Source organism: Lujinxingia sediminis (assembly GCF_004005565.1).
Classification (GTDB): domain Bacteria; phylum Myxococcota_A; class Bradymonadia; order Bradymonadales; family Bradymonadaceae; genus Lujinxingia; species Lujinxingia sediminis.
On the sequence record NZ_SADD01000002.1, the window covers coordinates 519043 to 576713 of the forward strand.

Here is a 57671-nt window from a genome sequence, read left to right on the forward strand (position 1 = left end):
CGCCTGGCACCCGCTCGGCCACACACGCTGGTACGAACGCCTGGCACCCGCTCGGCCACACACGCTCATCCGAACGCCTGGCACCCGCTCGGCCACACACGCTGGTACGAACGCCTGGCACCCGCTCGGCCACACACGCTCATCCGAACGCCTGGCACCCGCTCGGCCACACACGCTCGTACGAACGCCTGGCACCCGCTCGGCCACACACGCTCGTACGAACGCCTGGCACCCGCTCGGCCACACACGCTGGTACGAACGCCTGGCACCCGCTCGGCCATACACGCTCGTACGAACGCCTGGCACCCGATCGGCCACACACGCTCATCCGAACGCCTGGCACGAACGCCTGGCACCCACACTGTCCTCACGCCGGCAACACCCTCTTCACAACGTCCCAGATCGCCTCGGCCAACGCCTCGCGCTCCAACGAAGCATCAAGACGCACGATCGGCTGTCCCTCTCCGGCCAGCATCGTCATCACCTCATCATAGCGGCGCTCCAACCGCCCCAGCTTCTCATACGTCTCATAGAGTTCGCGCTGCCCACCGCGTCCCGACAGGCGCGCCATGCACACCTCGACGGATGCCTCCAAAAAGATCGTCACGTCCGGCACCCGCGCCCGCGCGTTCAGCTCACGCACCCACCCGTAATCCACCCGCTCCTCCCCATCGATATCCCCCTGATACACCAGACTTGAGTGGTAATAGCGATCCGAGATCGCCACACACCCCGCGGCCAGCGCAGGCTCCACCTGGGCCTCAATATGATCGAGCCTGTCCGCCGCAAAAAGCAGCGCCAGCGTCTCGCGCCCCACCGGCCGCCCGCCGCCCTCATCGGGCACCACAACTCTCCCGGTGAGCATCTGCCGAATCAGAGTCCCGATCGGCCCCTCCGAAGGCTCACAACTCGTCGACACCCCCCACCCCTCGCGCCGAAGACGCTCAGCCAGCGCCTCGCTCTGGGTCGTCGTCCCCGCCCCATCCAACCCCTCAATCACCACAAACGGTACGGCCTTCGTCACCATCGTCACTCGCCTCGCAACCTGCCTATAGCTCTCAACATCGTCGTTCAGACATCCTGCTCACGCCCACCCCAACATCCCCTCGCTACCTCAATCCCACGATCGCCGCTCCGAGACCAGCCTCGTCACATCGCCTGGCACCCACTTCGTCTCTGCAAGACGCACGTGCTCGAACGCCTGGCACCCGAGCTGCTTCATGTACGAACGCCTGGCACCCGAGCTGCTTCATGTACGAACGCCTGGCACCCGAGCTGCTTCATGTACGAACGCCTGGCACCCGATCGAACGCCTGGCACCCGATCGCGATCCCGGCTCCTCAGCCTCTACGATTCAGAAAGCGCTCCACCCGCTCCCAATGCGCCGCCCCCACCCACAGATCGCAAAACGCCTCCAGCTCCCCCTCCATCGCCACATCGCGATGATCTTCTACCGCCCGACGAACCCCCGACTTCAGCGCATCGGCCACCCCCGGCTCACACCCGGCCAGACGCCCTGCCAGCGTCATCACCCGCGCATCCAGATCTTCCGGTTCCATCACCTCTTCGACAAGTCCTGCGGCCAACGCCTCCTCCGCCTCCAGCACCTCCGCGCACCCCAGCCACTTCAACGCCTTCGAGCGCCCTACCTTCTCCACCAATCGCGTCAGGCCTCCCCACCCCGGGGTCAACCCGAACTTCCCCTGCGTCAGCCCCAGCCTTGCCCCCTCTGCCACCACACACATATCAAAGGCCAGCATCAACTCCACCCCGCCCCCGTACGCGTCGCCGTTGACCCGGGCCACCGTCCAGCACCGCAGCGCCTCAATACGACTTAAAATTCGCCGCATCCGCCGCGACATCGCCTCAGCCTCCTCGCGCGTTCGAAGCCCGGCAAACTCCCGAAGATCCCCACCCGAGACAAACGCACGCCCCGCCCCACCTACCACCAACACCCGCAACTCCGGCGTACGCTCAGCCCGGGTCAACACCTCCTCCAGCCCGACCATCACCTCCTCATTTACCGCATTGAGCCGCGCCTCGCGCGCAACCTCCACCCACCACACTGCCCCCGCCAAACGCTCTTCACACCGAACCGCCATCACCTCTCCCTGCGCCACAAAACCATCCCGGGCTCACCCTCACCGCTGCGCCTCAACCTGAACCTGCCCGGCCTTCATCTCCAGAGCACGCCGCGCCTGCTCGCGCACCCGACTCACGTGATGCGCCTCAGCCAACGTCTCCAGATACACCGCCACCCACGGCGTCGACAACGATCCCAACTTCGGCAACAACCCGATCAAATCATCGTAGCGCTGCTCGCGACTCATCCGCTCCGCGAGTTCCGTCAACGCCCTGGCCGCCCCAGAAGACTCCAACTCCCAGAGGGCCTGCGCCGCAGCAAATGCCACCTCCTCATCGCCACCGCCAGCAGCCGCGATCAACGCCTCCTCCGCCTCCTCAACCGCCCCCTCCACCACCCGCTGCACCGCCAGCAACCTCGCGCTGGCCTCCGCATCCTCATCAGCACACCACCGGCCCAACTCCCCACCCCGGGCCTGATACACCATCGCCTGCGATCGCAATCCTTCCATCACCTCTTCGACCCCCTGACGTAGCAACGTGCGTCCCAGCGCCCCCAGCAACGCTTCCGGCGGTCGATCGCTGACCAGCGGATGACGCACCACATGCTGCGCCCGCATCGACACCCCTTCCCCCTCTCCCCCAACCACATCCGACCCCAGCTGCCCCTCCACGCGCACCACCATCACCGAGCCTTCCAACGCCTGATTCAACGTCACTCGATACACCAACCTCCCCTTCACCCCCTCCCTTCCAACGCCCCGACTCAACCCCTCATCACTGGTTACCAACGCCCGCTCCCACCACTCCTGCACCCTCCCTGGTTTGGGCGCCCACCCCTGACTCCCCACGCGTTCAACCTCCTCCCCCTCCTCCATCACCTGCATCGACACCACTCGGTAGGGCCCCCCCTGCGCCTCCTCCGCCTGCGCACCTCGACTACACCCCGCCCCCAGGGCACACCCCCATACAAGCCCCACCCAGACGATCAGCAGCCGTCCCCCCAGACGCTCCATCGCTCCCCCTCTTCCCCTGGTTTGCACAAAAACCTTCCCTTCAAACGTGCACACCAGCCCCGACAACGTCGAACAAATCCACCCTACTTATCAAACACTTAGACCACGCACAGGCGCAGCCATGTCCGATCCCATGGCCGCGCTTGTTCGCCTGGCACCCGATCGCCTCACCGCTCGAGCGCCTGGCACCCGATCGCCTCACTGCTCGAGCGCCTGGCACCCGATCGCCTCACTGCTCGAGCGCCTGGCACCCGATCGCCTCACCGCTCGAGCGCCTGGCACCCGATCGCCTCACCGCTCGAGCGCCTGGCACCCGATCGCCTCACTGCTCGAGCGCCTGGCACCCGGACGCCTGGCACCTCAATACACCGCCTCAAACACCCACATCGCCCGCCACTCCTGCAGCGTACTCACCACATCGTCGATCGCCCCTTCTCTGCCCCGACGCTCCAGCAACGCCCCCAAACGCACCGTCTCCACAGGCCAGGACGTGAGCACTTCCACGCGCCCCACATTCACACGGTCTTCAAGCATCCAGTCCTCATCGATCGACTCCTGCAATCGATCCGCCCCCTGAGTCGACCAGACCCGATGCGAACGCCAGCCCGCCCCCAGATGCACCCGGGCCACGTCCACCTCCAGCGCCAACTCCTGGCTCAATCCCCACCCGAAATAATACCCCTCAACCAACACCCCGCGCTGACCCGAAACATCCCCATCGGGAGCCACGACCGGGAGCGCCCGCGAATCGATCGCAGCAAAATCCGGCGTCACCCCGTAACTCATGCGCCAGCGCAATCGCCCCAACTCCCCCCAGTGCTCCGCCCGAACACCGGGAAGATGCATGATCCCAAAGCGATCCAACCCCTCGTCATAGCGATGCTGCTCATGACGGTACGCAAGCCCTGTGCCCACAAAGCCTCCCACTCCCCGCCCCCCTGAAGCGCCGCGCGATAACGACTGCCCGTACCATCCCGCCAGATCCACCCGCCCCAGAAAGCCCCACCGATGCAACCCGGCTGCCCCTGCGGCGAAATCGGCGCGCAACTCCGAGGCCAGCACCCCCGCCTCCCAGCCGCTCGATACCCCGGCGCTGCGATAGCCCTCCAACTCCACAAGCTCCGACCCCACCTCCAGGTGCACATCCTGGCGTGCACCCTCCGGCGCTCCCCCCTCCCAACGCGCCCGCGGCGTCGACGCCGCCGCCCCCAGCCTCAGCTCCAGACGATGCCACTGCTCGCTCGGCCACCCCCATCGATCCACATCTGCCGCCCGCACGGGCTCCCGACCATCGGCCCAGTCATGAAACTGCGACGGTGCCCCAAAAACCCACGCCAACGCCTGATTGAGCCTCGTCGGAGAGCTCCGTCGGAAAAACTCTCCTAGCTGGTAATACGCCTCGCCAAGTGGCACCCCCGCCACACCGGTCAACACCAGATCATTGAGGCTGACGATCTCCTTATACTCGATGGCGGCCTCCCAGATCAGGGTCGCCAGCATCGCCGCCGCAAAGGACTGCCACAACGAGAGCTCATTGGCCCGAGCCAGCGTATAATACGCCGCCCCGGCAAGCGGATGCAGAGGCGTATTGAGGTACATCGCGTTGGAATCCCACCGCCACCCCTCAAACCCCCAATGACGCTCCCCCTGCGTGGCCAGCGTATAGTCCCAGTCAGCCGAATTGATGTCTGTATTCAACCAGTACCACGCGGTGCCCACCCCCAGCGTCACCCCAATCTCCAGCGCCGCTCGACCGTAGCGCCGCGGCCCGCGACCCGCATCCACCGGCTCGGCCAGACTCCGCACCAGCCCCTCTTCAAAGCTGCGTGCCACCCACCCCAGATCCCCCCCCTGGCCCGGCTCGCGATACACCGAATAAAGCACGTTCTCATCACGACGGGTCGGATCCCAGTCGACCACCTCCACGCGCAATGCCCCATCAATATCGCGCTCCAGCCGAAGATGATAACGATACCTCCCCGAACGCCGCGCCAGCACCACCCCCTGGTCGCGCTTGCTCACGGTACGCCCCGGCAGGGCCACGCAACCATCCGCCACCGTCGAGCGAAGCTCCCAGCAGGTGCGCACACTCCACCCCGGCTCCCGACTCCGATCACGCACCGAGACGAAAAGACGCTCCCGATCCTCCTCGCCAACCTGAGCCGCTACCTCTGCACCGACCTCCTCGCCAACCAGCAACGTGGCCGCTTCGTCCCCCGCCACCTCATCGGGCTCCTGAGCAACAGCCTCCCCCGCTCCCAGCACCAGCCCCCCGACCAGCGCAGCCCATACCACCGGCCAGCGCTTTAACCTTCGTTCCGACCCACTCTTACTGCACGCGAACATCACCACTCCCGACATCCTCCAGCGGCGCTCGCGCGCTCACATCACACCCATCGCATCACGACTTACGCGCCCACATGCACCACAAGCTCACGCTGCATCGGACCGTCGCGATGCTCCCACAAAAAGATCCCCTGCCAGCGCCCCAGCGCCAGCACCCCGTCCATAATCGGAATCCCCAGACTCGTCGACGTCAGCGCCGCCTTTATATGCGAAGGCATATCATCCGGCCCCTCGTCCGTATGCGTGTAAAGCGCATCATGCTCCGGCACCAGACGCTTCAACCACGCCTCCAGATCGCGACGGGCCGAAGGGTCCGCGTTCTCCTGAATCGTCAGGCTCGCCGAGGTATGCCGAATAAACACCGTGCATAGCCCCTCTTCAACCTGCGCACTGGCCACCGCCCGCCTCACCTCGGCGCTCACCTCATAGAGCCCCTGGCCCCGCGTCTCATGTACCCATCTCGCGATCATATTCGCTCCTCTTGCCCATAGTCATCGTCACCACACCAGCGCGCACGCCCCCCTGCAAACGCCCGACCTCCCTTTATCTTCCCGAGGCCGATCGAACGCCTGGCACCCGAGCGCTACACACGTCCGAACGCCTGGCACCCGAGCGCTACACACGCCCGAACGCCTGACACCCGAGCGCTACACACGCCCGAACGCCTGGCACCCGATCTTAAAACCCTCCCTCTACCGACCACTCTCCCGCGTCAACGCCCCCAGACGCACGTACACCGTCTCGTCCTCCAACATCGCCTCGCTCATCCGCCAGTTCCAGTTATCCTCCGCCCTCCCCGGCACGTTCATCCGAGCCTCACTGCCCAGCTCGAAAAGGTCCTGCACCGGCACCACCACAAGATTGGCCTTTGAGGCCCATAACCGCTCGATCATCGCCCACACAATCCCCTCATCACCGTGGGAGACGTAGGTGCGCACGCCGTGCTTGCCCAACTCATCAAGCCCCTCATACCACCCCTGCGTCGTATCGTTATCGTGGGTGCCTGTATACGCGGCGCAATGCCGCGGGTAGGTATGCGGCAAAAAAGGATGATCCTCAGTCCCATCAAACCCGAACTGCATCACTCGCATCCCCATCAAACCCAGCTCGTCGCGCAGCTCGCGTACCTTGTCGGTGATGATCCCCAGATCTTCGGCCACCATCGGCACCTCCCCCAGCTCGGCCTCGATCGCCTCAAACACGGCCCGGCCCGGCCCCTTCTCCCAGCGACCATCCACCGCCGTGGGCGCCTCGGCGTCAATCCGCCAGTACGACTCAAAGCCCCGAAAGTGATCGACGCGCACCGCATCCACCATCGTCATCACCTGACGCACACGCCACACCCACCAGTCGTAGTCGCGATCGGCCAGCCTATCCCACGCGTAGAGTGGATTGCCCCAACGCTGCCCCGTCTTCGAAAAATAGTCCGGCGGCACCCCCGCGACAGCATCTGGCTCCCCGTCGGCGCCCAGCTCAAAGAGATCGCGCTCCGCCCAGACCTCTGCGCTATCCATGGCCACAAAAATCGGAACATCCCCCAGCACCCGCACGCCCCGATCGGCCGCATAACGCTTTAACTTCGCCCACTGCTCCGCAAACACCCACTGCTCAAAGCGCACCTGCTCCAGCGCCTTGCCCAACCCCCGCTGCGCCTCGGCAATCGCCTCCGGATCTCGCCTCACCAGCGGCGCCGGCCACTGCTGCCACCCCCGGCCCTCATGGCGATGCTTCAACGCCGTATAAAGTGCAAAGTCCTCCAGCCACCCCGCGCTCGCCATCGAAAACTCCTGAAACGACGCCTCCGAGCCCCCCCCCGCCTCCTTCCACCCCTCATAGGCCTGGACCAGCAACTCGCGCTTCGCCTCGCGAATCACCTCCACATCGAAGCGCTCCGTCGAGCCCGCCGCACATACGCGCCGGTACACGTTAAGATCCGCCCCTGAAAGCCACCCCGCCTCCACCAACTGCTCCCCGTCGATCACCATCGGATTGCCCGCAAACGCCGAGCTCGCCGAATAGGGCGATCCCCCGTGACCCGGCGGATTCAGCGGCAACACCTGCCACCAGCGCTGGCCACCCTCGGCCAGCCGCTCAATCCAACGACGCGCATACCTCCCCAGACACCCCACCCCGTCGGGTCCCGGCAAACTCGTCGGATGCAGCAACACTCCCGAAGATCGCTCCCACGCTCCCATCATCTCGCTCCCAGTCTCAAAGTCATCCCGGCCCCGCACCGCAGGCCCCACCTCAACCTCCCACACTGCACACATGGAGCGCGAAAACTAGTTCCCGGCGGCCAATGGCAAACATCTCCCCTCTTTTCTTCCATCCCTCTCCCCCCTGCCTTACCCTTCCCTCTCATCCCCCTGACCACCCCGGCACGGCGTTCAGGCGGAATGAAATCCACACCCTCCGGGGGTTTTGACCTCGACCCTGCCGGCCGCCTCCCCCGATGAAGTGCACCGCTTTTCATCGTCGCCCTCGTCTCTGAGCTCCCATGATCCGCAATCTCCCCGCCCTCCCCCTCGCGCTCGCCACGCTCCTGACACTGGCGCTCCCGCTCCCCGCCCAGGCACAGTCGCGCGGCGACGCCCCCCCCACCGAGCTTGCGCAAACCAACCCGCGCGAGGCCGGCTCCAGCGCTCACTTCCGCGTCATCGAGCGCTTCCCCGGGAGCGATTCCCTCCCTCCTCAGATCCCCTCCATCGCTCCCACAAGCCCTTTTGCGCCCATCATCGAAGACGTCGAGCGCAACAACTGGGCCTCCGCCCACCGCGACCTTCAGAACCCCGAGCTGCGCCCCCTTCTCAACGATGACGCCTCCCTGCGCTTTCTCGCTGCAACCGTCGCCATGGAGGCCGGCCACCCCGATCAAACACGGGCCATCCTCAACGAGCTCGACCCCGCGCGCGATCTTCCGGTCCTGGCCGACTACGCCTCCCTGCTCAAAGCCCGCGCAGCCCTGGCCACAGAAGACGCCCACACCGCCACACTCGCTGCAGCGGCCATCGCCCCCGAAAGCCTGCTCTACCCCGACGCCCTCATTCTCCTGGCCGAAGCCCTCCAGAAAGCCGGCCAGCCCGAAGATCGCCAGCGTGCCATCGAGGTCCTCGATCTCTTCCTCAACGCCTACCCCCGCCACGCTCAGGCTGCTGCAGCCCGCGAGCAGCTCGCCACGCTCCTCGAAGCGACTCATCCCGGGCGCGCCGCCGAGCTCTACCTCAACATCCGCCAGCAACGCCCCTTAAGCCAGGCTGCAACCCGCGCCACCCGACAACTTCGCACCCTCGACGCCCACCTCACCGACGCCCAACGACGCCTCCTCGACGACACCACCCCCGAACGCGCGCTGACCCTGGCCCGTGCTCGCTTCGACCTTCACCAGAGCGAGCACGTCATCAGCCAGTTGAACACCGCCCTTGAGCGCTGGCCCGAAGACGCCCCCCAGCGCTGCGAAGCGCTCTACCTTATCGGGCGCTCTCACACCAAACTTCGCCAGCACTCCGCCGGCACCCCCGTCTACAACCGCATCCTGGAGCATTGCGCCGACACCGAGTGGGAACTTCGCGCCCTCTACCTGGGCGGACGCGGCCGCTGGAACGCAGGCGATCGCCGGGGCGCCCTCACCCTCTTTGAGCGCATCTGGCAAACATACGCCGACCACTCCTACGCCGACGACGCCATGTACTTCGCAGCCCGCATCCTGCGCTCCGAAGACCGCCCCGATGAGGCCCGCGACCGCCTCACTGCCCAGCTTCAACGCTACCCCGAGGGCGACATGGCCAAAGACGCCCACTGGCTTCTGCTGCGCGAATACTTCGACCGCGACGACTTCCAGGCCGTCATCGACCACGTCGACAACCTCGATAAAACCGGCGAAGACGACCTCTACACAAAAGGCCGCCTTCACTACTTCCGCGCCCGCGCCCTGCTGCAAGCCGGCCGCAACGACGAGGCCGCACAGGCTTTTATCAAAGTCACCCGCGACCACCCCATGAGCTACTACGCCCTGCTCAGCTTCAACCAGCTCGCCAGACTCCAGGGCAGCACCGAGGGACTGGACATCTGCGCCACCGTCGGCCCGGCCTGCGAAGAGCTCCTCCCGGCAAACCTTCAGGCCGCCCCCGTCGAACTTCCCGATGAGCTTGAGCGCGACGCCGGCTTTCAAAAAGCCTCCCGGCTCCTCACCCTCGGGCTGACCTCGCTTGCCCGGCGCGAGCTCACCGCGCTTCGCACCCGCCACGCCAACACCCCCTCCACCCTCTGGGCCCTGGCCTCCCTGCTCGACGCCGCCCACGCCTACCCCATCTCCCACGACCTGGCTCGCCGCCACATCCACGGCTGGATGGACGCCTACCCCACACAAACCACTCGCCGACACTGGTCCATCGCCTACCCCACCCCCTTCAAAGACACCCTGACCCGCTACGCCGAGCAGCGCGGGCTGAGCCCGGCCATCATCTACGCCATCATGCGCGAAGAGAGCGGTTTTAACCCCCGCATCGAGAGCTGGGCCAACGCCCGCGGCCTCCTCCAACTTATCGAACCCACCGCCCGCCGCATCGCCCAGAGAGACGGTCTTGAAGACTTCTCCTTCGATCTTCTCTTCGACCCCACCCTCAACATCCGTCTGGGATCGGCCTATATGCGCGAGCTCGCCAGCCAGACCAGCGCCCACCCCGCCCTCATCATCGCCGGCTACAACGGCGGCTTTGGCAACGTCTCCACCTGGCTCAAAGACTTCGGCAACGAAGACCTCGATCTCTTTGTCGAAAACATCCCCTACGGCCAGACGCGCGACTACACCAAGCGCGTCCTGATGAGTTTTTGGATCTACAGCTACCTCTACGGCGACGCCCGCGTCCCCACGCTTTCATTCACACTCCCCCCCCCTTAATCGACTTCATCGACCTCTCACGACGCACGGGTGCCAGGCGTTCGATCATCACATCGAACCGATCGGGTGCCAGGCGTTCGATCATCACATCGAACCGATCGGGTGCCAGGCGTTCGATCATCACATCGAACCGATCGGGTGCCAGGCGTTCGATCATCACATCGAACCGATCGGGTGCCAGCCCTCCGCACATACCCTTCCGCAACCGAGCGCATCCAGGGCGACGCCTGACAAGGAGTGAGGCATAAAGCTGTAGCAGCTGCTACCGCGAATCCCTCACGACGCAGCCAGCGTCGTCCTGGATGCGCTCGGCAACCGTTGATTCGCCCTCGTCACGATGCTAACACTTATCGGCCGTCCTTTGCCCCAGAGGCCCGTAATGATGTTGCACTACACCCTCCCTCCCCTCCTGACGTTTCTGGTCCTCTTCGTTGCCTGCGTACAACCCGAAGCCGGCACGCTCCCCCCGGATACTCCCGACGTCGATCTCAGCGATACCGCCGAAGACGCATCCGAGCCCAAAGATACCTCCGCGCCCGAAGATGTCAGCGACGACGACGCCGAAGCGATCCCCGACGTCCAGGACACACCCCCGCCCGAGCCCTGGCCCTGCGACCCCGAGCTTGATCTCAACGATCGCCGCTACCGCCACCTCCATGGCTTGAGCGACGCGCAGATCCAGCGCGGTCTTCTCAACATGGTCTCCGGCCACCGCGCCCTCTACTACTCGACGGCGCGCCAGCACCTGATGAACGACATCGAGCCCCACGACGACGGCTCCATCGAATGCGCCTACACCGGCCGCATCACCGAGCCCGACGGCTCCACCACCCCCGATGGTTTCAACACCGAGCACGTCTGGCCCCAGAGCCGCGGCGCCGATCAGGAGCCCCCCCGCAGCGACATCCACCACCTCTTCGCCGTCGACGGCGGCGTCAACTCCGCGCGCAGCAACCACCCCTACGGCACCACCTCCTGCTCCGGCAACAGCTGCCCCTGGCACGAAAACGGCTCCGAGCGCGGCCCCTCCACCGACGGCCGCGACCCGGTCTTTGAGGTCCGCCCGGAGTTTCGCGGCAATGTCGCCCGCGCCATGTTCTACTTCGCGCTCCGCTACCAGATGCCCATCGAAGACCGCGAGGAAGCTGTCCTGCGCCAGTGGCACTGCGAAGATCCCCCTGACGACTACGAGCGCAACCGCAACGACCTCATCCAGATGCTCCAGTCCAACCGCAACCCCTTTATCGACCGCCCCGACTTTGTCGATAACTTCGATTCTTTCGATTAATCCCCCCCCTCCCCAGCCTTCCCGCAAGTCAGGTGCCGCCCCCCCTCGCCGCACCTGACTTGCGAGCTCTGTCCTTTCTGCATCATTTCAGGATCCGCCATGCGTCATCTCTCCCCTCTTAGTACGCTCACGCTCCTCTTCGCCCTGCTCATCGCCTGCTCCGATGCTCCCGACTCCGCTCACGACGCGGGCCTCGTCGACATCGGTGACACCACCGACCTCGACGCGGACGATCCCGACGCCGACGCCGACGTGCCCGACGCCGACGTTGACGACCTCGACGCCGACGCCGACGACCTCGACGCCGACGCCGACGACCTCGACGCCGACACCGAAGAACCCGACGCCGACGTTGACGACCTCGACGCCGACACCGAAGAACCCGACGCCGATGTCGAAGAGCCCGACGCCGACGTCGAAGAGCCCGACGCCGACGTCGAAGAACCCGACGGCTGGAGCTGCCATCCCGATGCTCCCCTGGACCTCGTCCGGTACACCCACCTGGAAGGCGCCAGCGATCAGGCCTTGAAAGACGGTCTCTTCCAACTCGTCGACGGCCACACCTCCTACAGCTACTCCGATGCCCGCGACTACATGTACGCCGTCGTCGATGGCATCGACACCCAGGCCGACGGGTTTATCCACTGCCCCTACACAGGCCGACTGGCCACCCCCGACGGCTCTCGCACCCCCGACAACTTCAACACCGAGCACTCCTGGCCCCGCTCCAATGGCGCTCAAAGCCCGCCCCCGGAGAGCGACATCCACCATCTCTTTCCCACCTGGATGCCTTCCAACTCCGCACGCGCAAGCCACGAGTTCGGTAACACCAACTGCACCTCCGACTGCTCCTGGCAGGACGGCGGCTCCAAGCTCGGCACGGGCACCGATGGTCGCTCCCCGGTCTTTGAGGTCCGCCTGGAAAACCGCGGCGACATCGCCCGCGCTCACTTCTACTTCTCGGTTCGCTACGGCCTCTCCATCCCCGCCCAGGAAGAAGTCGTCCTGCGCCAGTGGCACTGCGAAGATCCCCCCGATGACTGGGAGCGCCTGCGTAACGACCGCGTCGAAGTCGTCCAGGACAACCGCAACCCCTTCATCGATCGCCCCGACTTCGTCGACCACATCACCGACTTCTGATCGTTCCGGCTCCCGCAACCAGCGAAGGCCAGGCCCCCACCTCGGTGCCTGGCCTTCGCTCTTCTTGAACACCTGGATCGAACGCCTGGCACCCGTACAACTGCAACGTATTTGGATCGAACGCCTGGCACCCGTGCAACATCAACCCACCTGGATCGAACCCCTGGCACCCGTGCAACATCAACCCACCTGGAGGGTCGAACGCCTGGCACCCGTGCAACTGCCCCCCCCCTGGATCGAACCCCTGGCACCCGTGCAACTGCAACCCACCTGGATCGAACCCCTGGCACCCGTGCAACTGCAACCCACCTGGATCGAACCCCTGGCAACAGCCTCGACCGCCATCGCACGTCCAACCCCCCATCCATCAACGCACCATGGCGAAGTCCCGCAAGGCGCAAAAGCTACGCTGTCGCAGCGCTACCGCCAGCCGACTGTGACGCCCCGGGTTTCATCCGGGAGAGTTGATGCAACGGTGGACATGCATTCTTACGATGACTATCGTTCCTCCCCATAATGCCATGTTCGACGCCTTGTCGATCCCCTGACTAAACATACTGATCACCACACCAGTACGAGACTGCTCATGCGCTCTTTGCTCGCCACACCACTTCGCCGCGCCCTGGCCATCCTCCTGGTCGCCGCGCTTCTCCTTCCCACCGGCTGCCAACGCACCCCCGAAGACCTCGAAGTCTGGCGCACCGCCAAAGGTGGCACCGAGCAGCTGGCCACCTGGGCCGAGAGCGAGGAGGAGCCCCTGGAGGTGCGCGTGCGCGCCGTGCAAATCCTGATCGAAGAGGGCGAGCACGCCCGCATCCCCCGCACCCTCGACCGCGTGGAAGATGAAGCCGCCCGGCAGGCCATGGCCGACGGCGCCATCCCCACCATCGAGACGATGTGGGCCGCCAACGACATCCCCGAGCTCACCGACGAGATGAAAGAGCAGGGGGCCGAACTCGTCATCGGCGACTCCAAAGCCACCCGCGCCAAAGACGCCGCCTACATGCTCTACCCCTACTTAAGCGAAGGGGCGCAGCAGAAAGCTCAGGCCATCCTCAAAAGCTGGCTTGAAAAAGACCTCGAGCTTCGCGACCAGCTCGGCGACGCCACCGTCGCCCAGATCGTCCCCCTGGCCGGCGAAGGTGCTGTGGAACTCGTGGCCCCCTGGCTCAAAGAAACCTTCCAACCCGGCCGCATCGCCGCCTCCATGCGCGAATTCATCCCCGAAGAGAAACAGGGCCCCATTGACGCTGCCCTGGCCGAGCGCGCCCGCGAGGAACATCCCGATCTCAAGCGCGATCTTCCCCAGGCCATCTTCAACGCGAACACCGCCGAGGCCGCGCCCTACTTCGAATTCGCCATCTTCGACGAAAACACCTCCACCGAACATATCCAGGCCGCCATGGAAGCCCTGGCCCGCGTCAAAGGCAAAGACGCCACCAACACCTTCCAGAAGATCATCACCGAGCGCCCCGGCCTGATGCGCTGGGTTGCCGCCAACTACATCATCGACACTCAAAAGCGCGACAGCCTCCCGCTCATTGCCTCCGCTCTCCCCACCACCACCGAGGGCTGGGACATCCCCCGCGAAGACAGCTTTGAGGCGGCCACCTCCCAGGTTTGCAACCTCTACAAAGGCACCATGGAACGCGAAAAAGTCACCGACTTCCAGCCCGTCATCCAAGAACTTCTCGCCATGGAGAGCTGGCCGGCCCGGACCCTGGGCGTCGTCTGCGCCGGGGTTACCAACGCCACCTCCCTCCAGGCCGATGTCGACGCTTTGAGCCGCGATCGCCAGCGCCTCCCCGGCTGGAGCAGCCGCACAACCCTCGGCCAACTCGCCGGCCAGACCTCCTCCGCGCTCCAGGGAAGCTGAGCCACGGCCCATTCTTGTTTAGTTCTGATGATCACGAAGGCCTGGCACCCACCTCGGTGCCAGGCCTTCGATCTTCTTGAACATCATGCTCAGGTGCCTGGCCTTCGATCTTCTTGAACATCATGCTCAGGTGCCTGGCCTTCGATCTTCTTGAACATCATGCTCAGGTGCCTGGCACCCGATCGCCAACCCTGTACGAGTGCCTGGCACCCGATCGCCACCCCTGTACGAGTGCCTGGCACCCGATCGCCAGCCCCCCTCCATCCCGTTGCCCCACCACCCCCTCCTCCGATAAACTCCTCTCGTACCACCCCGATCCCCCCTGTCCCCTGCGAGCATCATGCTCTTCGCCGTCATCAAATCCCTGCTCGGCCGCCGCGCTTCCGGAGCCGCTACCGAACCCCGGCTCGACGAACTGAGCGACGAAGCGCTGATGACCCGCTACGCCGGCGGCGACCAGAAGGCATTTACCCTTCTTGTCACTCGCCACCAGGGGCCCCTCTACAACTTCATTTTGCGCAGCTGCCGCCAGCCCTCGCTAGCCGATGAGCTCCTTCAGGAGACTTTTCTGCGCATCGTAAAGAGCGCCGCCTCCTACTCACCTGACGCAAAATTCACCACCTGGGCCTACACCATTGCCCGAAACCTCTGCATCGATCTCGCCAGAAAGCACAGCCGCGCCCACACCCTCTCTTTGCAAAAACCGCTGGGCGACGACGAGGGGGCAACCCGCCAGGACATCCTCCCGGATGAGCAAGCCCGCTCGGCCTCCGTCGACCACGACCGCATGGTCTTCCGCGACCGCCTCGACCGGGCCCTGGCCAACCTCCCCGAAGATCAACGCGAGGTCTTTATCCTGCGCGAGATCTCCGGACTGAAATTTCGCGAGATCGCCACGATGCTCGACTGCCCCGTTCCCACCATCAAAAGCCGCATGCGCTACGCCCTTCAAACCCTACGCGGCGAACTCGCCGACTTCGCCTCCCAGAGCTTTGACGCTGACGAAGCCTCCGAAATGCTCCCCTGACCTCCCCTGTCTGCCCCGGCAACCAGGGAATTAGATCTATTCCGCACCCTTTGCGTTTATAGAACCGGACACAGCCCAGGCCTCGGGCTTAAAAATGATCTCCTCCTCACGGACCATGTTGCCATGAGCGCGCACGCCCCCGACGACAAACTCCTCGACCTCCTCTACGGCGAACTTCCGTCCGAAGAGGCCCGAGCGCTGCGCGCCGAGCTCGACGCTGACCCCGAGCGGCGAGCGGCCTATGAGGAGCTGCGCGCATCGCGCGATATTATCGCCCGACACACCTCCCAGCCTGCCCGTGTCCCCTCCACGCTGACCGAACGCATCCTGGAAGACGCCCGCACCCACACGCCCTCCCACACTCGGTCCGCTTCCGACCCTCGTCAGTCTATCTGGCGACGCGCCTGGCATAGCCCCGGTTTCCGTCAGAGCCTTGTCGCTGCCGCCCTGCTCCTCGGCGTCGCCGGAATCCTACGCGCCTTACAACTCGACACCACCACGCGCCCCCACGATCCTCTGGCCGAACACGGTATGGCCGCCCCCGTCTCCTTCGAGACATCAGCCCTCGCCGAAAACGCCAAACATGAAGCCATGCCCGACGAAGAGAGCTCCGCGGCCGCCGAGAAAGCTCCCACCGAAGGCGCGATCTCCGAGATAACCAACGCGCGCGGAGCCGGCGCGGCTGCCTCCGCGCGCCCCCAGGCCGAAGATCATCACCAACCTCTCAAACGCACCGCTCCTGCAATCACCGCCGAAGCGTCGCCAGCGCGCGAAGCCGAACCGCGTCCCCGGACGGCCCCCTCCCCGAAACCCCGGGCCAGCCGCCGCGCCGAAGCTCCGGGTGCCGCTCTTGCCGATTCCCCCACGGACAGCACCGCCCGTGCGCCTCAACGCGCTGCATCTCCCCGCCGAGCAGACAGCTACGGCGTCGGAAGGAGCGACTTCGGTGCCACCGCACCGGCCGCCCCTCAGGCACAAAGCGACACCTTCGCCCCCGTTGAAGATCGCCTCGACACCGCCCCCACGCGTGAGCGCGCTTCCGCCCCTTCAGCCGAACCCTCCTCCCTCGCAGCATCTGGAGGCGCCTCTCTCAAACAGCGCTCTGCCACGCCCTCCACAACCAACGAACACGCGGACATCGAAGCCGACACCCCCGCCGCCGACGAGGACGAGCTCGTCGCATCGCCCCCTCCCTCCCTCCTGCAACGCGCCCGACAGGCCCGCAGCACCAACGACGCCGAAGCCACCCTCTCGTTTGCCACCCGGGCCCTCTCATCCGAGCGCAGCCCTCGCGCACGCGCCGAAGCCTACTCCCTCATCGCCTGGGCCCAGGAGCAGCTCGGCGACAACGAGGCAGCTCAACACGCCCGCGATCAGGCAGCCACACTCCAGCGCGAAATCGACGCTGCCGCCCCCTGATCGAACGCCTGGCACCCGATCATTTTTCAAATGATCGAACCCCTGGCACCCGATCGTTTTCCAAATGATCGAACCCCTGGCACCCGATCATTTTCAAATGATCGAACCCCTGGCACCCGATCGCTTTCGCACCCGATCGTCTTTCCAAATGATCGAACGCCTGGCACCCCACCTTTGTACCGCCTTCAGATCAAAAAACCCCGACGCCGCAAAAGGCATCGGGGTTTCTTTAACTTCAAGAATCACGCTCCCTCACAGGAGCATTCGATTACTTGAGTTCGACGGTCGCGCCGACTTCTTCAAGGGCAGCCTTGAACTTCTCGCCCTCTTCCTTATCAACGCCTTCCTTAACGGTCGAGGGAGCGCCTTCGACCAGATCCTTGGCGTCCTTAAGACCCAGACCGGTGAGCTCGCGGACGGCCTTGATGACCTTGATCTTCTGGTCGCCGAAGCTGGCAAGAACAACGTCGAATTCGGTCTGCTCAGCGGCAGCTTCCGCACCGCCCGGGCCGGCAGCCATCATCACCGGAGCGGCAGCGGCGGCGCTCACGCCCCACTTCTCTTCCAGCTCTTCGACGAGACCGGCAAGGTCCATCACGCTCATGTTGCTAAGAAACTCAACGACTTGTTCTTTGGTGACATCAGCCATGGTGTTCTCTCCTTAAGTGCTCGCCAGCACGCGAGCTTTTCTGGTGTGTTTTGTAATGGGTGAAGAGGTCGTCCCTCTCCGATCAGGCGCTCTGCTCGATATCCTGCTTGCGGGCCGTAAGAACCTGCAAGAAGGAGGTCGGCGCGGCGTTGAGCGTGCGAACAAACTTGGTGGGCACCGCCGTGAACAGGCTGAGCACTTTCGCGCGCAACTCGTCTTTGGTCGGCATATCCGCCAGACGCTTCACGCCAGCTACATCCAGCGCTGTCCCGTCCAGGAAGCCACCACGCACCTCATAGGCGTCGTGATCCTTGGCAAAGTCTTTGATCACTCGGGCCGGGCTGACTGCATCCTCCGCGCTGAACGCGATGGCCACAGGACCCACAAACAAGTCCGAGATCACTTCCATGTCGGTGCCCGAGATCGCCAGCTTCGCCAGCGTATTCTTGACCACCCGGTACTGAACGCCCTCGGCGCGGAACTTCGAGCGAAGTTCGTTCACCGTGTTCACGTCCATACCCACATGACTCGCCAGGATGACGGATTTCGCCTGCTCGAGATCGGAGCGGATCGACGCGACTTCTTGTTCTTTTTCCGCGCGATTCATCGCATCTCCTTAAAGTCTCGCTTCGAGTCGTGCATCGCTTCTGCGATCCTCGACTCGACGCCATCCAACAACAAAACCCTCGGCACCGAAGGTGCGGAGGGTCTCAGTCAACGTCATCCAGATTGCCGGCATACACACCGGCACTGCAATCGGTCGCATCTGACCATCTCCGCGGGACATTAAGAACACTTGACGTGCTCACCTGCTTCTTCGATGTCGAAAGCAACTCTATGTCTTCGCTCCGCGTACACTCCTGCGCGGGGCGTTATCGCCGGGGTAACCCGACCGACGGCGCTCTTCGTAGTCGAGCCCGGAGGCTCCGTCAAGCGCCGTATCCTGCTTTTTTGTCAGAAAGACGCCGGCCCCGCCGGGACCGGCGTCTTTCTCACACGATCTTAGAGCAAGTCACGCGCAAACGCGGTGTCCAGCTTGACCGACGGGCTCATCGTCGAGCTCAGCGCGATGCTCTTGAAGTACGGGGACTTCGAGCTGGCCGGCTTCAGACGCGCGAGCGTCTCAAGCAACGCCACGACGTTCTCCTGCAGCTTGACCGCATCGAAGCTGGTACGACCCACGCCGATGTGGATGATGCCGCCCTTGTCCACGCGGAACTCCACGCGACCGGCTTTGAGCTCTTTGACGATCTTGGCCACGTCGAAGGTCACCGTACCGGCCTTCGGGTTGGGCATAAGACCACGCGGACCGAGCACACGACCGATACGACCGACCTGGCCCATCATGTCCGGCGTCGCCACGGTGACGTCCCAGTCGGTCCAGCCGCCGTTGATCTTCTCGATCAACTCGTCGCTTCCCACAAAGTCCGCACCGGCTTCTTCGGCTTCTTTGGCTTTCTCGCCCTTGGCGAAAACCAGCACGCGGGTGTCTTTACCGATACCGTGCGGCAGCGAAACCGCGCCGCGAACCATCTGGTCGGCGTGACGGGGGTTGACGTTGAGGTTGATCGCCGCGTCGACCGACTCGTCGAACTTCGCGAACGAAATTTCTTTAACCAGCGAGATGGCCTCTTCAAGCTCGTAACGCTTCAGGTTATCGACCTTCGCCGACGCCGCAGCGTACTTCTTTCCGCGCTTAGCCATTGTCCACCTCCATACCGATCACATCCACACCCATCGAACGACACGTCCCGGCCACCGTACGCGCGGCCGCATCAATGTCATCGGTCGTGAGGTCGGGGAGCTTGATCTCCGCGATCTTCTTGACCTGCTCATAGGTGAGCTGACCCACCTTATCGCGGTTCGGCACACCGGAGCCCGAGGGAATCCCCAGCTCCTTGAGCACCAGCACCGCCGCCGGCGGGGTCTTGGTGATGAAGTCGAACGAGCGGTCGCCGTACACCGTGATCACGACCGGAATGATCATTCCGGGCTGATCCTGAGTCCGCGCGTTAAACGCCTTGCAGAACTCCATGATGTTGACGCCGTGCTGGCCCAACGCCGGACCGACGGGCGGCGAGGGGTTCGCCTTGCCCGCAGGTACCTGCAGCTTGATCTGTCCTACGACTTTCTTAGCCATGATTCTCCTCTTCTCCGTCCGTCATCTACGGACGTGCAGTCAGCGTCTGCCCTTGTGCCCGGTGACCTCACCTGACTGGCAGACTCCTGCCATAAAAAATCCCCGGCCCTTCTGCCTGGCCACAATGGCCACAGCCGGTGCGGGGAGCGCTCAACTACAATAAAAAAAGCGCCGGATCAAGGACCCGGCGCTCTTTTCTTTCATCTGATCGTGACTTATTCGTCGGCGACCGATTCGACCTGGTTGAAGTCGAACTCCACCGCAGTCGGACGACCGAAGATCTCGACGAAAACGCGCAACTTCTCCTTCTCCTCCATCACCTCTTCGATGTTGCCGGTGAAGTCCTTGAAGTTGCCCTCGATCACGCGGATCTTATCGCCCTTCTGGAAGTTGTAGCTCGGGCCGGCCGACATCTTACCTTCTTCGATCCGCTCGGTGATCTTACGGAACTCCGCTTCCGGCACCGGCGTGGGCTTGCGCTGATTGCCGCCCACAAAGCCCACGATTTTCGGCGTGTTCTTGACCACGTGCCAGGCCCGATCGCTGAGCACCATCTTCACAAAGATGTAGCCCGCGTAAAACTTACGGGTGCGCTCACGGCGCTTGCCGTTTTTGACCTCCACGACCGTCTCGGTCGGAATGAAGATCTCACCGATATCGTCCTCGACTCCTTCCGAGCGAATACGCTCTTCGAGGGCGAGTTTCGCCTTATTCTCGTATCCGGAGTAGGTCTGGACGATGTACCACTCTTTGGTGTCCGAAGATGCCATGCGTGTTCGTCCTTAAATGCCAATCGTGAGGATGTAGTCGGTAACGCGCTTCCAGATCTGGTCCGATCCCCAGAGGAAGAAGCTCAGAATGATGCTGAAGATAATCACCACCACCGTCGAACGCTGGGTGTCTTTCCAGCTCGGCCAGGTGACTTTCTTGAGCTCAATGATCACTTCGGTGAGGAAGGGATCGACCTTCGGGTGACGCTTCATCCACATGATCAGACCGACGACCGACGCGATTGCCAGCGTTGTGGTCAGCGTCAGAATCGGCGGGATCACCGTAAACTCGGACAGTGCGTCAAATGACGCCCAGATCCATTTGAAGGTCTTGTCGAAAATGACGAACGCCACCACCGCAGTGGAGATATACGTCAGCGTGACCAGGCGCGAAACGTCCATAATTGCTCTCGTTTGGCGCGCTCTCTTAGCCAGCTCATCATGACATGAGCTGCCGGCGCCGGGAACAAAGACGGGGCTCTCGTAATGAGGCCCCGCGCGTAACATCCCGATTCTTTCGGGAAGCAGGCCAGGAGGGACTCGAACCCCCGACCGTCGGATTTGGAATCCGATGCTCTACCAACTGAGCTACTGGCCTAAACCGAGCGACAGGATAGAACAGGGCGCTTAAGGCGCCCTGTTCCCACACCGTTTAACAGGCAACGACAGCCCGTCGCGGGTTTATTTCGCGCCTCCCGCATGGATTGCGAGAGGCGCTTTCTCATCTTATTCGATGATTTTGGTGACGACGCCGGCGCCGACGGTACGGCTACCTTCGCGAACCGCGAAGCGAAGGCCTTCTTCCATGGCGATCGGGGTGATCAGGTTGGCGGTAACCGTGATGCGGTCGCCAGGCATGACCATCTCAACGCCTTCTTCCAGAATGATCTCACCGGTAACGTCGGTGGTGCGGAAGTAGAACTGCGGGCGGTAACCGGCGAAGAAGGGAGTGTGACGTCCGCCTTCTTCCTTGGTCAGCACGTAGATCTCGGCGGCGAACTTGGTGTGCGGGGTCACGCTGCCCGGCTTGGCCAGAACCTGGCCGCGCTTGACATCTTCCTTCTTGATACCGCGAAGGAGGCAACCGACGTTGTCGCCAGCCTGACCGGCATCGAGGAACTTGCGGAACATTTCAACGGCGGTAACAACCGTCTTCTCCGCTTTTTCCTGAAGGCCGACGATTTCGGCTTCGTCGCCAGGCTTAATCACACCACGCTCGATGCGACCGGTAACGACCGTACCGCGACCCGAGATCGAGAACACGTCTTCGATCGGCATCAGGAAGGTCTTGTCGGTGGCGCGCTCAGGCAGCGGGATGTAGCGGTCAACTTCGGCCATCAGCTTGAGGATGGCGTCGGCACCGTAGGGGCCAGCTTCGCCTTCCAGCGCCTGAAGCGCCGAACCGATCACGATGGGAATGTCGTCGCCGGGGAAGTCGTACTTGCTCAGAAGCTCGCGAACTTCCATTTCGACCAGCTCAAGCAGGTCCTCATCGTCGACCATGTCGGCCTTGTTGAGGAAAACCACCATCGCGGGGACACCGACCTGACCGGCCAGAAGGATGTGCTCACGGGTCTGCGGCATCGGGCCGTCAGCGGCCGAAACCACCAGAATGGCGCCGTCCATCTGCGCCGCACCGGTGATCATGTTCTTGACGTAGTCAGCGTGACCCGGGCAGTCCACGTGAGCGTAGTGACGGTTTTCCGTCTCGTACTCAACGTGAGAGGTCGAGATCGTGATGCCGCGCTCGCGCTCTTCCGGAGCTTTGTCGATTTCGTCGAACGCTTTCACATCGCCGCCAGACGCTTCAGCGAGCACTCGAGTGATCGCCGCGGTCAAGGTGGTTTTCCCGTGATCGACGTGACCAATGGTCCCGACGTTCACGTGGGGTTTCGTGCGCTCGAATTTCTCCTTGGCCATGATTCTCAACTCCTCTGGCGGTGTGTCGCCAAATGTACGTTTGGACAAATGCTTGGGTTGGACGGGCAGCGCCTGGTCACTGTTGGACCGCACGACGTTGCCACCTGACAACATCGCTGAGCCCCTGTCTCCAGGGGCTCTTGCGTCCAGTGGCTTTGCCGCAAGCCCTCGATCGGATTCGAACCGATGACCCCTTCCTTACCATGGAAGTGCTCTACCTGCTGAGCTACGAGGGCGTGAACGCTCGTCAACGGCGCTGCATCGTTGACTCGCTATGTGTTGAGAGCGGGAGACGGGACTCGAACCCGCAACCCTCAGCTTGGAAGGCTGATGCTCTACCAATTGAGCTACTCCCGCGCTGACTGACCCGGTTTATCGCTTCGGTCAGAACGTCTCTCATGGTGGGGGCAGGATTCGAACCTGCGAAGGCTGAGCCGCCAGATTTACAGTCTGGTCCCTTTGACCGCTCGGGAACCCCACCGGGCGCGATACCTACTATGTGACTTCGAGGATTGAGTCAACCTCATTTCTCGAAAAAAGCTGGCGACGGGACTCGAACCTGCAACCTACTGCTTACAAGGCAGTTGCTCTACCAATTGAGCTACGCCAGCAAACGCTGTCGGTTACGTCTTACATCGATGACCGCGTCGTGCTTTGTGCGGCCCCGTCAGCAGGGGCAGATAGATATAGCCCCTTCGAAAGGGTGTCAAGCGAAAAGCGACCGCTTTTTTCGATCGGCGTAAATTCTTTCATTTTGACGCTATTCCTAGCGATCTCGCGCGATCGTAGAGCCCAATCGCCGCCGCTACCGACACATTTAAACTCTCCACACCCTCGCGAAGCGGGATCGTCACTCGAAAATCGCACTCTTTCGCCACGTTCGGGCGAATGCCTCGATGCTCCCCCCCCATGACCAGAGCCGCGCGCATGGACCAATCCTGCTCCCAAAGCGCAGAGCCCCCCTCAGCCAGGGTACCAACCACCCAGAATTGGGCCTCCTTAAGCTCCCGCAGCGCGCGCGCGATGTTGGTGACCTGAACCACCGGCACATGAAAGGCCATCCCGGCCGACGCACGCACCACCGCCGCGCTCACCCCCGCAGCGCGATCTTTGGCCACGATCACTGCATCGACGTCGAAGGCCGCCGCACTACGCAGGATTGCTCCCAGGTTGCCCGCGTCCTGGACCTGCTCCAGCACAAGCACACACGCCGGGCTGCGATCGCCGATGCGCTCGATCACCTCCCCGAGGCTCGCGTAGGGGAAGGAGCCCACGCGCGCGGCGATCCGTTGATGGTTCCCCTCGCAGAGGGCGTCCATCTCCTCAGCGCTCACAGTGCGCACGCTCAGGCGACGATCCTCGGCCATCTGTGCGATCTTCTCAAACTTCGGATCGCCGAGTTGACCGACGACATAGAGTTCCTCCACCGAGCGTGGGGCCCGTGCCAGGACCTCTTCGACCGGATGCACACCAAAGACAATCATCGGATCTCCTCCAACCAACTCATGACAGACTCGCAGACCGCATCGACCGCCGCGCCCGGATCTGGAGCCTGGTAAATGGGGCGACCGATCACGAGATATGTGCTCCCGGAAGCCATCGCACGCCCGGGCGTCATGGTGCGCGCCTGATCGTCACCGGCGATGTGCACATCTTCCAGACGAATGCCCGGGGTAACCAGCACCGGCCTGGTACCGACTCGCGCGCGCAAGCCTTCCGCCTCGTGCGCCGAGCAGACTACCCCGTTGACACCGGACTTTAACGCCAACGCTCCTAATTTTTCAGCCCAGTCCGTCACCCCCATGCCCACGCCCACCGAGGGAAGCTCCCGGGACTTGAGGCTGGTCAGCGCGCTGACCGCAACGACCAGCGGAGGATCTTCAGGGCGCCCGCGCTCCGCACCACGTACCGCCTGGCGCAACATCGCCTCGCCACCGCTCGCATGCACCGTCAGCATAAAGACCCCGGGATGCTCCGCAGCCGCCGCACACGCATCGCTGACCACGCTGGGGATGTCGTGAAACTTCAGATCGAGAAAGACCTTTGCTCCCCGGGCATCCAGCGCGTTGAGGATCTCCGGCCCATATCGCGTAAAGAGGCGCATCCCCACCTTGTAGCGCGCCACACGCTCGCCAAGCGTCTCCACAAGCTCCAGCGCTTCATCCAGTGTGTCGAAGTCCAGCGCTACCACGACGCGTTCGCGGACAAGCCCGGCGGCGCGAGCTCCCAGATCAGTCATCGTTCCCCTCGCGCGTCCCTGGTCAACGCTTTGATCCGATCCACCACCTCACTCAAGGGGATCATCTCGTTTTCGGATTGATGGCGCACCTTCACCTCCGCCTCGCCATTTTCCACACCGCGTCCCCCCAGCGTCAGGCGCACGGGAATCCCGATCAGATCGGCATCTTTGAACTTGTTACCCGCTCGGAGATCGCGATCGTCGAGAATCACCTCCACACCGGCAGCCTGAAGCTCGCTGTAGATACGCTCAGCCTCCGAGACCACAAGCTCGTTCTTAAGGTGCAGCGGGCAGATCACCACCTGATAGGGGGCCACCGCCATCGGGAAGATGATGCCGTCATCGTCGTGATTCTGCTCGATTACTGCTGCCAGAATCCGCGTCACCCCGATCCCGTAGCAGCCCATCTGCATCGGGCGATGATCGCCATTCTCGTCGAGCACGTTGGCGTTCATCGCTTTGGAGTACTTATCTCCCAGAAAGAAGACATGCCCCACTTCGATGCCGCGGTGCGCCTCCAGCGTCCCTCCACAGCGGCCGCAGATATCGCCTGCACCGGCCTGGCGAAGATCCGCAAACGCACCCACCTCAAAGTCTCGCCCGTGGTTGACGTTGACGTGGTGCTTGTCCTTGAGGTTCGCGCCGACGATGAAGTCGACCATCGGCTCCACAGCCAGATCCGCAATGATTTCGACGCCTTCCACACCCACCGGTCCGGCAAAGCCCACCGGTGCTTTGGTCAACGCCTCCACCTCCGCATCACCCGCCATGCGCAGTTCCTGAACATCGCGACCGAGTTCGCCATTGAGGTAGGCCTTGAGCTTGAGCTCATTGACCTGATGATCGCCCCGCGTCAGCACGATCAGCGGCGTCTCGTCGGCCATGTACACAAGGGTCTTGACGATGAGCTCGGCCGGCCGCTTCAGATAGGCCGATACCTCCTCAATCGTTCGCGCCTTCGGGGTTCGCAAGGTCGCAAGCTCCGAGCCACCGGGCTTGCCGGCTTCAGCGACGTCCAGGCGAATCTCGGCCTTCTCCACGTTGGCCGCATACCCGCACTCGGTGCAGCTGACGATCTCATCTTCGCCCGTCTCCGCCAGCACCTGGAACTCGTGAGAGCGGCTCCCGCCAATGTTGCCGGTGTCGGCCTCCACCGCGCGATACTCCAGCCCCAGCCGCTTAAAGATGCGGTGGTAAGCCTCAAACATCACGTCGTAGCTCTTCAGCGCGCCCTCTTCATCCACATCAAAGGAGTAGGCGTCCTTCATGATGAACTCGCGTCCCCGCATCAACCCGAAGCGCGGGCGAGTCTCATCGCGAAACTTGGTCTGAATTTGATAGACGTTGAGCGGGAGCTGCTTGTAGCTCTTCACATCGCCGCGGATCATGTCGGTGACGACCTCTTCATGGGTCGGCCCGAAGCAGAATTCTGCACCTTTGCGATCGCGAAAACGCAAGAGCTCCGCGCCGTATTGCGTCCAGCGCCCCGACTCCTGCCACAACTCTGCGGGCTGCACCGCCGGAAGATGAACCTCCTGAGCGCCGGCGCGATCCATCTCCTCGCGCACGATCTGCTCGATCTTGCGCACGCTACGCCAGCCCAGAGGCAGAAAGTCATAGATTCCTCGCGCCAGCATGCGGATAAACCCGCCGCGGACCAGGAGCTGATGGCTGACGACCTCGGCATCTGCCGGATCTTCTTTTCGAGTAGGGACAAACATCGTGGAGAGTCGCATAAGCTCCGTTCCGTCTTCTGCAGTTATGTTGGGCCAGTTCGGGCGCACCGGTGGCGCGAGCAGGCGCATATAAACGCCTGCCGCCGCGTCGTGTCAATCACGCCCGCCCTGCTTCACTGCTCTACCACGCGCCCACATCAGGCGCGCCCACCTAGAGGATTGCGATCCCCAGCGCCATCAACCCGAAGAAGGCGATCAGCGCGAATATCCCCAGCGCGACGAGCCCCAGCTGGATGTACCCCAGAATCATCCCTACCGTGGCCACCGTCAGCCCCGCCGACGGGGCCTCTCCCTGGAGGATTTTTTTCCGCTCGATATGACCGCAGATCACCGCCGCGATCGCGGCCAGAGCCGGCAGAAGTGTCCACGCTCCCACCCCGCAGAAAAGCGCCGCCCAGGCCATCTGCGAGGGCTTATTCTCCGGCATCCCGTGCGATGGGTGGGACGGGTCGTAGGGGGGCGGCGAGTGGTGGGGTATGTGTGTCATAAGCTCGTATCTCGTAGGTTGCGAGGCGATCACGTACGTCGGGCGGCAACGATGGTCCCCGGGGTCTTCGCGTCAACTCCAGACACCACCATAACGAATCGTGCCCTGACTTGCATTCGCCCAAATCCGTGACATCGCTCAGAAAGTTTGGGCACCCCTGCTCAAACGTCTAGTCGAATTCGTATCGGTGCTAAATATTTAACGCTCCGAAGACGTTAAACCGGTCCGATCACTTCGCCGAACTCCTCTCCTCTCGGTGCCTATGCCCTCCTCTGAGACCAGCCCCATACAGGATGTGCCAGCAGCTGAGAGTTCTGAGCAGATGCTGCCAACCGAGCGTAACGTCGGCGTGACGTTAAAGCGCGCACTTATGCTCAGCCTTCTTCTGCACGCTCTGGCTGCGCTGCCGGTGCTCTTTGCCGACTCCGCTCCCGAGGTGGGCCTGGATAGCGAGTGGATCGGGCGTTTTGCCGAACTCGAGGGCATTGGTCACGGCAGCGCAGACTTCGAGCCGCAGCGCGAGACGGACTGGGAGGAGCCGCAGATGCACAGCGCGCTGCTCGCTGAGGAGGAGCCATCCGAACCCAAGCCCCCCGTCGAGGATCCCGAGCCCGAACTTGATGAGGAAGAGCCCCCGGTTGAGGAAGCTCCCGAGCCTCACGTTCCAGAAGACGTGGCGGTCGGAGCGCCGGAGCCCCAACCTGCTGAAGAACAGCCAAACGCGGCATCCGTCGCCCCCGAAAAGAGGGTCCGGGCCGAGGAAGATCGCAGCGCAGCGAGCGAAGAATCGCCTCCTCCTGTGGAGCCAACCCCAACAGCAAACGCGGCTTCGTCAGCGGTTCCCGCCATCGATCGCTCCAGCCCGAGCAACCTCCCCGATATGCGCCACTACGGCCCGGGCAACGCCCGCATGACCGCGCTGGTGCGCCTCGATCGGCTGCGCGGCGCGCCCTATCAGGAGCAAGCCTCCCGGCTGATTCAGGCCGTCCCCGACTACCGCATCCTGCTCGAGACCACCGGTCTCGATCCGATTACCGAACTCGACGCCATTTTTATGGCGTCGGCGAACCCCAACCATCTCCATGAGACCTTTCTGGCGGTGCGCCACCGCTACGAAGATGGCCAGCTGCGCGATCTTCTCGATGGTCGCTTTGCCGAACCGCCCCCGTGGAGCGAGGGCCGACGCCCCTCCCGAGCGCTCGTCCCCGACACCGGCCGCTACCGCGACCCCCGTCAGGTCGTGCTCGCCGCCCGGGGCCTGGCGCTGGTAGGAAAGCCCGGCTGGTTCGGCCATTTCGATCGGCGCATCGACGCCAACTCCGAGATCGTCGGCGACACTCAGGTCCCCGAGAACTTCCGCCTCCTCGACGGCCTGCGCCGCATCGAAGAGGTCGCCGAAGATCAAAACACCATCGCACTGATCAGCGCCTCCGGCCTCGTCTACTACGCCCCGGGCATCGGTACACTCCCACGCTTTGAGGCAGTGCGCCTGAGCCTGTCTCACCCGGCCAACCCGCGCCTGACCATCGATCTTCGCTTCCGCTCCGAGTCCCAGGCCGCCTCATTCGCGGAGAGTTGCCCCTCTCTCCAGCGTCGCATCATCGGAGGCATCCCCGCCGCGCGCATGCTCGGCATCGCCGCGCTGATCGAACGCCTGGAATGCGCCCAATCCGAAGATTACGTCACCGTCACCGGCCAGTACTCGGCCCGTGAACTCACCACGATCTTGCAATTCGCCACCCCCTTCGTTCCTCGCCCCCCCTCTCTCACCGGGCTCCCTCAGGCTCCACCGCCTCCCGCTCCCCCCGAACTCCCCACCGAAGCTGCCGCCGAATCCTTCCCCGAAGATCCGAGCGATGCGAGCGACGCGGAACCGTCGACAACCTCGGTATTAGAAGACGCCGGAGAGCTCGACGACCACTGAGCGATCGAACGCCTGGCACCCGATCTTTTTAAATATGTACGAGTGCCTGGCACCCGATCTTCTCGAACATGTACAGGCGCCTGGCACCCGATCTTTTTAAATATGTACGAGCGCCTGGCATCCGATCTTCTCGAACATGTACAGGCGCCTGGCACCCGATCTTCTCGAACATGTACGGGCGCCTGGCACCCGATCTTTTGCCCCAAATCGCACCTTTGCCCCCCCATCCCCGACGCGGTATATCCGGAGACACGAACCCATCATCCCTCAGTCCCCCGATCTTCCGGAGTGACCATGTCCATGCCAGGCCTTACTGACCACGATCGCGCCGACGCGCGCCGCGTCGCCGATCTCCTTAGAGAGCGCTGGCGATTGGATGCCGAGCTACAGCCCTTTCGGGCATTCTCCTACGACTTCCACGCCGCAGACTGGCCGCACCTGCACCTCGAAGACGTCACCGGAATCCCCTTCTTAGACGGGGTGGTGGGCATTGAGCAGTACCAGCACCGCGCCCGGGTACGTGCGCAACACGGCGATCTCTTCGCCGCCGGCACCGCTCCGGCTCCCGGCTACGAAGACTACTGCCAGCACCACCTCGCGCTGGGCGCCCCTGAGCTCATTCTGGCCACCGACGAAGATCCCCGCGCTATCGCGCAGGCCTGCAACGCCCCTGACATCCTCGATCAGCTCGCAAGCCATGCACGCCCGGCCGGCGGGCTGGTCATTCACCCCTACATGGCCATCGCCTCAGTCTGGGAGCTGGCCGAGGCGCTGCGCGCTCGCACCGATCTCCCCTGCGCGGTGGTCGGCCCGCCTCCCCCCACGCTATGGATCGCCAACGACAAAAGTCACCTCTCCACCCTGGTCGAAGAACTCCTGGGCCCGGAGTGGATCGTCGAAACCGCGCGCGCTAAAGACGCCCGCACCATCGCGCAGGCGCTCTCCGAGCTGGCCTCGCGCTGCGACTGGGTAGGCTTAAAACGCACCCGCTGCGCCTCAGCCATGGGCAACCTCGTGCTCGACGGCCGCGAGCTGCGCGCCGCTTCGCCAGATGAGCTGCTCACAGTGGTCAAGACCTTCCTCACCCGCACCCAATGGTGCGAGGGCGAAGACGTTCTCATCGTCGATTGGCTTCAAACCGACCTCTCCCCCTCCACCCAGCTCTGGATTCCGCCGGCCTCCCAGGGGCCTCCTCGCCTCGACGGCGTCTACGAACAACTTCTCGAAGGCCCCGAGAAGATGTTTTTAGGAAGTCGCCCCTCCACACTGCCCGAAGCACTCAACGCCGCCATGGGGCAGGCCTCTCTCAAGGTCTGCGATGCGCTCCAACAGCTGGGCTACGTCGGCCGCTGCTCCTTTGACTTCATCGTCTCCGGTGATCCTCTTAGCCCCGAAGCCCACCCGCGCATCACCGAGTGCAACGGACGCTGGGGCGGCACCTCCACCCCGATGCACCTGGTCGACAGGCTCTTCCCGGCGCGCCGCCCTCACTACGTCGCCACCGATTTCTACCTGCCTCCCTCCTATCAGGGCATCACCTTCACCGAGCTCTGCGATCACCTCGGCGACGACCTCTACAACGCATCCACCGGCACCGGCCGCTACATCCTCTACAACGTGGGGCCCCTGGCCGAGCGTGGAAAATTCGACATCATCGCCCTGGGCGACACCCCGGCCACTGCCCGCCAGAATCTCGAAGATCACCTTCCCTACCGCCTCGGGCTCTGACGATCGGAGGCCTGGCACCCGTACTTTCGCTCCGAGGCGCTGACGATCGGGGGCCTGGCGCCCGTACTTTCGCTCCGAGGCGCTGACGATCGGGGGCCTGGCACCCGTACTTTCGCTCCGAGGCACCGACGATCGAGTGCCTGGCACCCGTACTTTCGGCACCCGTACTTTCGCTCCGGGGCGCTGACGATCGAGTGCCTGGCACCCGCGCGGCTCTACAACACCCAGGTCACCTCACGCGGGCTCCCAACGTTCCCGACGGTCGGCTGTGTGCCCAGCCTTCCGTGCTCGGCGCTCCCCCAGCAGAACAAGTACCGGGTTCCATCTTCGATCGCGCAGCTGTGGGCAGCTCCCGCCGAGACCGTCTCCCACTCCCATCCGGCGGCGATGCGTGTTACCGGCGCGATATTTTCGTCGATGTGCCCGCTGACCTGCTGACGGTCGTTGCTCCCCCAGCAGCGCAGAACCTTCTGCATGTCGATCGCACACACATGCCCGTATCCACCGCTGAGCATGGTGACCTGCGAGATCCCCGTCAAAGTCCGGGCTTCGAGCGAGGGGACCTGCTCCTCACCGGGCACCGCTCCCCAGCAGCGAACATCGCCCGCTGCGCTCACCCCACAGCTGTAATGCTCCCCGGCCACAAGCCGGGTTACGCTCTTTGCCCCGCCCACCTTTCGGACCTCTCCCGGCTCCCCCTCACCCTCCCCGTAGCCGACTGCGCCGAAGCGCCGATCTCCGAAACACCAGACATCCCCGGCGGCCACCGCACAGCTATGATGCGAACCCACCGCGCCATCCGCAACCCAGCTGCCTTCTACGGTTTCGATCTCCACAACCACCCCGCCGGCAATGGCGCTGGCCGGCCCGATCTGTCCGAACTCTCCCGACCCCCAGCAGTAGAGCTTTCCAGCGCGCCACCCACAGCTATGCTGCGCGCCGGCGGCCACCTCCTCCCAGTCCGAGCGCTGCCCCACCCGCGTCACTCCCAGCTCCCCGGCCATTTGCGGCGAGGCCTGGTTGGCCTCATTTGCTCCCCAGCAATAGAGCTTGCCCTCGATATCCACCGCACAGGTATGGGCTTCACCAGCGGCCACCCGTGCCCAACGCCCTTCCACGCGCCGGGCCGACCAGGTCGCCCCGGCCTGCGTCACGCCCAGCTGACCCGAGGTGTTATCCCCCCAGCATAAAAGCGCCCCCGTCTCGAGAATCCCGCAGGTATGCCGCCCCCCGGCGCTGACCTGATGCCAGCGCGGTGCCTCCACCTCAAAGTGCGACGCGTAACGCTCGCACGCCCCGCTCTCCGGATCGCACCCCTCCACCTGCACCAGATAACGCCCCGGTCCGGGCACCTCAACCGCCACCGTCCCGGGCTGCTCACATCCCCACCCAAGCGCAGTGCCGCAGCTGGACAGCTCGCACCCTTCCTCCAACGCCCACATCCCGCAACTCAGCTCACAGCCCGGTGCATCACAGGCAATGGTGAGTTCCCCGACCTCCCGAAAGAAGCGCGACGCGCTGAGATCCCCCTCCACCTCCAGCCCAATCGGCGGTCCCACCTCAAAGCTCCACCAGACTTCCTCACTGACCTCATCGCCCTTCCACGCGCGCGCGGCCAGCACATGATCGCCCTCCTCCAGCGCATCCCACATATACGTCGAGCCGCAGGTCTCAAATGCCCCGCCATCCCGCGCGCACTGCAGTTCACAGCCCTGGGGCTCACAGCCCAACTCAAAATAGGCCGAGCCTCCCGCCGCCGCGATCTCCGGGCCATCGAGGATCATCGCTCGGAACGCCCCGGGCTCAGCCCCCCCATCAGCGCCCAGCTCCAACGCCGCCTCCCCATCGACCATCAACACGCAGCCGGCCAGCCCCAACACCAGCCCCAAAAGCGCCCAGCCCCGCCGCACACCACCCCACGCAAGACTTCTTCGCATGGCTCACCTCTCTTAAAGCGTGATCCAGCGCGTCTACAGCCTCAACGTCGTCGCGCGCCCTCCAGTTATGTCACTCCGATGCGAGGAGGCTAACACAGCCGCACAGCCCCTGCCAGCGCATCGACTCGCCCTTTTCTCTCAGCGCTCCGGCGGCTCCTGGTTGACCTCAACCAGCGCCCGGTAGAGCTCTTCACCCTCGGCCTCGGCAAGCTCCGCGAGCACCCCGGCAAGCTCAAGTTGATCGTCGATCAGTGGCGAGAGCTCATCGACCTCCCAGGCACCGGCGAGCTTGATGCCGTTGATAAAGAAGGTCGGCGTGCCCTGCACCCCGGCGTTGTACCCGACCTCCACATCGGCCTGGATCCTCGAGGTGACCTCATCGCTGCGCATCCGCGCATAGAGGTCATCGCCCTCATAGCCCGCCTCACCCGCCATCGCCTCCAGACGCTCGTCACTCAGATCGCCACCGGCCTCAAAAAGCAGATCGTGCATCTTCCAAAAGTCCCCGCCATCCTCCACCACCACCGAGGCGGCTGCGGCATGTCCGGCACGCGTGTGGCTTGGCAGGGGATAATGCTTGTACACAAGCCTCAGCCCCTGGCTCCCATAACGCTCGACCAGCGCATCCCAGGTATGGCGAGCGCGCTCACAAAAACCACACTGAAAGTCCGAGAACACCACCACCGTCACCCGCGCATCCTCTGCCGACGCCCCTTTCACCGGCGACTCTCCCACGGGAATGTAGGCCACCTCAAAGCCCTCCCCGACCGCCGTCTCATCCTCCACCTCGGCGATTTCCTGCCAGTTCACCGGCTGATAATTCTCCAGGGTGCGACGCCAGCTCACCGCCTCAGCGGCCACCCCGGCATCCAGAAGCGCCCCGGCCGCCTCCAACTCCCCGTCGATCACGGCCATCCACTCCGAAGGCTCCACCGCGCCGACCACACGCGTCCCGTTTACAAAATAGGTCGGCGTCCCCTGCACGCCCACCCGCTCGCCAATGGCCCGATCCCGGGCGATCACCTGCTCGGTGTAAGCACCGTCGCGATCCTCGCGCCAGCGCGCCACATCCAGCCCCACCCGGGCAGCCATCGCCTCAAGCCGACGCTCCCCGAACTCACCACGGGCCTCATAGATCGCCTCAAGATACTCCCAGAACCTCCCCTGCGCCTGCGCAGCCACAAGCGCGCGATGCGCCCCCTCCAACTCCGCGTCCTCGCTCAGCGGCCAGAAGCGGTAGAGCACCCGCACGCCCTCCCGCGACGCCATCATCGCCTTGAGCGTCTGGTGCCCCCTGGCACAATACCCGCATCGAAGATCAGCAAAGACCTGCACAGTCACCGGCGCATCGAGATCCCCCCACACCGCTGCCCCTTCGGTCGGCAGAGGGATCATCGCATCGACCGACTCCCCGGCCGCACGCGCCCGCTCCATCACCTCATAGCGCCGCGCCTGCTCAGCGGCCCGCGGTGAGGCGCAGTAGGTCAGAAAGCGCTGCCCCTGCTCACTGACACATTGCTCCGTGCTCAGCTCTACCGCAGCGCCGCCCCCCGAGGCACAACCCGCTCCCAACACCATCGCCCCCAACAGCGCGCCCGCCCCTGCTGCCCCCTTCATCCACCTCATGTGCCGCATCATATGCTCCCTGGCTTCATCATTGTCACGCATCCCACAACCCTCACACCCTCAGACCGGACTCGATCCCATCGCCCAGGGCACCACCAGGAGCACCACCACCGCCCCCAGAAAATACAGTCCGCGAACCGCACGAAGCCGTCGATCGCGCTGCGCGCGCTCCTCCCGAAGCTGCACCGCCCCGGCAACCTCGTCGTCGATCTTATAATAACGCGGCAGCGCCCGTTGCGGCCACGCCAGAAAGGAGCCCACCAGCAACACCACCGCCGGCGTCGGGTTCTCTTGCAACCATCCCGCCCAGCTCCCCGCCACCCCCACCGCCACAAAGAGCGCGTAGCCCACCGCGCTCAGCCTCACCCGCCAACGCATCACATGATCAAAGCGTTTAAGCTCCTCGCTCACACCTTCTCCCTTCTGCCAAAGCCTCGATCGCCCAGCCCCGGTGCGATCTTCTCGCGAACCACAACATCGGTGCCAACGCCCTCCTTCCCTACCACCCGCGCTTGGCCCGCCGCCACCAATACGGTAAAAACCTGTAGCTCTTCGCCCCCCACTGCACTTGATTGAGGATTTTATGGGCGCGCCTTCGATGAAAACTCTCCTCGCACTTCCTTTCTTTGCCGCACTCGCGCTCAGCTCCGGCTGCAGCCTCACCCTGGATCTGGAGCAGTGTGCCTCAGACACCGACTGCGCCGGCGACCAGACCTGCTCGGCCGATGGCCTCTGCGCCGCCCCCGGCGAAGACCAGGGGCGCCAACTCACCGGTGGCCCCTGCCAGCGCCTCGAAGGTGACACTGAGAGCGCCGATCCCTTTTTAATGGGTGTGGTCCTGCAACTCTCCGGCAGCGGCGCCGGCTTTGGCACGCCGATGCTCGAGTCGATCCTGATGGCGACCAACAACATCAACGGCTTCGGCGGCATCGCCGGACGCCGCATCGGCCTGGTCGTCTGCGACACTCAGGGTAGCAATTCCACCGCGCGCGCGGCCGCCGAACATCTGGTCGACAACGCCGGGGTCAGCGCCATCATCGGCTTTAACTCCAGCCAGACCATCAGCATCAGCCAGGACATCACCGTCCCCAACGACGTGCTGCTGATGAGCCCCTCGGCCACCGCCCAGACCATCAGCGGACTTGCTGACAACGATCTGGTCTTCCGCACCGCGCCCAACGACGAGTTCCAGGCCGAGGCTTTTGCCGAGCTCCTCTCCCACACCCTGGAGACGACCCTCCCCGAAGCCGGCATCGCCGAGCCCAAGCTCGCCATCATGGTCCGCCGCGACGACAGCTACGCCGGGGGGTTGAGTGAAACCATCATCCCTCTGCTCCCGACCGCCATCACGGAAGGCGGCGAGGATCGTTTCACGGTCAACAACTACACCAACTCCGGTGTGGGCGAGCCGGTCGACTACACCGGCGACGTCGCCGTAGTCGCCAGCCAGAGCACCCCGCCTGATGTCGTCGCCATCTTCGGCAGCGCCGAAGCCTGGGAGCTGATCTCCTACTTCGAGATCGCGCTGGAGAACCAGCCGCTCTACTTCGGCGTCGACGCCATGAAGAACGCCCAGCTCGCCGGCCAGGCCAATACCGCCCTCGAAGGTCGCATCTGGGGTACCGGACCGCGCAACATCGGCGACGCCGGCTACGTGCCCTACCTGACCTTCCGCACCCAGTTTGAATCCCGCATCGAAGACGATCCCGACAAGTACCAGTTTGTCGCCAACGCCTTCGACGCCGTCTACGCCCTGGCCTTTGCCGCGGCCGCCGAAGGCTTTACCGGACCCGAGCTCGCCCAGGGTCTGCGCCGCTTAAGCGAGGGCCCAGAGATCACCCCGCGCGCCGCCGAGGCCCAGCAGGCCGTCAACACCCTGCTCGCCGGCGGCACGATCTCGTACCTGGGCGCCAGCGGCCCGATGTTCTTCGATCAAAATGGGGATCCACAACCCACGCCGATCTCGCTATGGTGTTTCCAAGACGCTTCCGTTCCTGAAGAGGGCGAGATCTACTCGGAGACCCGAGAGTTCACGCCCTTGACCTGTTCCGAACCCGAAGGCTGAGTTTTTGCCTCAGTCTACGCCCTGTTGAGGCACCCTTAATGAACCTGCTGCACCGGCTTATTGGATCGTCCGTACTGGCCACCGCACTGCTCCTTGGTGCATGTGCCTTAAGCGGGTGCAGCCTGCTCATTGAGACCGAGACCTGCCAGTCCGACGCCGACTGCGCCGGGGGCGCCTGCTCCGCCGATAGCATCTGCGTGGACGACTCCGCCGCGCCCTGCTCCGAAGATGCCCCCTGCCCCGACGGCAAGCTCTGCACCGAAGCCGGCCAATGCGTCTCCACCCGGGGGCTGCTCGCTCCGCCCTGTGAGCTGAGCTACGGCAACATCACCGCCGATAACGCTTTTAACCTCGGCGTGCTCCTGCCGCTCTCCGGCCCCGAAGAGGGCTTCGGCCGACCGCTGCTCGACGCAGCTCGCCTGGCCCAGTCCGACTTCAACGGCATCGGCGGCGTGCTCAACCGCCCCGTCGGGCTGATCGTCTGCGACACCCGGGGCCTCGACGATCAGGCGCTTGCCGGCGCCCGTCACCTTGTCGAAGAGGCGGGCGTTGAGGCCATCATCGGCCCCGACTACTCCAGCCAGACCATCGACATCGCCACCAGCCTGACCATCGATAACGAGGTCGTGCTCATCAGCCCCTCGGCCACCGCGGCCACCATCAGCGGGCTTGTTGATAACGACCTCGTCTGGCGAACCTCCGCCTCCGACGTCATTCAGGGCATTGCGCTTGGCGAACTTCTCACCTTCATGCTCAACGATGTTGTCGAAGCCGAAGCCCCCAAACTGGCCCTGCTCACCCGCCGCGACGACACCTACGCCGACGGTCTGCAGAGCGCGCTGATCGCGCAACTTCCCGCCGAGATCACCGGCGGCGATAACACCCGCTTCGCTCCCTACAACTACGCCAACGCCAGCGCCGGTCAGACCGGTGACGACTACTTCGATACCGTCGGCGACGTCATCGCCGATGCCGCCTCCAGCGGCGAGCCCGACGTGGTCGTGATCCTGGGCTCTTCGGAGGCCTGGGAGATCGCCGCCGCACTCGACGAGGGCTTAAGCGGTGCGCCTCTCTACGTCTTTGTCGACGCCGCCCGCAACACCGACCAGGCCCAGGCCGCTCCCGAATCCCTCCAGGGACGCATCTGGGGCACCGCGCCGCAGAATATCGGCGCGGCGGACTACGCCCCCTACATCAGCTTTCGGCTCAAGTACCTCTCGGAGTACAACCGCGATCCCAACGACTTCCAATTTGTCGCCAACGCCTTCGACGCCCTCTATGTCGTGGCACTGGGCGCGGCCGGCGAAGGCTTCACCGGCCCCCAGATCGCCGAGGGCATGAAACGTTTAAGCTCCGGCAACACCGTCGACCCCGGGCAAAGCCAGGCGCAGAGCGCCATCAACACCCTGCGCGGCGGAGGCTCCATCAACTTCCGCGGCGCCTCCGGCCCGCTGAATTTCGACGAACATGGCGACCCCCAGGCAAGCCCCATCGCCCTGTGGTGCTTCGACTCCAACCGCCTCCCGGAGAGCGGTGTCATCCTCAATGAGATGCTCGAATTTGTGCCCCAACGCTGCGGCGAAGACTCCTTCGACGATGAGCCTGTCGATGAGGGCGACTCCTTTGCCGACGCAGGATCCGACGCCGATCTCGATCCTGACGCCGCCGCCGACGACGCCGATATCTCACGAGATACCGACTAAGCCCGGAGCCCGTGATGACCTCCTCCACCTCCCCCATCCATGTTGTCATCACGGGCTTTGAGCCCTTTGGCGACCACGCCTACAACCCTTCCTGGGACGCGGCCAGCGCCATGGCGGAAGCCCTCGGCGCGCGCCCCCACCTGCTCTCGGTAACCTACTCCAGCGCCGCGCAGTTTGCCCGCGCCCACCTGGAGACACGGGCGCACGACCCCGGCTCACGCATCATCTTCGTGCATCTGGGTCTGGCCGCGCGTCGCGATCATCTGGCCTTTGAAGAACGCGCGATCAACCGCCGCGACCACATCCCCGACAACGCCGAGCGCCCCCTCAACCCCTCGCTCCCGCCCGAGCAGCCGCTCATCGCCGACGATCTTCCGCGCCGCCATACCCAACTTCCCCTCCCCCGCCTTCGGGAGCATTACGAGCTCCTGCGCGACGCCGACCCCGATCTTCCTCCGAGCATGCTCAGCCAGGATTGCGGCTCCTACGTCTGCAACGCGCTTCTCTACCACTCGCTGCGCGCCGCCGAGGCCGCCCGCTCTCGTGGCGTTGAGGCCGACGCCCTCTTCATTCACCTCCCTCCCCTCTCCCCCGATGCTGCCCGGCGCACCGGGCGCGCCCTGGCAAAGTCCTTCATCGCGCTCTTTGACGACGACCTCATCGCTTAAGCCCCTGCGCCACCGCAACCTCCTCCAGCGTACGTCGTAGCCACTTATGTGCCCCGCTGCGATGCGTGCGCGGGTGCCAGGCCATCGACACCGTGCCCCGCTCCAGCTCCACCGGTGGCTCAAAGATGCGTAACGGCAGATAATTCGCAAAACTCTCCGCCACACTGCGCGAGGTTGTCAGCACATAATCGGTCGCCGCCACCAGGTGCGGTGCCACCATAAAGTGCGGCACCACCACCGCCACCCGCCGCGAGCGCCCCCGCTCGGCCAACGTCATGTCGACCACCCCTTCATCATCACCCCGCGGTGAGACGAGGATGTGCGAAAGGTTGCAGTACGTGTCCAGATCCAGCGTCTTCCCCACCCCCGGGTGCCCTCGGCGCACCACCGAGACCAGATCGAGCTGAAAGAGATCTTTGCGATAAAGCGTCTCCGGCACATGCTCCGGTAACCCCAACGTCAGCACCAGATCGAGCTGTCCGGTGGCCAACCTCTCCACCGGCGAGCTCCTTCCGAGCTCGCGCACCCGAAGATCGATGCCCGGAGCTTCGCGCTCCAGACGCTCGATCAGCGGCGGCAACAACACAAACTGCGCATAGTCATTGGTCGCCAGCCTGAACACCCGCGCGCTGCTCGCCGGCTCAAAACGCTCCGGCGGGGACACCGCAACCTGCAGTGCCTCCAGCGCCACCTTTAGCGGTCCGGCCAACTCCTGGGCGCGCTCGGTAGGCACCATGTGGCGGCCCGAGCGCACCAGAAGCTCATCGCCAAAGACCTCGCGCAGCCTCCCCAGCGTGTGACTCATCGCCGACTGGCTCAACCCCACCTGGCGCGCAGCCTCACTGACACTTCCCACCGTCAGCAGCACATCGAGCGCCACGAGCAGGTTCATGTCCACGTCTTTTAAATGAATCTGATTCATAGAAACAACGTACATTATGCATTTGAAAGATAAAAGCCTGTGCGCAGACTTGAGGATGTCGCAGCGAATCCGCTGCATAACAACTCACCATAAGCTCTCAAGCATGCCTCAAAAGGAGTCGCACCATGGCCAACGCCACCTGGAACTTCGACATCTCCCACTCCGACGTCGCCTTCAAAGTGCGCCACATGATGTTCGCCAAAGTCACCGGTCGTTTCACCGACTGGACCGGTACTCTGGAGTTTGATGCGGAGAATCCCTCTGCGGCCAAAACGTCCGTCATGATTCAGGCCGCAAGCATCAACACCTCCAACGAGGACCGCGACAATCACCTGCGCTCCGGCGACTTCTTCGATGCCGAGAAGTTCCCCACCCTTGCCTTCGCAAGCACCGCTTTTAAGACCGAAGGCAAAAAGATTCTCATCGAAGGCAATCTCACCATCCGCGACGTCACCAAACCCGTCACCCTCGAAGCCGAGTTCCTGGGCAAAGCCGTCGACCCCTGGGGTAACGACCGCGTCGGGTTTAACGCCTCAACCTCCATCAACCGCAAGGACTTCGGTCTGACCTGGAACCAGGCCCTTGAGGCCGGTGGCGTACTCGTCGGAGAAAACATCGAGATCGAAATCACCGTCCAGGCGGTCAAAGCCGGCTAAAGGTTGCATCAACTCGCCACCGCGCCTCCCGACTCTGCGATCCTACAACCACGCATCTGAAGTCGCGGTGGTGAGAAAAAAAAAGACCGCCGGAGTGAACTCCGGCGGTCTTTTTTTAGCTGATTGCAGCCACTGCGCGATTGCTTAGTCGTCGCTTCCGGGACTCATCGCCCCGGCTCCCTAAAAGTCGACAAAGCTCTCAAGTTGCTTGGCGCGGCTGGGATGCCGCAACTTCTTGAGCGCCTTGGCCTCAATCTGTCGGATACGCTCGCGGGTGACGTTGAAGTCCTGACCGACCTCTTCGAGGGTGTGGTCGGACTTGCCGCCGATACCAAAGCGCATGCGCAGGACCTTCTCCTCACGCGGGGTGAGCGTGGAGAGCACCTTGCGGGTCTGGTCGGAGAGGTTCGAGTTGACCACGGCCTCCGAGGGGTTGACCGCTTCATCATCGGCGATGAAATCGCCCAGCGAGCTATCCTGCTCCTCGCCGATGGGCGTCTCCAGGCTGATGGGCTCCTTGGCGATCTTGAGGACCTTGCGGACCTTCTCCACCGGCATGTCCATCTTATCGGCGATCTCATCGGGCGTCGGCGGGCGTCCCAGGTCCTGGACCAGGTAGCGCTCGGTACGCGCGAGTTTGTTGATCGTCTCGATCATGTGCACCGGGATACGGATCGTGCGGGCCTGGTCGGCAATCGCACGCGTGATCGCCTGACGAATCCACCAGGTGGCGTAGGTCGAGAACTTATAGCCACGCTGGTATTCGAACTTATCGACCGCCTTCATCAGACCGATGTTGCCTTCCTGGATCAGATCCAGGAACTGCAGACCACGGTTGGTGTACTTCTTGGCGATCGAGACAACCAGACGCAGGTTCGCCTCGACCAGCTCGGCCTTGGCGCGCTCGGCGATCTTCTCGCCAGCAAGCACCGCCTGGTAGGTGATGCGCAGGGAGTTGACCGATTGACCGGCCTCGATCTCCACGGCACGCACGCGCCGGCGAAGGCTGCGCATCTCCTGGTAGATCTCGTTGAAGCGACCCGCGGTCATGCGGCGACGTTCCAGCTGCGCGATGGCATGCTCGTCATCCGCACGCAGCCCCTTGGCGATCTCGGTGGCCTCCACAAAGCTAAAACGCGTCAGGCGTTGCGCCCGCGCAAGCTCGCTCTCGGCCTTGTCGATGCGCAGGATCATGCCCTTGAACTTGGCCACGATCTTGTCGGTGTGCTTCTTGGTCAGACGCACGTTCTTCATCAGCGCGAACATCTCGCGGCGGTTGGCCTTGATCTCTTCGCGAAGCTTCTTGCGGTCAACCAGCGAAATGCCTCGACGCGTGATCAGCTCTTCGCCCAACGAGCGATTACGCCTGTGCAGCTGACGCACCCGATCGATCTGGTTGAGGAACCAGCGCATGCGCTCATCCAGGCTCATCTCGATGACGTTGCCCTCTTCATCGCGGGGCAGATCTTCGGGGTTGGGCGCCTGGAGTACGCTGGTCAACTTGACCTTCCCGGCCTGCACGCGGTTGCCCAGAAGGATCATCTCGCGCACACCCACCGAGGTGCTCAGCACCACAGTGAGGATGGTCTTCTCGCCCTCCTCAATGCGCTTGGCGATCTCAACTTCGCCCTCACGCGTCAGCAGCGGCACCTGTCCCATCTTGCGCAGGTACATGCGCACCGGGTCAGTCCCCTTCACAAACTCATCGCTGCCCTTGGTGACCTTGGCCTTCTGCGCCTTGGTGTGCGGCACGTCGCTCTCGACCTCAACCGGCGGCTTGTATTGCGCCGGTTTGTCGACCATTTGAATCCCCAGCTCCTCGAAGAGCATCATCATATCGTCGAGCTGCTCACTGGAGAGGGTGCCTGCGGGCAGGGCGTTGTTGACCTCATCGTAGGTCAAAAACCCCTTTTCTTTCCCCATGTCGATGAGCTTTCGAACTTCCAGGCTGGTCGCTCGAGGGTTCGATTGGGCTGTGAACATCAAACTTCTCCTTGGTACGTGCCACTTCGACCGACGGATCGGGTCGGCGCTGTCGTCGCGTTTACTCCCCCACCCCATCTCTTAGATGGTCGAGGAGGCCGGGGCAAGAAACTGCGCTTGAGGATGGTTATTCCGGGCGAACTCAAAGGATTTCGCTAAATTATCAACGCCTTATCCTGATTCAAGAGGGGTTAGGGTGGCCACTTTCACGTCTCATCCCGAGGCCGAGCTCGGAGAGCTCGCATCGAGATCGAGGGCCTTTCGAAACTGGCGAACCTGCTCGAGCTGCTCGTTGATCTGCACAAAGCGCTCTCGCTCGCTGCGAAAGTCGACGTTGTTGAGCTCCCGCTGCAGATGCTCGTCCATGCGCACCGCCCACGCCTTCTTGAGCGTCCGCACGCAGTCCCGGTACCAACGCAGCGCCTCTTCCGGACCGTAAAGGCGCTGACTTTCGACCTCGGCCAGAGCCGCGATCACCGTCTCACGCATCCCGCCCGGCGGGGTGGCCTCTAAGAGCAGCGGCCGGTTGATACCATCATGGGTTTGGTAGTGGTTTTGGACCACGCGCAGAAAGTCGGCAAGTTCTTGACTGGAAAGGAGTTTGTCAAGCTCTTCGCGAAAAAAGTCCGAGAGCCACTTCGGCTGATCGAGCAAGACCGCCAGAACACCGTACTCCGCGCTGGGCAGTCGCGTGCCCTGTCCGGCTTTCAGCACGGCCTGACGGGCCTGATCGCGCCGCTCCGGGGGACGTTTGAGATAATCTTTTAACAGCGCCGGCTCGATCGCCAGACGTCGGGCGACCTCCCGGGCGTAATGCTCCCAGGCGGCCGGCTCTTTGACCTGGGTGAGGATGGTACCCACCCCTTCGAGCGCGCCAAGACGCGCCTCAATGGTGGCACCCTCCACCGGCTTGATCGCCCGGTCGAGCGCCCAGGCCACCAGGGGCTGGGCCGCCTCCATGCGCGCGCGCAGCGCCTCGGCGCCCTCACGTCGCACGAAGGTGTCGGGGTCGTCGGCCTCATCAAAACGCACGACCACCGCCTCCAACCCCGCACTCTCCAATGCACCCAGACATCGCAACGTGGCCTCCTCACCAGCCGAATCGCCATCAAACGCAATGATCACCCGGCGCGCAAAACGCCGCAGAAGACGCGCCTGAACCTCGGTCAGCGCGGTGCCCATCGGGGCGACCGTCACGCCGATGCCCGCGCCGTGAAGCGCGATCACGTCGAAGTTGCCCTCGACCACAAGCGCCTGCTCCTCCTTGCCCATGGCCGACTTCGCCACATCAAGCCCGTAGAGTTGCTCCCCCTTGGTGTAAAAGGGCGTCTCCGGGGAGTTGATGTATTTAGCGCCGCCGCCATCAGAAGCAAGAGCTCGTCCCCCGAAAGCCAGGGTATTTCCCCAGACATCGACCACCGGAAAGACCACACGGTGGCGGAAACGGTCGTAATGACCGCCGCGATCGTTGGCGATCGCCAGGCCGGCACGCTCCAGCCAGGCTGGCTTAAAGCCCTTTTGGCCCAGCGCCTCAATCGTGTTCTCCCAGCCATCAGGCGCATAGCCCAGCCCGAAAGTGCGTGCGGTCGCTTCGTCGATCCCGCGCTCGGCCAGGTAGCGCCGGGCAACCTCACCGCGCGCCCCCCAGAGCTGCTCCTGATAGAAGTCGCGGGCGGCTTCCATGATCGCGAGGTAGATCTTTTTGCCCTCGCGACGCTTACGCGCCGCCTCGGCCTGCTGCGGACTCTCCTCAGGAATCTCAATGCCGGCGCGCTCCGCCAATGTGCGCACCGTCTCCGGGAAGTTCCACCCTTCGATCGACATCAAGAACTGAATGACGTTGCCGCCCTCACTGCACCCGAAGCACTTGTAGATGCCCATCCCCGGATGCACAAAGAAGCTCGGCGAGTTCTCGTCATGGAAGGGGCAGAGCCCCTTGTAGTTGTTGCCGGCGCGCTTGAGCGAGACGTACTGCTGGACGGTCTGCAAGATGTCCGTGCGAGCGAGCACGTCTTCTATCACGGACTGCGGTATCAATCCCATGAAGTCTCATCGTGCGTGGAGAGGGGGGGCGAAAGCGCCGGGGACGGCGTTCTTTCGCCAACGAGGTTGGCAGCTGCGGGCAAGTCTAAGGCGCTAAAAAACAACCTCGCAGAGTGAGCGCTACATCAGCGGAATCACCAGCGCCGGTCGATCAGTGTACCAGCCGGCCATCTGCTGTCAAATTTTGTGGAGTACAATCGCTCCACCCCCCGCTCGCCCGCAGCGCGCGGGGGGAAGACACGTCCGATCACCCTGTCACGCAGTAGGCCCCTGGCGAGAGGGATTCGATATCATCGCGGCAGCGCTCGCCATCGCCACAATCCTCACAGGGGCAATTGAGGCATCCGCGTGCCGGGCGCACGCCCCGGCACTCCGCGCCGCCCAGCCCCAGCGCACAGACCTCACTGGCTTCACAGACTTCCCCGCAGGGCGATCCCTGGAAGGGACGCGGCCCGCAGTAGAGCGGGTCGACCTGCCGGAAACCGGGCAAACACGAAAGGCCCTCGCCCTGGGTGCATTCGATCCAGCCAAAACCGCAGCCACCGGTGCCACAGGCGCCCTCTTTGCAATGCCCCAGCCCGCAGCTTGCGTCGCAGCTACCGCAGTGACGCGCGTCAGTCTCAAGGTCCACACACTCTCCACCGCAGAGGGTGTAGCCGGGGCGACAGGTGCACTGCCCCAGATTGCAGGAGGCCCCGGCGGGGCAGACCTCGCCACAGCCGCCGCAGTTATCGGCGTCGCGAAGCACCTCCTGACAGGCGTTGCCGCTGCCGCAGGCCTCCATGGTTCCGGTGCAGCCGCACTGGCCGTTGTTGCACACGCCGAACTCTCCGTCGCAGGCGTTTCCGCAGCTGCCGCAGTGATCGGGGTCGTTGCCCAGGTTCACCTCCTGGCCGTTGCAGATCTCGGTCCCCGGCTCAGCGGTATCTGGCGAGTCGACATCGGGCACCTCGGCGTCGGGCGAGTCGGCGTCGGGCGAATCGGCGTCGGGCACCTCCGAGTCTGGCGAGTCGGCGTCGGCAGGCACCGGATCACCATCTGGAGCGTCGGCGTCGGTATCGGATGGATCGCCGCCCTGCGTATCGTTCTCGCTGTCCGCATCACCGGGGTCTTCCAGATCCCAGCCGGTATCTTCGTCGGGCCGGTACTCACCGCTCTGAGGATCAAAGCTGCAAGCTCCCACGCCCATCCCGAGCGCCACCAACACCACTGCCATCATCCGCCATGTCGCCATCATCGCCTCATCGCATCGCGCATCCGAAATGCAGCTCGGGTGCCCATTATTTTGTCCGGCCAGCGGTGCTCGTAACGCCCAGAACACACGCTGACACACTCTCAAGTCACCGCCTCCCATCACTTTATGCGATCGCCCGAAGACTCGCCACTTGGCAAGAACAAGGCCCCGGGTGTAGGTCTGCCCTCCCCCGCGATGCCTCACTACGAGGCGTCCTCCCCGCATGCCCCCTCTGCAAGACCGAGGCCCCCCTTGAACGACGCATCCACCGAGACCTACCTTCGCAAACCCTGGGGAAGCTCCGTTCGCATGGAAGACGATCTGTGGCGGCTTCGCCTGAAGAACCCGGTGGGAAGCCTGCTGGTCAACACCTTCGTCTACCGCCACCGCGAGACGCTGGCCGTCATCGATCCGGGCTGGCCCTGGGAGGTGCAACTTCTGGAAGACGCCCTCCAGGATTTGAACTTCGGAGGCATTAAGGCTGTGACGCACTGGCTCTACACCCATAGCCACATCGATCATATGGGGTCTGCCGTGCTGCTACAGCGTCGCAGTGAGGCGCCGCATATGGTCTGGCCCTGGGTAGAGCCCCAGCTTGAGCGCTGGCATCACTACCAGGACCGGGTCAACGACTGGACGCCCTGGGTGGAGGCGGCGTTTGCGGAGCCGCAGCGCTCCCGGATTCTCGAAGAGAGGGTCGGTCGGAGCGCCGGGGGTGCGCGCATGCTCGAGCGCTTCGGCCCCGGCGCGCTCACTCGCATCCGACGCTACGAGGTCGGCGAAACCCTGGAGGTAGGCGAACTTCGCCTGGAGTTGCTCGACGCCCGGGGCCACGACCCGAGCCACCTGGCTCTCTGGGAGCCCACCCGACGCTGGCTCTTCTCCGGCGACCTTCTGCTGGCGATGCCCAGCCCCTTGAGCCGTGCGATGGGCGATGACCTTAGTCTCTACGAAGAGAGCCTCAAACGCGTCGCCCGGCTGCCCGCCGAACTCTTGCTCACCGGCCACGGCACTCACCAACGCGGCGACGATATCGCCCGCGCCGTCGCACGCTCCCGGGACCAGGTCGCATCGCTCGACCTCAACCTTCGCCAGGCACTCAGCCCCGAGCCCACTGACCTCTACACCCTGGTTCTGAAGATGGTCGGCGGCAAAGCCCTGGAACCCGCCTCCCGCTGGTGGGTTCATATCGCCAACAGCGACACCCACCTCCAGCGCATGGTCGCGCGTGGCGAAGTTGAGCTTATCGACGATGCGCGCGGGCCCTTATACCGCAGCCGCGGCTGAACGAAGGCCTGGCACCCGATCTTCGCCAGCATGTTCGAACGCCTGGCACCCGATCATTTCAATACATCTGGCGACACGATCGAACGCCTGGCACCCGTTCATTTCCTGCAACTTCGGCGATGCGATCGAACGCCTGGCTCCCGAGCTTCGCCAGCATGTTCGAACGCCTGGCACCCGTTCATTTCAATACATCTGGCGACACGATCGAACGCCTGGCACCCGAGCTTCGCCAACAGATTCGAACGCCTGGCACCCGTTCATTTCCTGCAACTTCGGCGATGCGATCGAACGCCTGGCACCCGTTCATTTCAAAAAATCCGGCGATGCGATCGAACGCCTGGCACCCGTTCATTTCCTGTAACTTCGGCGATGCGATCGAACGCCTGGCACCCGAGCTTCGCCAACAGATTCGAACGCCTGGCACCCGCACCTCCTTGAAACGATCGCACAGGTGCCAGACACCCCCTCTCACTCCACCGTCACGCTCTTAGCGAGGTTGCGGGGCTGGTCGACGTCGGTGCCCTTGAAATCGGCGATGTGATAGGCAATCAGCTGTACGGCGACCACCGAGATCAGCGGCTGCACAAACTCGGCGGCTTGAGGCAAGCGAATGACCACGTCGGCGAATTGCTCCAGACGCTCGTCGCCCTCATCACCGATGGCGATGATGCGACCGCCGCGCGCGCGAACCTCTTCGAGGTTGGAGGCCGTTTTCTCGTAAACCCGATTCCTGGGGCAGAGAACCACCACCGGCAACTGCTTGTCGATCAGCGCGATCGGGCCGTGCTTCATCTCGCCGGCGGCATAGCCTTCGGCGTGAATGTAGCTGATCTCTTTGAGCTTGAGAGCCCCCTCGGCCGCGATCGGGAACTGGTTCCCACGCCCCAGGTAGAGAAAGGAGTGCGCTTTGGAGAACTGCCGGGCAATGGCCTCGTAGGGAGCCATATCGCGCAACATCACCTCCATCTCGGCCGGCACCTCGCGCAGCGCTTCAATAAGCTTGCGCGCTTCCCCGGAGGGGAGCGTGCCGCGCAGTCGACCCAGACAGATCGCCATCATCCCCATCGCCGCCAATTGCGTGGTAAACGCCTTGGTGCTGGCAACGCCGATCTCGGGGCCGGCGTGGGTGTAGAGCACCCCGTCACTCTCGCGGGCGATTGTGGACTCAATCACATTACATACGCAGAGCGTGCGCGCGCCCAGCGTGCGCGCCTCGCGCAACGCCGCAAGTGTATCGGCGGTCTCGCCGGACTGGCTCACACCGATGACCACCGTGTTGGCGCTGACGATCGGGTCGCGGTAGCGGAACTCGCTGGCCAGCTCCACCTCCACAGGAATGCGGGCGTGCTGCTCGATCATGTAGCGCCCCACCTGGGCGGCAAAGTAGCTGGTGCCACAGGCCACAAACACGATCTTATCAATGGCCTTTACCGCATCTTCATCCAGGGCGAGCTCCGGCAGGTTCACCTCCCCGCGCTCCACGCTCACTCGCCCCCGCAGGGTATCGATGATGCGGGCGGGCTGCTCGAAGATCTCCTTGAGCATAAAATGCTTGTAGCCCTGCTTCTCCGCCGAGATCGGATCCCAGCTGATGGTCTTGACGGGCCGTTCCACAGGCGCGCATGCGGCATCAAAGATCTCAATGCCCTGGCGACTGAGAACCGCCGTGTCACCATCTTCGAGAAAGATAAAGTCACGGGTATGGCTGAGCACCGCCGGCACATCGGAGGCCGCAAATGCCCCGGAACTCCCGCGCGCGACCACCATCGGCGAAGCAAAACGCGCCACCACGAGCTCCTCGGGCTTCTCGCTGAGCATCACCAGAAGCGCGTACGACCCCTCAATGCGCTCCAGCGCCTGGCAGGTGGCCTGGTGCAGGCTTGTCGCTCCCTGCTCCAGCGCATCATCAATCAGGTGCGCCACCACCTCGGTGTCGGTTTCACTGGAGAACTCCCGGCCGCGGGCGCGCAGCTCATCTTTGAGCTCCAGGTAGTTTTCAATGATGCCATTATGGGCCACCACCACCTGCCCGGCGCGATGCGGGTGCGCGTTGAGTTCGGTGGGCCGCCCGTGGGTCGCCCAGCGCGTGTGCCCCAGCCCAATGCTGCCGTCGAAAGGCTCGCGATGGTACGCCGCCTCCAGACGCGCCAGCTTGCCTTCGGCGCGGCAGATCTGGACCTGCCCCTCATCATCGGCGATTGCAATGCCGGCCGAGTCATAGCCGCGATACTCCAGCTTTCGCAGCCCGCTAAGCAGAATGTCGCTGCACGTCTGCTCCCCAACATACCCCACGATTCCACACATAGAGTCCTCGCTCTGTGATCCGCTCTCCGGACATCCCTGTCGTCGAACTGGCCGACACCACTCGCCACAACCTGCGAGCACCCGACCTCCCCCGCGTTTCTAACGAAAACGACCTGAATAACACGGGGCGGCCTTACGACCGCCCCGCTTCTAACACAACTTCGAGGCACTTCTCACCTGCCAAGGTGACACCTCAACAAAATGCAACTCAGGGCACCTCTAGAAGCTCCGTGGGCACCGTCTCGAAGCGTACCCCGATACTGAACGCCCGCCCCTCATCGGTCTCGATATCGGCCAGCCCTGAGAGCCCTGCCAACCCACCGCAAAGCGTATTATCGGCCAGCGTACGGCACGCCGCCGACGCGGAGCTGCAGTTCTGCACATCACTCGACGCCAGCGAACACTGGTAACGATCGTTGGTGCCCGTTCCCACATACGTAAAGAGCAGCGGGGTATCCTGGATGCACTCACACTCCAGCGCCGCCTCGTTCATCGACTCAAAGAAACGATCGCGCATCAACACCCCGGAAAGCTCGCCCTCCACCAGCGCAAAGCCTCCGCCGGCCTGCAAATTTGCCTGGGGATCGTCGACCACCTGCGCGCGAATGCTCACATCAGTCAGCTCCAGCGCGATCGCCTCGATCATCCCGGGGAAGCGCGCGTTAAGGCTGCCTCCGCTCGCCCGCAACACCCCGCCCTCATCGACCCGCGCCGAAGTGAAACCAAAGCGCGGCGCGCCGTCTTCGTCATAACTCTCGGCGCTGACATACACAGCCCCCTCCCCCGAGAGGTTGGTCTGCGGCGTCTCTTCCGAATAATCCCCTTCGAGCACCTTCAGCTCCAGGCTGGCGTCGTAGGCGGTGTTGCCCCAGCTTTGAGCCTCCATCAAGTACATAAGCAGGCCGTTGTCGATGGCGAGCTGAATGTTGCCATTCACATCGCCCCCGAGCAGCGGACCGAGCGTGCCAACGACGTCGTTGCCCAGGTAGTTATCGATCGAGCCATCCCCGTTGATGTCGGCGCAACAGGTCTTATCGGTGACGATCTCAAACTTCGAAAAGTAGGTCCCCGGCCCAAAAGGACCATCGGGGCACGTCTCATCATCGGAAGGATACGCGCACTCGACCGGAGGATAATCATTCTCATCGGGCCCCGGATCCACATCGGCATCCGGCTCGTCGGCGTCGGGCACATCCGCATCACCGGCGTCGGGCTCTGCCGCAGTGTCGGCATCTTCGCCACCATCGGGGGTTGAGTCACCGCCGGTATCCCCGGCGTCGTCACCGCTGTCGGCCACAACCTCGGTGTCAGGAGCATCGGTGCCACCGACATCATCGCCGGAACACGCGCCGGTGAACATCATACCGGCAGCCACCATCGCCAGCCCGATAAGGTAACGCTGTTCTCTCATCACCCGCTCTCTCATCCCTGAAACCCGTTCGTCATGCCGCGGCGCTGCCCGAGGCCGGCCGGAGGCGTTCATTTAAATACGTCTGGTGCTCATCGTCATCGCGATGTCCCGATGGTAGCCGCGGCTCCAAACACATTGCAAACGCCGCGCTGCGTCATCGCGATGCGGCACCCGATGCGCTCAGCCGAGTTCAACCTCACCATGCGTGAGCACCGGCTGACCCTTCTCATTGAGCGTCTCCAGACCATAGCGCCCCGGCTCCACCTCCCAGATCCGCGTCGTCAGCTCCTGGCCCCGAAAGACCGGACGAGCAAAGCGCACCTTCATACGCCTGAGCCGCTCCACACGTCCCTCGGCCACGCCCTCCACCGCCGCGCGCGCCGCAAAAGCCATCGTGCAGAGCCCGTGCAGGATCACATCCGGCAGCCCCGCTGCGCGGGCCACCTCCTCATCGACATGAATGGGATTATGATCGCCAGACGCCGCCGCGTAACGCCGCGGCTGGTCCTCGGCCACCACCTGCTCCTGGGTGAAGACAACCTCCGGCGACTCCCGCACCTCCTCGCCAGCCCTCACCTTCTTCGAGCCGTTGATCGTCTTCGTGCCGTCGCCAGACTTGCGCACAAAAAGCGAGCTCGACGCCTCCACCACAAGCCCCCCCTCCCGCATCAGCTGCTGGCGTACCTCAATGAGCCAGCCTGACGACTTCTCCTCCACCTTTGCGATCTCCGAGTGCGGCGACACACGATCTCCGGGACGCAGCACATCATAAAAGGTCATCTCCTGCTCCCCGTGCACCAGGCGCAGCACATCGGCGTTGAGTTCCTCATCGCGCATCGCCATCTCCAGAGCGCCGAGGAGCGGCTGCACCGCAAAGAGCGGCGCGGCCACAAGCCCTCCCTCTGCATCTTCACGGAGGTAGCGCGCCTGGCGATCATCGACCGCCTCGGCGTACGCGATCATCTCCGCGGGGTTGAGATCGCGAGGCGGCATCTTAAACCTCTTGCCCACAACCTCCCCGTTGGGGCCTTCGGCCCCCTGGCCGCTCCCCTCCGACGTTCCGCTCGTTGCCTGCACATCGGCCTTCGGCGCGCCGGCAGCGATCGCCCCGGCAGCCTGAAGGTCGAAGTAAGACGCGAACTTCATCAACACCCCCATGGCATCGGCTTTGATCTGCCCGGACATAAAGGCCTTCTGCGCCGAGAGCTGACCTGCGGCCAGCTCAAGGAGCGTCTGCGCGCTGTCGAACGTCACCCTGGCGCTGACCGTGTCGGGGGTGCCCTCCACAACACTCGCACTCCCCTCGCTTACGCGCAGCCCGTAGGTACCGGCACCGCGAACCTCAAAGACCAGCCCGGCGTCCCAGCTCGCGCCGGCCTCCCGATCAAAGACCTGCGGGAGCGCCTCGAAGATCCCTCGCGCCCGCGCGGCATCCTCCACCGCACGCTCACTGCAGCTGCCAGCCGGCGCGGTGATCGCCTCAAAACGCCTGCCGACCTCCTCCACCGTCCAGGCATCCTCGCGCTCCACACCGGGCGTCGTCTCCATCATATACTCAAAATAGTGGCGACCATGCGCCCCGAACACACGTCCCGAAACCCCGGCGGCATCCTCACTCGCGAGCCAGAGCACCAGCGGCGCGACGTCTTCCGCCGCATAGCTCTCGGGCACCATGTCGAGCGCTTCGGTCATGCGGGTCTTGGCCACCGGCGCGATCGCGTTGCAGGTGATGTTGTAACGGGCGCACTCCAGCGCCACCACCCGCGTCAGCCCGGCGATGCCCGCCTTGGCCGCCCCGTAATTGCTCTGCCCGAAGTTCCCCTTAAGCCCCGCGTACGACGAGGTGTTGATGATACGCCCGCCCTGTCCGGCCTTGAGCATGGCCTCCACGGCGAACTTCGTGACCAGAAAGGTCCCCTTGAGATGCACGTCCAGGACCTGATCCCACATCGCCTCATTCATGCGCACAAGGGTCTTATCGCGCAAAATGCCGGCGTTATTAATGACGATGTCCAGGCGCCCAAAGCTCTCAATGGCGTGGGTCACCATCGCCTGCGCGTCGTCGGCGCTGGAGACCGAGCCGCGGTCGGCCACGGCCTTGCCGCCCAGCGCTTTGATCTCGTCGACGACCTTCTCAGCCAGGGCCTGCCCCTCATCCTCACCGTGGCGGCTCACGCCCAGATCGTTGACCACCACCGCCGCTCCAGCCTTCGCCAGGGCCAGCGCATACGCGCGCCCCAGCCCACCGCCGGCGCCGGTGATCAACGCAACCTTTCCATCAAACGCACCCATCTTCACTCCTCTCATTGCCGTGCTCTAAGAAGGCATCTTCAACATCGCTTCTCACCGCCCCGCGACGCCAGGTGCTCGCCAGCAGCCCCCGTGCCAACGCGCCCGCCCCGGCGGTCTGGACCATCACCTCACACACCATCATCAGGCGCACGTCCACCTCGCCCATGTCCTGCCCCGGAGCCGGACGACACACGCCCCCCCAACGCTGCATCGTCATCCTACCTGCTCGCCAGACTCAGCCCGGAGGCCAGGAGAACGCACGCCCGCCCAGCACATGCACGTGCAGATGAAAGACCGTCTGACCGACTTCCGCCCCGTTGTTGACCACCAGCCGAAAGCCGCTCTCCTCCAACCCCTCGATGCGCGCGACTTCTTTGGCCGCCAACATCAACGTGCCCAGCAAAAGCGCATCGTCTTCGTCGGCCTGCCCCACGTTGACGATGGGCTTTTTGGGGATCACCAGCACATGCACCGGCGCGGCCGGGTTGATATCCCGAAATGCCAGCACATCGTCGGTCTCGTAGACCTTATCGCAGGGAAGCTCCCCGCGAATGATTTTCGAAAAGATCGTCTCGTTGCTCACATCATCTCCTGACGTATTCAGATTTCATTCGGACTCATATCCCCCGAACCCTGCACACATGTTCCCAGGTGTCGCAAAACCATAGGCTCGCCGCAGCCCTTTGCCAAACCGGTTCACACGTTGTTTCAACTTCGCAGGCTCGGGCCTAACCCTCGTCCCCCTGCTCCTCCTCCGCAGTGACGCGGGGAGGACGCGGCCCCAGAAACGCGAGCGCGCCGGGCCGCACCGAAAACGCAAACTCCCGACCGGGAAAACTCTCCCCATCGAGGTTCAGCGGCACCTCCTCCTCAAAGCGAAGATGCGCCTCTTTGACCCGGCGGTAGACGATGTCGTGGCAGTCGGTGGCCTCGGGCTGACTGACCAGCTCGCGCATCTGCCGAACCATCTCGCTAAGCCCCATCGCCGGCACGATCACCAGATCGAGCAGGCCATCGTCGACCCGGGCCGCCGGGCAAAAGCTCCAGCCGCCGCCGGACTGCGGGCCGTTTCCCACAAAGATAAACGCCGCATCCCCCTCCCACTCCAACCCGGGAGCGCGGGCGTTAAGATGATGCACCGGCAGATCAAAAGCAGCGGGAATGGCTTTGACAAAATAGGCCAGACTTCCGGCCACATCTTTAAAGCCACGGGAGGTCTCGGCGGTGACCGTCGCGCCCGCCCCGGCAGTCGCCATGTTGATAAAATGACGATCGTTGATGCGCCCCACATCCACCGGCCAGGGCGCTTCATCAAGCCACCCGGCCAGCTGCGCGGGGCTCTCTTTTGGGTCGACCCCCAACGCGCCTAAAAAGTCGTTGCCGGTGCCGTAGGGAAGCCCGGCCATCGCCGGGCGCTGCGCCTCATCGAGCGCCATCAGCGCGTTGGCCACCTCATGCAACGTGCCGTCGCCGCCGCAGGCCACCACCAACTCTGCCCCGTCTTCGGCAGCCTCCCTCACCGCGCGCGCACCGTCACCCTCCTCCCAGGTGCAGCGCGGGCACACCCGGTAGCCCTTCTGGCGAAGCTCCCCCACAAGCTCACGCAACGCATCATCGGCCGCCGAGCTCGGGTTAAGCACCATGTAGATCGCCGCTTCTTTTTGGATCATCGCGAACCTCATCAAGAGTTCAGAGCGTCGCGCCGACGCACGTATTGAAATGCTGCTCGTCACGCTCTAACCTTCGCGCTGCACTCAACTTTCAAAGTGATTTTGTCGTCGCATCACCCGCGACGCCTCCGGAGGATAGGATGAACCGAGCGCTTTTACGACGTGTTCGCCGGCACATGCTCGCGAGCCTGATGATCATCACACTGAGCCTTACCCTGGGTGCGTGTGGCTCCGAGACAGGCGGAGCCAACACCCCGGACACAGGCGGTCTCACCGATGTGGGCACCGACGCCGATGATCCCGAAGACACCGAAGACACCGGTGACGCCGAAGATCCCGGCGACGCCGACAATTGCGACGTCTGCACCCCGGGCACCTCACGCTGCACCGACGAAGGCGCGCAAAACTGCGTGAGCCTTCAGGGCTGCGCACAGTGGGCCGACCCGGTGGTCTGCCAGACTGACGAAGTTTGCACCGGCGGGCGCTGCGCCGCAGGCTGCGAGGAGATCTGCGAGGTCGACGCCAGCGAGTGCGCCGGCGAAGGCGTGCGCACCTGCATCGAGAACATCGATGGCTGTCCGGAGTGGTCCGATGTTCAATCCTGCGAAGGCGACCTGATCTGCTCCGGCGGCCAATGCCAGTCGAGCTGCGAAGATGCCTGCACCGATGGCGAACTTCGCTGCGACGGCGACGGCGCCTTTCAGGCCTGCGAGCAACAGAGCACCGGATGCCTGGACTGGTCTGCCACCGAGTCCTGCGGCGAAAACCTCACCTGCGACGAAGGCATCTGCATCGGCTGCACCGATGGCGAGGAACGCTGCTCGGCCGACGCCACAAGCGTGGAGACCTGCCAGAGTGGCGCGTGGACTCCCAGCCAGTCCTGCCCCCTGAGCTGTTCGGCCGGCCAGTGCGACGATGAGGTTGCATGCCAGCCCGGCGTTCGCCGCTGCAACGGCCAGGTCGCCGAGCTCTGCAACGCCACTGGCACCGCCTACCTTCACGTGGCCACCTGTGCTGTGAGCTGCAACGCGGGTCTTTGCACCGGCGCCTGTGAGCCCGGTCAGCGGCGCTGCAACGGCCAGAACATCGAAACCTGCAACAGCTCTGGCACCGCCTGGGAAGTTGCCGAAACCTGCGCTGGCAGCTGCGACATCACCGCCGCAACCTGCGCACTTGATGAACTCGACATTAGCACCGACATCAACCTCGACGGACTCGTACTCGTCGACGGCCCCTTCATCGTGCGCCCCGGCGTCACGGTCACCAGCCCCACCGGTGACCTGACCATCCGCGCAAGCTCCATTCATGTGGAACTGGGCGGCTCCATCGTCCTCGCACCCACCGGCCAAACCGCCGCCGGCAGAGGTGTTGATGGTGTCTACTGCGCCTACCCCACCTACGTGTACACCGATGGCACCGGCGGGGGCTACGGCACCCGCGGCCAGGCGCAGACCTGCCGCTCCGGCGGCTCAATTCACGGAGTGGAACCCAACTCCGATGTCAGCGCCGGCAGCCCCGGAGGAAAAGGATACGGCAACAACGGCACCCCCGGCGGCCTGGGCGGCGGCCGCTTGAGTCTGGAGGCCAACACCATCCTCATTGAAGGCAGCCTGCGCGCCGACGGCCAGGATGTTCTGGACGGCGCCGCCTACCAGGGCGGCGCAGGCTCCGGCGGTGGCATTCGTCTGGCCGCCAACGACCTGACGGTCTCCGGCACCATCAGCGCCGCCGGTGGTATCACCGACAACGGCGCGGGCCACGGAGGTGAGGGCCGCCTCAAGCTCTTCTACGGCGACGCCATCGAGATCACCGGCACCGTCACCGGCGTCCTCACGCAAGACATCCTGCCGCCGCTCCAGCTTTTCAGTTCCACGCACCCGGTCAGCGATCGTGTCTATAACGACGACTTTGACACCATCGCGCTGAGCTGGGAGCGCCCCTTCCCCGGCCTGCAGGGCTACTACCACCGCGTCGATCGCAACCCCTACACCCTGGTGGAGCCCTCCAACGGTCAATTCACCGACCAGGATGTCATCACCTACACCCGCGACGACGTCGACGCTGGACGCAACTACCTGCACGTCACCTCGGTCGACAGCGGCTTTGAAGTCGGTGAGTCGCCCACTCACTTCACCGTGCGCCTGACCGACGGGCCCCCCACCCTCTCCAGCGACACTCACTCCAACTCCGCCAACTTCTACACCAACGACGACGCCTTCATCCGCTGGACCGATCGCCACGACGACAGCAACTTCACCGGCTACCGCTACGTCATCGATCGTTTTGGTGACACCATCCCCACCCACGACGATCTCGCCCTCCCGGTCACCCAGAAGCAGATCCTGCTGGCCGACCTCGATCCGGGCATCTGGGCCTTCCATCTGGTTTCGGTTGACACCATGGGCTACCTCAACCGGACCGCCTCCACCTACGTGCTGCGCATCGGCGAGGATCCCGGCAAAGGCTCGGTCAGCGGCATTGTCACCGACAGCAGCGGGCAGCCTGTGGCAAACGCCACCATCTCGCTCAACCGCGGGCTTATCAACAGCACAGTGCCCGCGATGCACACCACCGCCAGTGGCACCTTCAACCTGCAGAACGTGCCGGCCGGTGAGTGGGAAGTGGGCGTCTACATCGAAAGCTCCACCACCGGAACCTTCGAGCTCACCCACACCCACGACATCGTGGTCAACGCCGATCTGACCACCAACGTCACGGTCACCATGCCCTGATCGTGTTCACATAACGCGGTGTCATGCGTTTTTACAGGACACCCCGCGAAACCCCCGGCAGGCGCAAAAATCACCCTTTGATTTTTGCGCCTGCTTTGCTTAACGTCCCTTCCATTGACGCAATGTAACACGTGCTCACCAGCACGAAGCCCCCGAAAGGCGCTTCTGACTGGGGAGTCAGTTTCGGGTTTGATCCCCGTTCCCGCTTATGCTTTGGTATCCCCACTTCGTTCCATAATGCTGATTCCGCCCCCTTCAAAGGAGTCTCCATGCGCTACAACTTTGGCCCAAAAGCCAGCTGGTTCGCGCTGCTTTTGAGCGCATTGCTCATGGCCACGGCCTGTAACACCACCGATCCCACCAACACTCAGCCTACCCCCGATAACCAGGTCGGCGAGGATACCGGAAACAATCCCGGTCCCGAAGACGACACCGGAAACAATCCCGGTCCCGA

General features: G+C 63.8%; 44 protein-coding genes, 5 tRNA genes and 1 pseudogene (1 of these 50 running past the window's edge). 15 read left to right on the forward strand and 35 right to left on the reverse strand.

All coding sequences use genetic code 11. The features are described 5' to 3' along the window. Positions 1-367: 367 nt before the first annotated feature. From tmk to malQ, 6 genes are all read right to left on the reverse strand, one after another. Positions 368-1027, reverse strand: a complete 660-nt coding sequence (tmk, locus tag EA187_RS07575; RefSeq protein WP_127779845.1) for a dTMP kinase — start codon at positions 1025-1027, stop codon at positions 368-370. Positions 1028-1340: 313 nt separating this feature from the next. Then, entirely contained in the window at positions 1341-2102 is a 762-nt protein-coding gene (locus EA187_RS07580) for an enoyl-CoA hydratase/isomerase family protein (RefSeq protein ID WP_127779846.1), read from the reverse strand. 39 nt (positions 2103-2141) lie between these two features. Beyond that, on the reverse strand, positions 2142-3098 hold the full coding sequence (locus tag EA187_RS07585; RefSeq protein WP_127779847.1) for a hypothetical protein: 957 nt from the start codon (positions 3096-3098) through the stop codon (positions 2142-2144). A gap of 360 nt (positions 3099-3458) precedes the next feature. Further along, positions 3459-5444, reverse strand: a complete 1986-nt coding sequence (locus EA187_RS20935) for a DUF3943 domain-containing protein (protein WP_127779848.1) — start codon at positions 5442-5444, stop codon at positions 3459-3461. Positions 5445-5506: 62 nt separating this feature from the next. Next, positions 5507-5914: a secondary thiamine-phosphate synthase enzyme YjbQ gene (locus EA187_RS07595; protein ID WP_115607604.1), complete on the reverse strand. Its 408-nt coding sequence runs from the start codon at positions 5912-5914 to the stop codon at positions 5507-5509. A gap of 222 nt (positions 5915-6136) precedes the next feature. Further along, the gene (malQ, locus tag EA187_RS07600) at positions 6137-7639 is read right to left on the reverse strand and encodes a 4-alpha-glucanotransferase (RefSeq protein ID WP_164856093.1); all 1503 of its coding nucleotides are present in this window, start codon (positions 7637-7639) and stop codon (positions 6137-6139) included. 302 nt (positions 7640-7941) lie between these two features. On the opposite strand from malQ, the gene EA187_RS07605 reads away from it, so the two are divergent. The 6 genes from EA187_RS07605 to EA187_RS07630 all read left to right on the forward strand — a co-directional run bounded on the left by EA187_RS07605 (position 7942) and on the right by EA187_RS07630 (position 17091). After that, a complete protein-coding gene (locus tag EA187_RS07605; protein WP_127779850.1) occupies positions 7942-10341 on the forward strand; it encodes a transglycosylase SLT domain-containing protein in 2400 nt (799 codons plus the stop codon). A 379-nt stretch (positions 10342-10720) separates the two neighbouring features. Further along, positions 10721-11629, forward strand: coding sequence for an endonuclease I family protein (locus EA187_RS07610; RefSeq protein ID WP_164856094.1), 909 nt, complete (start codon positions 10721-10723; stop codon positions 11627-11629). A gap of 99 nt (positions 11630-11728) precedes the next feature. Then, positions 11729-12769, forward strand: coding sequence for an endonuclease I family protein (locus tag EA187_RS07615; RefSeq protein ID WP_127779852.1), 1041 nt, complete (start codon positions 11729-11731; stop codon positions 12767-12769). A gap of 586 nt (positions 12770-13355) precedes the next feature. Next, complete coding sequence (locus EA187_RS07620) at positions 13356-14645, forward strand: hypothetical protein (RefSeq protein WP_127779853.1); 1290 nt, start codon at positions 13356-13358, stop codon at positions 14643-14645. A gap of 340 nt (positions 14646-14985) precedes the next feature. Next, complete coding sequence (locus EA187_RS07625; RefSeq protein WP_115607589.1) at positions 14986-15672, forward strand: RNA polymerase sigma factor; 687 nt, start codon at positions 14986-14988, stop codon at positions 15670-15672. Positions 15673-15795: 123 nt separating this feature from the next. After that, positions 15796-17091: an anti-sigma factor family protein gene (locus EA187_RS07630; RefSeq protein ID WP_127779854.1), complete on the forward strand. Its 1296-nt coding sequence runs from the start codon at positions 15796-15798 to the stop codon at positions 17089-17091. A 268-nt stretch (positions 17092-17359) separates the two neighbouring features. Here the strand turns inward: EA187_RS07630 and rplL are convergent, their stop codons facing one another. The 16 genes from rplL to EA187_RS07710 all read right to left on the reverse strand — a co-directional run bounded on the left by rplL (position 17360) and on the right by EA187_RS07710 (position 27032). Continuing rightward, complete coding sequence (gene rplL, locus EA187_RS07635) at positions 17360-17740, reverse strand: 50S ribosomal protein L7/L12 (RefSeq protein WP_127779855.1); 381 nt, start codon at positions 17738-17740, stop codon at positions 17360-17362. 82 nt (positions 17741-17822) lie between these two features. Beyond that, a complete protein-coding gene (gene rplJ, locus EA187_RS07640; RefSeq protein WP_115607584.1) occupies positions 17823-18347 on the reverse strand; it encodes a 50S ribosomal protein L10 in 525 nt (174 codons plus the stop codon). Between the two features lie 395 nt (positions 18348-18742). Continuing rightward, positions 18743-19444 carry a 50S ribosomal protein L1 gene (gene rplA, locus EA187_RS07645; RefSeq protein ID WP_115607582.1) on the reverse strand — a complete coding sequence of 234 codons (702 nt, stop codon included), beginning with the start codon at positions 19442-19444 and terminating at the stop codon, positions 18743-18745. Further along, positions 19437-19880 carry a 50S ribosomal protein L11 gene (gene rplK / locus EA187_RS07650; RefSeq protein WP_115607580.1) on the reverse strand — a complete coding sequence of 148 codons (444 nt, stop codon included), beginning with the start codon at positions 19878-19880 and terminating at the stop codon, positions 19437-19439. Before rplK ends, rplA begins: the two co-directional genes overlap by 8 nt. A gap of 215 nt (positions 19881-20095) precedes the next feature. Then, a complete protein-coding gene (gene nusG / locus EA187_RS07655) occupies positions 20096-20650 on the reverse strand; it encodes a transcription termination/antitermination protein NusG (RefSeq protein ID WP_115607578.1) in 555 nt (184 codons plus the stop codon). Positions 20651-20662: 12 nt separating this feature from the next. After that, a complete protein-coding gene (gene secE, locus EA187_RS07660; RefSeq protein ID WP_164856095.1) occupies positions 20663-21052 on the reverse strand; it encodes a preprotein translocase subunit SecE in 390 nt (129 codons plus the stop codon). Positions 21053-21175: 123 nt separating this feature from the next. Next, positions 21176-21248 (reverse strand) — tRNA-Trp (locus tag EA187_RS07665). Positions 21249-21376: 128 nt separating this feature from the next. Then, on the reverse strand, positions 21377-22570 hold the full coding sequence (gene tuf / locus EA187_RS07670) for an elongation factor Tu (RefSeq protein WP_115607574.1): 1194 nt from the start codon (positions 22568-22570) through the stop codon (positions 21377-21379). A gap of 163 nt (positions 22571-22733) precedes the next feature. Continuing rightward, positions 22734-22806: transfer RNA gene (locus tag EA187_RS07675), tRNA-Thr, on the reverse strand. 48 nt (positions 22807-22854) lie between these two features. Continuing rightward, positions 22855-22927 (reverse strand) — tRNA-Gly (locus EA187_RS07680). Positions 22928-22969: 42 nt separating this feature from the next. Beyond that, positions 22970-23051 (reverse strand) — tRNA-Tyr (locus tag EA187_RS07685). A gap of 57 nt (positions 23052-23108) precedes the next feature. Then, positions 23109-23181 (reverse strand) — tRNA-Thr (locus tag EA187_RS07690). A gap of 138 nt (positions 23182-23319) precedes the next feature. After that, positions 23320-24054, reverse strand: a complete 735-nt coding sequence (rlmB, locus tag EA187_RS07695; RefSeq protein WP_115607573.1) for a 23S rRNA (guanosine(2251)-2'-O)-methyltransferase RlmB — start codon at positions 24052-24054, stop codon at positions 23320-23322. Then, positions 24051-24809, reverse strand: coding sequence for an orotidine-5'-phosphate decarboxylase (pyrF, locus tag EA187_RS07700; protein WP_127779856.1), 759 nt, complete (start codon positions 24807-24809; stop codon positions 24051-24053). Before pyrF ends, rlmB begins: the two co-directional genes overlap by 4 nt. Further along, positions 24806-26545: a proline--tRNA ligase gene (locus EA187_RS07705; RefSeq protein WP_127779857.1), complete on the reverse strand. Its 1740-nt coding sequence runs from the start codon at positions 26543-26545 to the stop codon at positions 24806-24808. Before EA187_RS07705 ends, pyrF begins: the two co-directional genes overlap by 4 nt. A 151-nt stretch (positions 26546-26696) precedes the next feature. After that, positions 26697-27032 (reverse strand): DUF4190 domain-containing protein, encoded by a 336-nt coding sequence (locus EA187_RS07710; protein WP_115607568.1) that lies wholly within the window; start codon positions 27030-27032, stop codon positions 26697-26699. Between the two features lie 322 nt (positions 27033-27354). Here EA187_RS07710 and EA187_RS07715 point away from each other — a divergent pair, with 322 nt between their 5' ends. Both EA187_RS07715 and EA187_RS07720 read left to right on the forward strand, forming a co-directional pair. After that, on the forward strand, positions 27355-28956 hold the full coding sequence (locus tag EA187_RS07715; protein ID WP_127779858.1) for a hypothetical protein: 1602 nt from the start codon (positions 27355-27357) through the stop codon (positions 28954-28956). Between the two features lie 294 nt (positions 28957-29250). After that, positions 29251-30684 (forward strand): preATP grasp domain-containing protein, encoded by a 1434-nt coding sequence (locus tag EA187_RS07720; RefSeq protein ID WP_127779859.1) that lies wholly within the window; start codon positions 29251-29253, stop codon positions 30682-30684. Between the two features lie 215 nt (positions 30685-30899). On the opposite strand, the gene EA187_RS07725 is transcribed toward EA187_RS07720, so the two are convergent. The 3 genes from EA187_RS07725 to EA187_RS07735 all read right to left on the reverse strand — a co-directional run bounded on the left by EA187_RS07725 (position 30900) and on the right by EA187_RS07735 (position 34658). Further along, positions 30900-32621: an RCC1 domain-containing protein gene (locus EA187_RS07725; protein WP_127779860.1), complete on the reverse strand. Its 1722-nt coding sequence runs from the start codon at positions 32619-32621 to the stop codon at positions 30900-30902. A 138-nt stretch (positions 32622-32759) separates the two neighbouring features. After that, positions 32760-34247: a DsbA family protein gene (locus EA187_RS20940; protein ID WP_164856097.1), complete on the reverse strand. Its 1488-nt coding sequence runs from the start codon at positions 34245-34247 to the stop codon at positions 32760-32762. A 60-nt stretch (positions 34248-34307) separates the two neighbouring features. Next, complete coding sequence (locus EA187_RS07735; RefSeq protein ID WP_115607559.1) at positions 34308-34658, reverse strand: hypothetical protein; 351 nt, start codon at positions 34656-34658, stop codon at positions 34308-34310. A gap of 187 nt (positions 34659-34845) precedes the next feature. Between EA187_RS07735 and EA187_RS07740 the strand changes: the two genes are divergently transcribed. The 3 genes from EA187_RS07740 to EA187_RS07750 are packed head-to-tail and all read left to right on the forward strand — an operon-like array spanning position 34846 to position 38683. Then, on the forward strand, positions 34846-36312 hold the full coding sequence (locus EA187_RS07740; protein WP_164856098.1) for an ABC transporter substrate-binding protein: 1467 nt from the start codon (positions 34846-34848) through the stop codon (positions 36310-36312). Positions 36313-36350: 38 nt separating this feature from the next. Continuing rightward, positions 36351-38015, forward strand: coding sequence for an ABC transporter substrate-binding protein (locus EA187_RS07745; protein ID WP_127779862.1), 1665 nt, complete (start codon positions 36351-36353; stop codon positions 38013-38015). Positions 38016-38029: 14 nt separating this feature from the next. Next, positions 38030-38683, forward strand: coding sequence for a pyroglutamyl-peptidase I (locus EA187_RS07750; protein ID WP_127779863.1), 654 nt, complete (start codon positions 38030-38032; stop codon positions 38681-38683). Here the strand turns inward: EA187_RS07750 and EA187_RS07755 are convergent. Further along, the gene (locus EA187_RS07755; RefSeq protein ID WP_164856099.1) at positions 38673-39605 is read right to left on the reverse strand and encodes a LysR family transcriptional regulator; all 933 of its coding nucleotides are present in this window, start codon (positions 39603-39605) and stop codon (positions 38673-38675) included. The two genes, EA187_RS07750 and EA187_RS07755, sit on opposite strands and share 11 nt — an antisense overlap. A gap of 125 nt (positions 39606-39730) precedes the next feature. Between EA187_RS07755 and EA187_RS07760 the strand changes: the two genes are divergently transcribed. Continuing rightward, positions 39731-40261: a YceI family protein gene (locus EA187_RS07760; RefSeq protein WP_127779864.1), complete on the forward strand. Its 531-nt coding sequence runs from the start codon at positions 39731-39733 to the stop codon at positions 40259-40261. A gap of 180 nt (positions 40262-40441) precedes the next feature. Here the strand turns inward: EA187_RS07760 and rpoD are convergent. The 3 genes and pseudogenes from rpoD to EA187_RS07775 form a co-directional block, all read right to left on the reverse strand. Then, positions 40442-42205, reverse strand: a pseudogene (gene rpoD, locus EA187_RS07765) (RNA polymerase sigma factor RpoD); the annotation flags it as partial. A gap of 252 nt (positions 42206-42457) precedes the next feature. After that, on the reverse strand, positions 42458-44287 hold the full coding sequence (gene dnaG, locus EA187_RS07770; RefSeq protein ID WP_127779865.1) for a DNA primase: 1830 nt from the start codon (positions 44285-44287) through the stop codon (positions 42458-42460). 247 nt (positions 44288-44534) lie between these two features. Next, positions 44535-45521 (reverse strand): hypothetical protein, encoded by a 987-nt coding sequence (locus tag EA187_RS07775; protein WP_127779866.1) that lies wholly within the window; start codon positions 45519-45521, stop codon positions 44535-44537. Between the two features lie 252 nt (positions 45522-45773). On the opposite strand from EA187_RS07775, the gene EA187_RS07780 reads away from it, so the two are divergent. Then, the gene (locus EA187_RS07780; protein WP_164856100.1) at positions 45774-46808 is read left to right on the forward strand and encodes an MBL fold metallo-hydrolase; all 1035 of its coding nucleotides are present in this window, start codon (positions 45774-45776) and stop codon (positions 46806-46808) included. A gap of 468 nt (positions 46809-47276) precedes the next feature. On the opposite strand, the gene glmS is transcribed toward EA187_RS07780, so the two are convergent. The 6 genes from glmS to EA187_RS07810 form a co-directional block, all read right to left on the reverse strand. Next, on the reverse strand, positions 47277-49112 hold the full coding sequence (glmS, locus tag EA187_RS07785; protein ID WP_115607541.1) for a glutamine--fructose-6-phosphate transaminase (isomerizing): 1836 nt from the start codon (positions 49110-49112) through the stop codon (positions 47277-47279). A 208-nt stretch (positions 49113-49320) separates the two neighbouring features. After that, positions 49321-50523 carry a hypothetical protein gene (locus EA187_RS07790; RefSeq protein WP_127779867.1) on the reverse strand — a complete coding sequence of 401 codons (1203 nt, stop codon included), beginning with the start codon at positions 50521-50523 and terminating at the stop codon, positions 49321-49323. A gap of 180 nt (positions 50524-50703) precedes the next feature. Beyond that, positions 50704-52815: an SDR family NAD(P)-dependent oxidoreductase gene (locus tag EA187_RS07795; RefSeq protein ID WP_127779868.1), complete on the reverse strand. Its 2112-nt coding sequence runs from the start codon at positions 52813-52815 to the stop codon at positions 50704-50706. After that, positions 52802-53032 (reverse strand): hypothetical protein, encoded by a 231-nt coding sequence (locus tag EA187_RS07800; RefSeq protein ID WP_127779869.1) that lies wholly within the window; start codon positions 53030-53032, stop codon positions 52802-52804. The genes EA187_RS07795 and EA187_RS07800 overlap by 14 nt, the downstream gene beginning before the upstream one ends. 18 nt (positions 53033-53050) lie before the next feature. Then, positions 53051-53398 carry a histidine triad nucleotide-binding protein gene (locus EA187_RS07805; RefSeq protein WP_127779870.1) on the reverse strand — a complete coding sequence of 116 codons (348 nt, stop codon included), beginning with the start codon at positions 53396-53398 and terminating at the stop codon, positions 53051-53053. Between the two features lie 145 nt (positions 53399-53543). Continuing rightward, complete coding sequence (locus EA187_RS07810) at positions 53544-54485, reverse strand: YegS/Rv2252/BmrU family lipid kinase (RefSeq protein ID WP_164856101.1); 942 nt, start codon at positions 54483-54485, stop codon at positions 53544-53546. Positions 54486-54625: 140 nt separating this feature from the next. On the opposite strand from EA187_RS07810, the gene EA187_RS07815 reads away from it, so the two are divergent. Together EA187_RS07815 and EA187_RS20945 are read left to right on the forward strand one after the other, a co-directional pair. Continuing rightward, positions 54626-57217, forward strand: a complete 2592-nt coding sequence (locus tag EA187_RS07815) for a carboxypeptidase-like regulatory domain-containing protein (protein ID WP_127779872.1) — start codon at positions 54626-54628, stop codon at positions 57215-57217. Between the two features lie 269 nt (positions 57218-57486). Continuing rightward, a protein-coding gene (locus tag EA187_RS20945; RefSeq protein ID WP_127779873.1) for a hypothetical protein crosses the window boundary here: on the forward strand, positions 57487-57671 show its start. Its footprint extends 274 nt past the window's final position; the window shows 185 of its 459 coding nt (coding positions 1-185); the start codon lies at positions 57487-57489; its stop codon lies off the right edge, out of view.

Excerpts from the sequence above, each read along its gene's own strand:
- EA187_RS07800 (WP_127779869.1), bottom strand. The coding sequence starts at position 53,032 with ATGACGATGCAGCGTTGGGGGGGCGTGTGTCGTCCGGCTCCGGGGCAG.
- EA187_RS07610 (WP_164856094.1), top strand. The coding sequence starts at position 10,721 with ATGATGTTGCACTACACCCTCCCTCCCCTCCTGACGTTTCTGGTCCTC.
- dnaG (WP_127779865.1), bottom strand. The coding sequence starts at position 44,287 with ATGGGATTGATACCGCAGTCCGTGATAGAAGACGTGCTCGCTCGCACG.
- rlmB (WP_115607573.1), bottom strand. The coding sequence starts at position 24,054 with ATGATTGTCTTTGGTGTGCATCCGGTCGAAGAGGTCCTGGCACGGGCC.
- EA187_RS20940 (WP_164856097.1), bottom strand. The coding sequence starts at position 34,247 with ATGAGGTGGATGAAGGGGGCAGCAGGGGCGGGCGCGCTGTTGGGGGCG.
- rplA (WP_115607582.1), bottom strand. The coding sequence starts at position 19,444 with ATGGCTAAGCGCGGAAAGAAGTACGCTGCGGCGTCGGCGAAGGTCGAT.
- EA187_RS07775 (WP_127779866.1), bottom strand. The coding sequence starts at position 45,521 with ATGGCGACATGGCGGATGATGGCAGTGGTGTTGGTGGCGCTCGGGATG.
- EA187_RS07725 (WP_127779860.1), bottom strand. The coding sequence starts at position 32,621 with ATGCGAAGAAGTCTTGCGTGGGGTGGTGTGCGGCGGGGCTGGGCGCTT.
- nusG (WP_115607578.1), bottom strand. The coding sequence starts at position 20,650 with ATGGCATCTTCGGACACCAAAGAGTGGTACATCGTCCAGACCTACTCC.
- EA187_RS07595 (WP_115607604.1), bottom strand. The coding sequence starts at position 5,914 with ATGATCGCGAGATGGGTACATGAGACGCGGGGCCAGGGGCTCTATGAG.
- tmk (WP_127779845.1), bottom strand. The coding sequence starts at position 1,027 with ATGGTGACGAAGGCCGTACCGTTTGTGGTGATTGAGGGGTTGGATGGG.
- tuf (WP_115607574.1), bottom strand. The coding sequence starts at position 22,570 with ATGGCCAAGGAGAAATTCGAGCGCACGAAACCCCACGTGAACGTCGGG.
- EA187_RS07625 (WP_115607589.1), top strand. The coding sequence starts at position 14,986 with ATGCTCTTCGCCGTCATCAAATCCCTGCTCGGCCGCCGCGCTTCCGGA.
- EA187_RS07710 (WP_115607568.1), bottom strand. The coding sequence starts at position 27,032 with ATGACACACATACCCCACCACTCGCCGCCCCCCTACGACCCGTCCCAC.
- EA187_RS07795 (WP_127779868.1), bottom strand. The coding sequence starts at position 52,815 with ATGGGTGCGTTTGATGGAAAGGTTGCGTTGATCACCGGCGCCGGCGGT.
- EA187_RS07630 (WP_127779854.1), top strand. The coding sequence starts at position 15,796 with ATGAGCGCGCACGCCCCCGACGACAAACTCCTCGACCTCCTCTACGGC.
- EA187_RS07810 (WP_164856101.1), bottom strand. The coding sequence starts at position 54,485 with ATGATCCAAAAAGAAGCGGCGATCTACATGGTGCTTAACCCGAGCTCG.
- EA187_RS07605 (WP_127779850.1), top strand. The coding sequence starts at position 7,942 with ATGATCCGCAATCTCCCCGCCCTCCCCCTCGCGCTCGCCACGCTCCTG.
- EA187_RS07580 (WP_127779846.1), bottom strand. The coding sequence starts at position 2,102 with ATGGCGGTTCGGTGTGAAGAGCGTTTGGCGGGGGCAGTGTGGTGGGTG.
- malQ (WP_164856093.1), bottom strand. The coding sequence starts at position 7,639 with ATGGGAGCGTGGGAGCGATCTTCGGGAGTGTTGCTGCATCCGACGAGT.
- glmS (WP_115607541.1), bottom strand. The coding sequence starts at position 49,112 with ATGTGTGGAATCGTGGGGTATGTTGGGGAGCAGACGTGCAGCGACATT.
- EA187_RS07790 (WP_127779867.1), bottom strand. The coding sequence starts at position 50,523 with ATGAGAGAACAGCGTTACCTTATCGGGCTGGCGATGGTGGCTGCCGGT.
- EA187_RS07745 (WP_127779862.1), top strand. The coding sequence starts at position 36,351 with ATGAACCTGCTGCACCGGCTTATTGGATCGTCCGTACTGGCCACCGCA.
- EA187_RS07740 (WP_164856098.1), top strand. The coding sequence starts at position 34,846 with ATGAAAACTCTCCTCGCACTTCCTTTCTTTGCCGCACTCGCGCTCAGC.
- rplJ (WP_115607584.1), bottom strand. The coding sequence starts at position 18,347 with ATGAATCGCGCGGAAAAAGAACAAGAAGTCGCGTCGATCCGCTCCGAT.
- EA187_RS07620 (WP_127779853.1), top strand. The coding sequence starts at position 13,356 with ATGCGCTCTTTGCTCGCCACACCACTTCGCCGCGCCCTGGCCATCCTC.
- rplL (WP_127779855.1), bottom strand. The coding sequence starts at position 17,740 with ATGGCTGATGTCACCAAAGAACAAGTCGTTGAGTTTCTTAGCAACATG.
- EA187_RS07615 (WP_127779852.1), top strand. The coding sequence starts at position 11,729 with ATGCGTCATCTCTCCCCTCTTAGTACGCTCACGCTCCTCTTCGCCCTG.
- EA187_RS07750 (WP_127779863.1), top strand. The coding sequence starts at position 38,030 with ATGACCTCCTCCACCTCCCCCATCCATGTTGTCATCACGGGCTTTGAG.
- pyrF (WP_127779856.1), bottom strand. The coding sequence starts at position 24,809 with ATGACTGATCTGGGAGCTCGCGCCGCCGGGCTTGTCCGCGAACGCGTC.
- EA187_RS07760 (WP_127779864.1), top strand. The coding sequence starts at position 39,731 with ATGGCCAACGCCACCTGGAACTTCGACATCTCCCACTCCGACGTCGCC.
- EA187_RS20935 (WP_127779848.1), bottom strand. The coding sequence starts at position 5,444 with ATGTTCGCGTGCAGTAAGAGTGGGTCGGAACGAAGGTTAAAGCGCTGG.
- EA187_RS07720 (WP_127779859.1), top strand. The coding sequence starts at position 29,251 with ATGTCCATGCCAGGCCTTACTGACCACGATCGCGCCGACGCGCGCCGC.
- rplK (WP_115607580.1), bottom strand. The coding sequence starts at position 19,880 with ATGGCTAAGAAAGTCGTAGGACAGATCAAGCTGCAGGTACCTGCGGGC.
- EA187_RS07755 (WP_164856099.1), bottom strand. The coding sequence starts at position 39,605 with ATGAATCAGATTCATTTAAAAGACGTGGACATGAACCTGCTCGTGGCG.
- EA187_RS07715 (WP_127779858.1), top strand. The coding sequence starts at position 27,355 with ATGCTGCCAACCGAGCGTAACGTCGGCGTGACGTTAAAGCGCGCACTT.
- secE (WP_164856095.1), bottom strand. The coding sequence starts at position 21,052 with ATGGACGTTTCGCGCCTGGTCACGCTGACGTATATCTCCACTGCGGTG.
- EA187_RS07815 (WP_127779872.1), top strand. The coding sequence starts at position 54,626 with ATGAACCGAGCGCTTTTACGACGTGTTCGCCGGCACATGCTCGCGAGC.
- EA187_RS07585 (WP_127779847.1), bottom strand. The coding sequence starts at position 3,098 with ATGGAGCGTCTGGGGGGACGGCTGCTGATCGTCTGGGTGGGGCTTGTA.
- EA187_RS07705 (WP_127779857.1), bottom strand. The coding sequence starts at position 26,545 with ATGCGACTCTCCACGATGTTTGTCCCTACTCGAAAAGAAGATCCGGCA.